The organism is Aliifodinibius sp. S!AR15-10, from assembly GCF_031569985.1.
In the GTDB taxonomy this organism is placed as follows: domain Bacteria; phylum Bacteroidota; class Rhodothermia; order Balneolales; family Balneolaceae; genus JAMQKA01.
Genome location: NZ_JAMQKA010000045.1, coordinates 1 through 50,065 on the forward strand (window position 1 = coordinate 1; position 50,065 = coordinate 50,065).

At 48.1% G+C, this 50,065-nt stretch carries 31 protein-coding genes and 1 pseudogene; 7 read left to right on the forward strand and 25 right to left on the reverse strand.

The features are described from left to right. From NC796_RS20770 to NC796_RS20845, 16 genes and pseudogenes are all read right to left on the reverse strand, one after another. A pseudogene (locus NC796_RS20770) lies at positions 1 to 224 on the reverse strand (RraA family protein); the annotation flags it as partial. A 114-nt stretch (positions 225 to 338) separates the two neighbouring features. Continuing rightward, a complete protein-coding gene (locus NC796_RS20775; RefSeq protein WP_310687389.1) occupies positions 339 to 1,535 on the reverse strand; it encodes a carbohydrate-binding family 9-like protein in 1,197 nt (398 codons plus the stop codon). A 56-nt stretch (positions 1,536 to 1,591) separates the two neighbouring features. Then, positions 1,592 to 2,560, reverse strand: a complete 969-nt coding sequence (locus tag NC796_RS20780; RefSeq protein WP_310687390.1) for an SMP-30/gluconolactonase/LRE family protein — start codon at positions 2,558 to 2,560, stop codon at positions 1,592 to 1,594. A 44-nt stretch (positions 2,561 to 2,604) separates the two neighbouring features. Then, positions 2,605 to 4,818 (reverse strand): PQQ-binding-like beta-propeller repeat protein, encoded by a 2,214-nt coding sequence (locus NC796_RS20785; RefSeq protein WP_310687392.1) that lies wholly within the window; start codon positions 4,816 to 4,818, stop codon positions 2,605 to 2,607. A 36-nt stretch (positions 4,819 to 4,854) separates the two neighbouring features. After that, positions 4,855 to 6,150: an AGE family epimerase/isomerase gene (locus tag NC796_RS20790; protein WP_310687393.1), complete on the reverse strand. Its 1,296-nt coding sequence runs from the start codon at positions 6,148 to 6,150 to the stop codon at positions 4,855 to 4,857. Between the two features lie 203 nt (positions 6,151 to 6,353). Then, positions 6,354 to 7,751, reverse strand: coding sequence for a mandelate racemase/muconate lactonizing enzyme family protein (locus tag NC796_RS20795; RefSeq protein ID WP_310687395.1), 1,398 nt, complete (start codon positions 7,749 to 7,751; stop codon positions 6,354 to 6,356). Between the two features lie 168 nt (positions 7,752 to 7,919). Beyond that, a complete protein-coding gene (locus NC796_RS20800) occupies positions 7,920 to 9,080 on the reverse strand; it encodes a bile acid:sodium symporter family protein (RefSeq protein ID WP_310687396.1) in 1,161 nt (386 codons plus the stop codon). Between the two features lie 129 nt (positions 9,081 to 9,209). Continuing rightward, complete coding sequence (locus NC796_RS20805; RefSeq protein WP_310687397.1) at positions 9,210 to 10,634, reverse strand: mandelate racemase/muconate lactonizing enzyme family protein; 1,425 nt, start codon at positions 10,632 to 10,634, stop codon at positions 9,210 to 9,212. A 42-nt stretch (positions 10,635 to 10,676) separates the two neighbouring features. Continuing rightward, entirely contained in the window at positions 10,677 to 11,624 is a 948-nt protein-coding gene (locus NC796_RS20810) for a hypothetical protein (protein WP_310687399.1), read from the reverse strand. A gap of 111 nt (positions 11,625 to 11,735) precedes the next feature. After that, on the reverse strand, positions 11,736 to 13,220 hold the full coding sequence (locus tag NC796_RS20815) for a RagB/SusD family nutrient uptake outer membrane protein (RefSeq protein WP_310687401.1): 1,485 nt from the start codon (positions 13,218 to 13,220) through the stop codon (positions 11,736 to 11,738). A gap of 9 nt (positions 13,221 to 13,229) precedes the next feature. Continuing rightward, on the reverse strand, positions 13,230 to 16,667 hold the full coding sequence (locus tag NC796_RS20820) for a TonB-dependent receptor (protein WP_310687403.1): 3,438 nt from the start codon (positions 16,665 to 16,667) through the stop codon (positions 13,230 to 13,232). Positions 16,668 to 16,702: 35 nt separating this feature from the next. Further along, positions 16,703 to 17,809, reverse strand: coding sequence for a FecR domain-containing protein (locus NC796_RS20825; protein ID WP_310687404.1), 1,107 nt, complete (start codon positions 17,807 to 17,809; stop codon positions 16,703 to 16,705). Between the two features lie 469 nt (positions 17,810 to 18,278). Further along, positions 18,279 to 21,668 carry a VCBS repeat-containing protein gene (locus NC796_RS20830; protein ID WP_310687406.1) on the reverse strand — a complete coding sequence of 1,130 codons (3,390 nt, stop codon included), beginning with the start codon at positions 21,666 to 21,668 and terminating at the stop codon, positions 18,279 to 18,281. A 179-nt stretch (positions 21,669 to 21,847) separates the two neighbouring features. After that, the gene (locus NC796_RS20835; RefSeq protein ID WP_310687408.1) at positions 21,848 to 23,359 is read right to left on the reverse strand and encodes a RagB/SusD family nutrient uptake outer membrane protein; all 1,512 of its coding nucleotides are present in this window, start codon (positions 23,357 to 23,359) and stop codon (positions 21,848 to 21,850) included. A 49-nt stretch (positions 23,360 to 23,408) separates the two neighbouring features. Continuing rightward, positions 23,409 to 26,552 (reverse strand): TonB-dependent receptor, encoded by a 3,144-nt coding sequence (locus NC796_RS20840; protein ID WP_310687409.1) that lies wholly within the window; start codon positions 26,550 to 26,552, stop codon positions 23,409 to 23,411. A gap of 314 nt (positions 26,553 to 26,866) precedes the next feature. Beyond that, complete coding sequence (locus tag NC796_RS20845) at positions 26,867 to 27,442, reverse strand: RNA polymerase sigma-70 factor (RefSeq protein ID WP_310687411.1); 576 nt, start codon at positions 27,440 to 27,442, stop codon at positions 26,867 to 26,869. Positions 27,443 to 27,701: 259 nt separating this feature from the next. Here NC796_RS20845 and NC796_RS20850 point away from each other — a divergent pair, with 259 nt between their 5' ends. Next, positions 27,702 to 28,958 (forward strand): 4-hydroxy-3-methylbut-2-enyl diphosphate reductase, encoded by a 1,257-nt coding sequence (locus tag NC796_RS20850; RefSeq protein WP_310687413.1) that lies wholly within the window; start codon positions 27,702 to 27,704, stop codon positions 28,956 to 28,958. Between the two features lie 26 nt (positions 28,959 to 28,984). On the opposite strand, the gene NC796_RS20855 is transcribed toward NC796_RS20850, so the two are convergent. The 6 genes from NC796_RS20855 to NC796_RS20880 form a co-directional block, all read right to left on the reverse strand. Continuing rightward, positions 28,985 to 29,995 (reverse strand): CdaR family protein, encoded by a 1,011-nt coding sequence (locus NC796_RS20855; RefSeq protein WP_310687414.1) that lies wholly within the window; start codon positions 29,993 to 29,995, stop codon positions 28,985 to 28,987. A 39-nt stretch (positions 29,996 to 30,034) separates the two neighbouring features. Next, the gene (locus tag NC796_RS20860; RefSeq protein WP_310687416.1) at positions 30,035 to 30,337 is read right to left on the reverse strand and encodes a DUF721 domain-containing protein; all 303 of its coding nucleotides are present in this window, start codon (positions 30,335 to 30,337) and stop codon (positions 30,035 to 30,037) included. A gap of 197 nt (positions 30,338 to 30,534) precedes the next feature. Then, the gene (gene recF / locus NC796_RS20865) at positions 30,535 to 31,665 is read right to left on the reverse strand and encodes a DNA replication/repair protein RecF (protein WP_310687418.1); all 1,131 of its coding nucleotides are present in this window, start codon (positions 31,663 to 31,665) and stop codon (positions 30,535 to 30,537) included. 185 nt (positions 31,666 to 31,850) lie between these two features. Next, positions 31,851 to 33,137: a phosphopyruvate hydratase gene (gene eno / locus NC796_RS20870; RefSeq protein WP_310687420.1), complete on the reverse strand. Its 1,287-nt coding sequence runs from the start codon at positions 33,135 to 33,137 to the stop codon at positions 31,851 to 31,853. 242 nt (positions 33,138 to 33,379) lie between these two features. Further along, on the reverse strand, positions 33,380 to 34,225 hold the full coding sequence (locus NC796_RS20875; protein ID WP_310687421.1) for a hypothetical protein: 846 nt from the start codon (positions 34,223 to 34,225) through the stop codon (positions 33,380 to 33,382). 289 nt (positions 34,226 to 34,514) lie between these two features. Next, positions 34,515 to 35,774: an MFS transporter gene (locus NC796_RS20880; RefSeq protein ID WP_310687423.1), complete on the reverse strand. Its 1,260-nt coding sequence runs from the start codon at positions 35,772 to 35,774 to the stop codon at positions 34,515 to 34,517. A 521-nt stretch (positions 35,775 to 36,295) separates the two neighbouring features. Here NC796_RS20880 and NC796_RS20885 point away from each other — a divergent pair. Further along, a complete protein-coding gene (locus NC796_RS20885; protein ID WP_310687425.1) occupies positions 36,296 to 36,748 on the forward strand; it encodes a CHRD domain-containing protein in 453 nt (150 codons plus the stop codon). Between the two features lie 80 nt (positions 36,749 to 36,828). On the opposite strand, the gene NC796_RS20890 is transcribed toward NC796_RS20885, so the two are convergent. The 3 genes from NC796_RS20890 to NC796_RS20900 all read right to left on the reverse strand — a co-directional run bounded on the left by NC796_RS20890 (position 36,829) and on the right by NC796_RS20900 (position 40,966). After that, the gene (locus NC796_RS20890) at positions 36,829 to 37,602 is read right to left on the reverse strand and encodes a hypothetical protein (protein WP_310687427.1); all 774 of its coding nucleotides are present in this window, start codon (positions 37,600 to 37,602) and stop codon (positions 36,829 to 36,831) included. 145 nt (positions 37,603 to 37,747) lie between these two features. Then, positions 37,748 to 38,716 carry a methylenetetrahydrofolate reductase gene (locus tag NC796_RS20895; RefSeq protein WP_310687429.1) on the reverse strand — a complete coding sequence of 323 codons (969 nt, stop codon included), beginning with the start codon at positions 38,714 to 38,716 and terminating at the stop codon, positions 37,748 to 37,750. 219 nt (positions 38,717 to 38,935) lie between these two features. Further along, positions 38,936 to 40,966, reverse strand: a complete 2,031-nt coding sequence (locus NC796_RS20900; protein WP_310687431.1) for a tetratricopeptide repeat protein — start codon at positions 40,964 to 40,966, stop codon at positions 38,936 to 38,938. A 394-nt stretch (positions 40,967 to 41,360) separates the two neighbouring features. Here NC796_RS20900 and metH point away from each other — a divergent pair, with 394 nt between their 5' ends. From metH to NC796_RS20925, 5 genes are all read left to right on the forward strand, one after another. After that, a complete protein-coding gene (metH, locus tag NC796_RS20905) occupies positions 41,361 to 45,050 on the forward strand; it encodes a methionine synthase (protein ID WP_310687433.1) in 3,690 nt (1,229 codons plus the stop codon). 412 nt (positions 45,051 to 45,462) lie between these two features. Beyond that, a complete protein-coding gene (locus NC796_RS20910; protein ID WP_310687434.1) occupies positions 45,463 to 46,194 on the forward strand; it encodes a hypothetical protein in 732 nt (243 codons plus the stop codon). A 551-nt stretch (positions 46,195 to 46,745) separates the two neighbouring features. Further along, on the forward strand, positions 46,746 to 47,930 hold the full coding sequence (locus tag NC796_RS20915) for an NEW3 domain-containing protein (RefSeq protein ID WP_310687436.1): 1,185 nt from the start codon (positions 46,746 to 46,748) through the stop codon (positions 47,928 to 47,930). Between the two features lie 2 nt (positions 47,931 to 47,932). Continuing rightward, on the forward strand, positions 47,933 to 48,880 hold the full coding sequence (locus NC796_RS20920; RefSeq protein ID WP_310687438.1) for an ABC transporter ATP-binding protein: 948 nt from the start codon (positions 47,933 to 47,935) through the stop codon (positions 48,878 to 48,880). Then, a complete protein-coding gene (locus NC796_RS20925) occupies positions 48,873 to 49,805 on the forward strand; it encodes an ABC transporter permease subunit (protein WP_310687441.1) in 933 nt (310 codons plus the stop codon). Before NC796_RS20920 ends, NC796_RS20925 begins: the two co-directional genes overlap by 8 nt. The last annotated feature ends 260 nt before the right edge of the window (positions 49,806 to 50,065 follow it).

The following is a 50,065-nucleotide window of genomic DNA, read 5'->3' on the forward strand; positions in this document are numbered from 1 at the left end:
TTTTCTCCACGCAGCACAGCCCAGGCTTCCTCAATGGTCACCTTCTTCATCCGTTGCAGGATGCCCTCCGGCACTTTCGGGCGTCCATCGGGATAGCGTTCCCCTTCCCATTCCGGGGTCAGGGCAACTACCTCCTGCCTAGATAGCTGGACTTCTTGCGCCGTTATCGGTTCTGAGACTAAGAGTAGCAATAATACAAACACCAAGTATTTCAATTGTATCATAAGAATTTGAATATAGAAATGAATTATAGTTATGAATCTTCCCCTGCCCCTTAGAAAAACAATATAGTGTTAATAAAACACTTTTTTTAAATGTTAAAAACCCAACTCCCAGTTTTAATTATTCCAGACTTTCCCATCTTGCCGGATATGCCAGGCAGATTCCCCGTCAAATCCCGACGTCGAGACTTCAAACATTGTGGTTGTGACTTCTATATTGGGATCAAACTCCAATCCTTCAATCTTTATATCGTCGATTCCCAGCGTAGAAGCATCATCTGTATACACACCATGATTCAGATAATATTCTCGCATTCGATAATACACCTGGCGCAGAGCCCATTTCACCCGTTCATTCGGATCACGGTTAAAGTTCTCCGTTCCTTCGACGGCAATTTGTTCAGAAAACTGAACGGTTCCCCACATCTCGGGATAATGAATGTTATTCAATCCTTGAGGAGACCATACGGTGAAGTCGGGTCCATAGGGACGACCCGTGTTAGGATCCTGCTCCAGCTGATATTTCCCGTCTGCCACCTCCAATCGCCGCTGTGCGCGGGCAAAATTCATTTTCCACTGGTCTCCGGAGGCAATTGATTGGCTTCCCGGTGCCACTTCCAGCAGGGCATCCATCGGGATGGCATACTCGGTAGTCCATCCCTGGTCAGTATCTTCCGGGTTATTGATCTCCCCATCCAAACTTACGGCCGACTTGTAGTCCAACAGGTTCCAGTTGCTCAATATCTGGGCCCCGTTGCGATAGGGTTTGGTCAGGAACAGGTCCCATATTGTGCCGAGGGCGTTAATCTCAAATTCCACGTAATCATGGGTATCACCGTTGGGATCAACAAAAATTTCGAATGCATTGTCCAGGTAAAGCGGAGCATTTCGCTCGGTCATCGTCCCCCAGATGTCATCTTCTTCCAACTCCGCCGCCACATACAGGTAATCCTCATCCCACAGCAATTTAACCCGCGTTCGGTGTTTAGGTTCAGCATCTGAACCATCCATAGGCATAAAATCATCCGTCCAGTGAGCACGTTGCCAAATTTCCTCATCAATAGTTCCATCAACCTGGATCGGCTGATCCGTTTTATAAATTACATAGGTTTTGGGATCAAAGGGAATTTGGGGACTGGCGAACTCTTCCCACTCAACGCTATCTTCAGAACCTTCTGTATTTTGTGATGAACAACCCAGTATAAGGCCAGCCACAAATCCACAGAAGATGACCAATGCAAAAATACTGTAGTAATTACGAAAGAAGCTGGCTCTCCAAACACCCAGTTTTTTATTTTGCATTAATCGTTTCATGATCTGTATTCCTAATTTAAACAACTTACCAGCCCCTGACGCGCCGAGCCTGCTTATTAACTACCCGCGTGTTTCCCCTGGATTTGGTAGATTCCATCTTGGGCTGCTATCAGGATCACGTTGTTCTGCTCCCCACTGAAACTGACGTTATTCGTTGCGGTGGGAGCCGAGATGTTCTGGATGTGATTTCCTTCGTTATCAAAAACCTGTACGCCGATGCCCTGCGTCGTGGCGACATACACATTGCCCTGCGAATCAACCGCCATACCATCGGCACCGCTCTCCTGGGCGCCCTCGGGAATCTGGAGTTCGGCAAAATTGCGCTTATTTGTTACGGTACCGTCACTGTTCACATCACAAGCGAGCAGGTGAGAACCCCGCGTATTGGCAACATACAGCGTAGATCCATCCGGAGAAAGACCCATCCCGTTTGGAAATTCGATATCATCGATCACGCGAATCACTTCACCCTCAGCATTTACGTAATAGACAGCGGGCGTCTCCTGCATCTTTTCTCCACCGGCAATAAACTGGGAATCACTGAAATAGAATCCGCCTTTATCATCCACCACAATATCATTGGGACCGTCGATGCGGGTGCCGTTGTATTCATCGGCAACTACACGGATCACCTCTCCATCCGTATTCAGCTCTACCACCCGGTGCCCCAGCATTTCACAGGCATAGATCGTGCCGTTTCCACTGGCCTGCAGCGTTGTTGTGACCCCGTTGTCCACCCTCAGCGTATCGATCTGCCCGGAAGGCGATTTCCGCATAGTTCTACTCTGTTCCGGCTGCTCGAAATTATTGTTGGTGAAATAATAGCTGCCATCCATGTACAAGGGAGAACCCGCCGTGTCGAAGTTATAATCGCCGGTTACTGAGGTTAATCGTGCTCCTTCAGCTACTACAGAACTGCTTTCGCCGGTTTGTTGTTCAGCTTCTTCTGAAGATTGCTTCCCGCATCCTGCAACTACTAGCAATAACACCATCATTAGGCCAGTCGAACTGTTTATATATTTCATCGTCTTTTCCTGTTTTCTTAATATTAAATGTCTCAATAATCTTATTATTCACTTATTGCTTGATCCGGCAATACAAAAGCTACGTAGTAATCACCAGGGTTTGTGCCACGACCACCGCCGGCCGCAATAACAATGTACTGTTTGCCTCCAGCCATGTAGGTAGCAGGTGTGGCAAAACCACCGGTTGGCAGAGTAGTTTCCCAGATTAGTTCGCCGGTATCTTTGTCGAAAGCCCGAAACTTGTGATCCCTGGTGGCTCCAATAAATAACAGTCCACCGGCTGTTACAATAGGCCCACCCCAGCTTTCCATGCCGGTCGGAGGAATATCTTTATCAGCCAGTTTGGGATGTGTTCCTAACGGAATCCGCCATTCGATCTCTCCAGTATTTATATTAATTGCGTTGAGTGTTCCCCAAGGCGGTTTAATGGCAGGCAGTCCATTGGGACCTTCGAGACGTCTATATGCCGTTATGTTTATAAAACGGCCACCCTCATTGTCTTGTTTATCTATGTTTTGTTTAGATTCTTCGATAGTCCCTTCTTTTTCATTATATAAATAAGCGATAATGGCGTCTTTTTGCACTTCTGTGATATTGGTGAACGCCGGCATGCGCCCGCCCCCTTTTTCAATAATATTGAGCACCTCCTCTTTTGTAAGCCGGTCCTGAACATTTGCAATAGCAGGATAGGTCGGATGCATCCCCTCCCGGTTGGCCCCATGACAGGTAGCACAATTGCGCTGGTAAAACACTTTTCCCCTTTCATACAGACTTCCGCTGGCTTGAGTCTCCTGCTCTATCCTCTGTAAAGATAGCAGCTCAGGACCTTCATTGGCATTTACGTAAAGCATCCCTGAATTCGGATCGTGTGCCGCCCCGCCCCAATTGGCCCCACTCTGAGTACTTGGGTAATAAAGTGTCCCTCGTGGATCAGCCGGCGTAAACAGGCCATCAGCCCGGTATTTATCAAAAAGAGCCAGTGCCGAATCACGGGCTTCAGCTGTTAAAGTGGGGACCTGATCCCTGGTATAATTTTGCCTTATATAAGGTTCTGGTACCACTGGATGGGGCTGAGTGGGCCAAGCGTTCTCATTTTCAAAATTCGATTTCGGGACTGGACGCTCTTCTATCTCAAACAATGGCTCTCCTGTTTCCCGATTAAATACAAAAGTAAACCCAGTTTTTGTAATCTGGGCAACTGCATCAATCTCTTCCCCATTTTGTTCTACAGTTAATAAATTGGGGGGAGCTGGCAAGTCGTAATCCCACAGGTCGTGGTGCACAGTCTGGTAATGCCAGATATATTCACCACTGGAAGCATCAAGTACTACCAATGAGTTTCCGAATAAATTCTTGCCGGGTCGATCACCACCATAGAAGTCATATGTCGGTGATCCCAGTGGGACGAATACCATGCCGCGTTCGGGATCCAGGCTCATCCCAGCCCAATTGTTAACGCCCCCCTTTGCAATTTCTTGATTTCCTTTAGTTTGTTCCCAGGTATCGTATCCCAGTTCCCCGGGTTGTGGAATGGTATGAAAAATCCATTCCTGCCGGCCGGTCCGCACATTATATGCACGAATATGACCAGGAGCTGAATTATAGCCCTCTCCCACGGCTGAACCCATTATAATCAGGTCTTTATAGATAATGCCCGGAGAGGGAGATTTAACCGAGATAGTGCTCGGATCACGCCCCAGACCTTCATTGAGATTCACGCGGCCGCCGTCACCAAACTCCTTGACCAGTTCCCCGGTTTCTGCATTCAATGCAAACAGGTAGGAACCAGCCGAAAAGAATATCCTTTTGTCTGAGCCTTCCTCCCAATAAGTAACTCCTCGCATGTACCCACGGGGAGGATCTTCAGGAAACGGCTGATACATCCACAGCTCTTTGCCAGTCTCGGCATCTAACGCAAAAACATTGAGTCGAGGTGTGCCTCCGTAAAGCACATCATCAACAATAATTGGATTGGTCTCCATGGTTGAATAACCGTCCTCTTCCAGATCCCCGGACCGGTAGGTCCATGCCACCTCAAGCTGGTCTACGTTATCCTTATTGATCTGGTCAAGCGACGAATAACTGCTACTATAGGTGTCGGCTTTATATACTTCCCAGTCGTTCCCCTCTGGTTTAGACTGACAGCCAAGTAATAAGAGTAGAAAAACGATCCAAAATCCGCCTCCCTTTAGTTGGTAAATAAGCCGAACTGTTATCGATTGTACTGAACTCAAATAACTAAAATCTATTTTTTCCATATTTATATTTTTTCCCACCAAAATACGATTACTATGCTAGTGACCTATATTTTTTAACAGCTCTTTACATCTTAGAAGGGCCCGCATGGTGTGATAATTGCCTTTCCAGATGGTTGCCTTCGGTGCCTCTTTCATATCGGGGTCCTCATCGAGACCACTTTCATACCAACCGCCATATTGCGGATCAAGGAGATACGTTTTAATGTAGTCCCACTGTTTGGCAAATAGATCGAAGTAGTCGTAATTGGGATCATTGGGAAAGTGCTCAGCCATAATAAGCAGCGAATGCAGGGCTTCCGCTTCGGCCCACCATACTTTTGAGGAATCGGTCACCGTCAACTGTTGGTCACCCTGGAAATAATAACCACGGTCGTAAAATCCACCTTCTTCCCCATCCCACGCGTTTTCAATAGTGTGATCTACCATCTTCTTAGCCTGGGTAAGAACGGAATCTTCACTAAAGTCCAGCGCATGGGCAGCTTCGAGCAACAAAAATGCAGCCTCAATATCATGGCCAAAAGTGATGTGATCTGTACCCAGATTCTCTTGCTGGACCGCACGAGATGAGTCTTTATAAATGATGGGCGTCCAATCTTGTTTGAAATAGAGGTTCATATACCCTTTGTCGGTGGTAAATCTATCCCGGACGACGATAAACATTTCGTACAGGCGATCACGCACTGTATCATCCGGCCACACCTGGTAGAGTTCAGCCAGTGCTTCCAGGATGTGGATCCCACTGTTGTAATCTTTGGCGTAGCCTTCATCGTATGGCTGTCCTTCGCGGGTCAGGCTGTTAAAGTAGCCCCCGTATTCTTTGTCATGTGAACCGTTATCCAACCAGCGAAATGCTTTTTTTGCCAGCTCCAGGGCCGCAGTATCGCCGGATGCCTGATAGTAGGATGCCAACCCATAAATTCCAAAAGCGTTTCCATACAGTCCCTTTCGGATTACGCCGTCATCTTCGGTTCGCACATCCCCTTCGCGAGAAACGGTTGTATAAAATCCGCCATGTTCATCATCCCACATCGTCCTCCTTAAAAAATCGAATCCATGCCGGCCATATTTCAGAAAACCTTTTTGGGATGAATCGCGATAGGCCACTTTTGAAGCAGTCCAGGTATGGCGGGCCTGTGTAACAATCATTTTATCCTGGGGACCTACAGGCTGCCAGTCATGTGAGTAGCGACTTAAAAATCCACCATACTCATTGTCAACCGTTCGTGGATACCAAAGCTGGTATTGGTCGGTCAGTACGCTGTCTATCTCTGAGGCAATTTTTTGTCGCTGATCCCCAGCCTCTTCCGAAACATCCTGACAGTTAGTAATCAAAAGACATGTGAGTGCCAGACATAAAAAACTGAAACTTATGTCCCATCCCTTATACCGTTTAAACATAAAATTAATCCCTAAGTTAAAATCTAGCTTTAAACAACCGACTCATGGACACCGTTTTAGCCTGTGTCCATGAATGGCTATAGGTGATACTTTCTGGGAAAAAACGCGATCTCTTTTTAATGGGAAGTTCTACCCATTTAGCTCCAGAGACGATCCCAGGATCGTTGTTCATCCCATTCGGGCGTCGGCTCAAAGAAACCCAGCTCTTCATCCATATGCTCTTTGACAACCTCCTCATTCAGTTCCACCCCGATACCCGGTTTTTCGGGGACGGTGACATACCCGTCCTGGACAATCGGTTTTTCAACCCCGGTAACCAGATCGTCATACCAAGGGGTGTCTACAAAGTGGTGCTCCAGCCAGAGAAAATTTTCTGTCGCCGCCGCTGCGTGTACACAACCCAAGAAGGAAACTGGTGATGAGGCGTGGTGCATCTGCATCGGGATGCCGTGCTGCTGCGCATAGTCGCCAATTTTCTTTGTCTCCAGCAGTCCCCCTGCACCCACGGGATCGGGATGTACAATGTTGACCGCCTGGTTGTCGATCAGATCTTTAAAACCTCCTTCCAGCATATAGATATCTTCTCCTGTAAGCGTGGGAGTTGTCGACGATTCGGTAATCTCCCGCCACTGGTCTGTGTAGTGCCAGGGAATCACGTCTTCCATATACGCCAAATTGTAGGGCTGGGCAGCACGGGCCAGCTTAATCGCTTCATTGACGCCAAAGTGTCCCCAGTGGTCGGTACCCATCGGAATTTCGTAGCCGATCTGTGAACGCATGACATCCAGGTATTCCATCAGGCGATCGATTCCTTTTTCGGTGATCTGCACACGGGTAAAAGGGTGCTCGGTGTTGGCATAACTCCCGGGGATCGAGTTCCAACCGCTCAGGCCGCCGGGTTTATTCTCCCAGTGCTCGGTATTAACAAGCGCGCCGGGGACATCCTCGAGCAGGCTAATACCAATATCCATTTTTAGCGCGGTGTACCCACGATCTACCCGCTCCTGCATACGCTTGGCATATTCCTGGGGGTCTTTTGACATCGTCGTATCACAATAAATCCGCACTTTGTCGCGATATTTACCGCCCAGCATCTGGTATACCGGCACGCCGTATGCTTTACCGGCCAGGTCCCAAAGTGCCGTCTCCACCCCGGAAACACCGCCACCCTGCCGACCATGGTGGCCAAACTGGTTGATGATTTTGAAGATCTTCTCCACATTGCAGGGATTCAGCCCCAGGATGCGGCTTTTAAGCATAAGTGTGTATCGATAGTCTCCGATGTCACGGACATCGCCGTGCCCCACAATACCCTGGTTAGTATAAATACGGATGATGGGTGTCCTGAGCACACGGGTAATCCGCATATCAGTTATTTCAAGATCAGTAGGATTGGAATTCCGGTTTACATTTTGAGATGCATACGCAACCTGGTCCTCAACCGGGGCCAGCGTCATCCCGGCCATGCTGAGACCACCTAATCCCATCTTCTTTAGAAAGTCTCTTCGACCGTTCTTCTTTTTGTTATTCTTCATAGTGATATCGTTACACTCTATTTTTTTGGGTTTTAAATTTCGTTCATCTAGCCAGCACCAATAAATTCCATTAAAACCTAGCCATCACTTTGGCTCAAAAGCACCGTTCCAACCGGCAACCTGAGCGATACAACTGCAATCATCTGCAACTGTATAGTCAGCAAATTCCTATTCATCGGGCTGCCCGGTCTCTCCGACGGCAGCCGCACCTTGTGCAGGATTGCTGGTCTCAGAGGTCGTCTCTTCATCTTCCACCAGGGCCCGGCGGCGCCACCAGTTGGCCAACGTCGACCCGGAGATGTTCATCCACGGGCCAAACACCGCAGGGGCCAGTCCAACTGTAGCGATCTTGCCCATCTCCTGGGCCAGACCGGAGGCCATCCCCCCGTTCTGCATGCCAACTTCAAGGGCGATAGTGCGACAGGATTTTTCATCCATGCCCAGCAGGCGCCCGCCCCAGTAGCCAAAGAAATAGCCCAGGGCGTTGTGGATGATAGCTGCCAAAATCAACAGCAAGCCGATGGAAACCAACGAGTCGCGGCCGGCGGCGGTAATAATGGCGATGATATAGGCGATACCCACCATCGAGACCACCGGCATAATATCGTCGAGCCACTTCATTTTACCATGCAGGAAGTGGTTGAACAGCAGCCCCAGCACAATGGGTGCGATGATCATGTTCAGGATACTCAGCATCATCCCGATCGCGTCGATCGGTACAAACTGGCCGGCCAGCAGCTGCATCAAAAACGGGGTGGCCAGTGGAGAGAGCATGGTTGCCACTGCAGTCAGAGTTATTGAGAGGGCCAGGTCGGCCTCGGCGATAAAGGCCATCACGTTGGATGCCACCCCGCCCGGGCACGACCCAATCAGCACGACGCCAGCTGCAATCTCGGCGGGGAAACCAAACGACAGCGCCAGGCTGATTCCAACGATAGGCATGATGGAAAACTGGCAAACCAGTCCCACCAATACCCCACGGGGTTTTTTCATAACCCCGGCAAAATCTTTCAGGCTCAGCTGGGTACCCATCCCGAACATAATCAGCTGGATCAACGGAACGATCAGGTTACTCAGGTTATAACCGCCCCACGTGGTCATATACTGCGGGTAAAACATCGCAAAGGAAACCGAGGCAAAGATCCACAGCGAAAAGGCAAACGATTTAAAGATGGTTTCGGTCCCGCGTACACCAATGGCCAGGGCCACAAACATGGTGGTGATCAGCGGCCCAAGGACCGTTGCCCCGTAACCGGCCGCCGCAGCCACCCCGGCGGCAATCAAACAAAATAAACTCAGGTACAATAAACTCTTGTAGATTGTATTCATCTATCTAAAACTTAATCGTTAATGTTAGTGGATAGTGTTAAATCTAACTTTACAAAATATGGAAGAGGAAGGCAGCAGTGATATCCAGGATTGCTGGATATCCAAAACTGCGCTTCCAGATTCAACTCCTTAGCTCCACAATCTATCCCATGAACGCTGCTCATCCCATTCAGGGGTAGGCTCAAAGTACCCGGCGCCATCAATAAGATTTTCTTTGATAGCCTCTTCATTCAGCTCAAATCCGAGCCCGGGTTTTTCTGGAACAGGTACGTAGCCTTCATCAAATACGACGGTGTCGTCAGAAATCAGGCTGTACCATGCATCGTTTTCTACCGAGTGGTGCTCCAGCCACAGGAAATTCTCTGTGGCCGCTGCGGCATGCACCGAGCCGAAGAACCCGATCGGGGAGCCGGCATAGTGCAACATCGAGCCAATACCGCCCTGCTGGGCATAATCGCCAATCCGTTTGGTCTCCAGGATACCACCGGCTGAGCCAAGGTCCGGGTGCACTATGTTAACCGCCTGCTTATCGATAAGCTCTTTAAAACCCCCTTCCAGTCCGAAGATATCTTCGCCGGTAACCGTGGGAGTTGTCGTTGAGGTTGTGATCTCTTTCCACTTGTCCACCCACTTCCAGGCGACGAGATCTTCCATATAGGAAAGTGTGTAAGGCTCCAGACGGCGGGCCAGCTTGATCGCTTCGTCGGTATCGAAGTGGCCGGTATGGTCGATACCCAGCGGTATTTCGTAGCCGATGGTATCGCGCATCACTTTTACATACTCCTCGATAGCATCAAGACCCTTTTCGGTAATCTGGATGCGAGTAAAGGGATGATCAATTTGCCCATACTCACCCGGCGTTCCGGAATACTGGCTCTGCAGCCCGCGTTCGCCTTGCGGCGCATGGTGGTGAGTATTAACAAGAGCCCCTTCAATCTGGTCTACCAGTCCAATGCCGATATCCATTTTTAGTGCGGTGTACCCTTTTTTGACACGAGTTTCCAACATTCGATTGGCAAATACCTGTGGATCTCTTGCCCCTGCGGTATCGGCGTAGAGGCGAACTTTGTCGCGATATTTTCCTCCCAGCAGCTGATAGACCGGCACGCCGTACGCTTTGCCGGCCAAGTCCCACAGTGCAGTTTCGACACCTGCCACGCCGCCGCCCTGGCGACCGTGGAACCCGAACTGCCGTATCATTTTAAAAAGCTTTTCTACATTACAGGGATTTTCCCCGAGAATACGACTCTTCAGCATTAGAGCATAACGTGGGTCCCCGTCGTCACGCACTTCTCCATAACCAGAGATCCCCTGATTTGTGTCGATTCGAATGATGGGAATGCGAAATGGGATACCGCCCACTTCGGCAATACGCATGTCGGTGATCTCCAGCTCAGAAGGAGAGGAGTTCCTGTTCACCTTGGAGGTGGCATGCTCTATCTGGTGTTCATAGGGTCCCATCACAAGAGAGCCGAGACCGAGTCCCCCCATTCCCGCTTTTTTTATGAAATCCCGCCTGTTTACACCCTTCTTATTTTTTCCTTTATCACTCATTCTATTCTTCCGTTATATTTTAAAATTCTGTTTTCATCAACACTATTCTTCTTCACCTTCAAGCAGGGCATCAATGGTTTCCTGCCCAACGCCGAGCTCATCCTTCAGGCGCTGAGTATTTGAATTCAACCAGTTCCTAAAATCTTCCTGTATCTCATCTGCCCACTGGGTATCCATCTGGCCCGCAGTGTAAGTGCCATCCTGCACACGCATATGAGCGAAGCGATCTCGCAATCGCGTTCTTTCAGATTGTTCAAGCACTGTCTCTGCCAGGTGCGCCGGAATAAAAACGACCCCTGTTTCTTTAGCGAGCACCACATCTCCCGGCATCACGGTAACTTCACCGATCAGCGTGGGGGTATTCAGACCAATCAGCATCATCTCCTGGATAAAAGAAGGATGCCAGTCTCGTACAAAGGCATTGAAACCCTCAATTTCTGATAGTCCTTCGCGATCCCTGGATGATCCATCAAAAACGACTCCATTTCCTGAGTTGGCGTAAATAGTGTTACCCAGGCGATCACCGATCAGCGTCCCGTCTTTTATTTTTCCAAAACCGTTGGCTACGTACAGATCGCCCTGCTCAAGTTTGTCGATGGGCCAGGTATTGGTCGGTCCGGTGTGTCCCGCCTTTTTTTGGTTCTCCGAAATAAATTTCTCAACACCGGGACGCGCCGGGTAGTAGGTGGCCGTCAATGCTCTTCCAACCATCGCCTCACCAGGTTTGAGAACTTTCCATGGGCCTCCGACAAACTGGTTGTGATAATCATATCTTCTTAGAGTTCCCCATGCCTCTTCCACAGATACATGCTCCATGCGTTCTAAGACATCTGCGGGCACTTTAGGGCGTCCATCGGGGTATCGTTCCCCATCCCACTCGGAAGTCATCGCAGTGAGTTGTTGCCTGGATATGGTTTGAGCTTTCAAAGTTTCCTGCAGGCAAAAGCAAAAAACTGCCAGCAGCATCACGCTATATTTAAGGGATTTCATAATTATATCCTCTGGTTTTGTGTTCGTATTGATCATTTGTCTAGGTTGTGATTACGTTGTAATAGGTTGTAAATCCCGGGTTAAATGTCGCCGTCCTTTTGTTGTCCTCCATTAATAATTCGGATTCTGTTCCAGCTCCGAATTCACATACAGTTCAGACTGGGGAATCGGGAAATATTGATGTTTGGGGAATTCAAATCCTTCCAGTTCTTCATCTGCCAGTTCCCATCTCCGTAAATCATTCAAGCGGTGGTATTCAAAAGCCAGTTCCACCCTTCGCTCGTGGACAATTGCCCGAAATATCTGCTGGCTGTTCCCAACCGGATATTCTGCCGTTGGAAGATCGGGCATTCCCACGCGGTGGCGCACCCTGTTAATCAAATCGACCGCTTTATTTTGTTTTCCATTGGCGTTGGCAGCCTCCGCCGCCATAAGTAATACGTCTGCGAAACGAATTAGCACTACATTCCTGGAATTTGCTTCTTCATTTCTATGGATCGGGAGCATTCCCTTCTTCATTGCATAGCCTGTAGGGGTCCAGCTCTCATCGTATACCGGGTCAATCTCGTCATAAGGATCGCCTTGCCTGAATATGTTATAGAAAAGCCGTGGATCTTTCCCATCGATGGCCGTGGGTCCGTCATGACTTTCAAATTCATCAACAAGATCCTGGGTGGGTAAAAGGTTTGCAAATCCTCCTCTCCCTTGTGGTAGGTTCAGGTAGAGACGCAAATTTCCTTCGTTACTTGTTGCCGCGTCCTGGGTCGCCCAGGCATTACCGCCTACATCCCGATACTGCACCTCAAAAATCGATTCTCCGTTATTGTCTTCGACCCAAAGTTTGCTGTAATCGTCAATTAACTGGTATTGTCCAGAGGTAATGACGCTGTCAAAATAGGTTTCTGCCAGCCCATATTTTTCGTCATATAAATACACTTTCCCGAGCAAAGCCAGCGCCGCACCTTTGGTAGCTCGTCCTAGATTTTCTGGCCCGTACTCTGATCGCAACGGCAGCAAACTGGAAGCTTTTTTAAAATTCCCAATCATAAACTGGTAGATTTCCTGCTGTGTGCTTTTCGGCTTTAATGATCTTTCCAGGTTTTCTGTGTCGGCCTGTTTTATGAGTGGTACATCTCCGAACAAGGTGGTTAAGTGCCAGTAGAAGAGGGCGCGCAAGAAAAGAGCTTCTCCCAAAATGCGATCCCTGAGGGGATCGGCCATCTCAATACTCGGAATTTGTTGCCGTACCAGGTTACTTCGGAAAATCCCCTCGTAGCACGCCTGCCATATCAGGTCGATTGGATTCACATCGGCGGCAAATGTCCAGGAATCGAGTGAGAGCGCCGTAGCATTGTGCAGTATCACGTCATCCGTCCCAGCCTCAACGGCTTTGGGATAGTTTTCGCTATACATACTTGCTGTCTGCAGAGAGGCGTATGCGGAATTAATGCCTGAAATAGCATCCGCTTCAGTCTCGTAAAACGTACCGGTTGTCAATGATCCGGGAGGCTCTATCTCAAGGAATTCGTCGCCACAGCTCGTGCAAAGCAGCACCGCACATAGAAAGAGAGCGATATATTTTCCTTGTTTAATCATAACTACTCGTTAATTAAAGCTTACCTGTAGTCCGCCGTGGATTGACATTGGAATGGGATAGGTCCCAAAATCAATACCCCTGGTCAGGGAACTCCGTATTCCGGAAGAGAGCGTACCCACCTCTGGATTGTAAGAGCGGTATCCCGTAAAAGTGTGAAGATTTTTAGCGGCTATGTACAGGCGTGCACTCGACAGGTTAATTCTTTCCAAAAGTGAGGGACCCAGGCTGTAGCCGAGTTGAATATTTTTGATCCTCAGGTACGATCCATCCCCAATAAACCGTGTTGACGGCCGAAAATTTCTGTTGGGATCTCCGTTGACCGCTCTTGGCACATCGGTATCACGATTGTTTGGCGTCCATCGATCCAGCATCGTCGTCGTGGCGTTATTATCACCTTCCCCATCGTTAATTCCCGCCCAGACGAGATTGAATATCTCATGTCCCTGCACACCCTGCAAGAAAACTCCCAGGTCAAAATTTTTGTATGCCAGGTTGAAGTTAAAGCCGTAATAAAAATCGGGAAACGGGCTCCCGATCACTGTCTGGTCTTTGGCATCTACGGAACCGTCGTTATTGAGATCTTTAAACTTGACATCACCAGGTGCAGCGCCCGGCTGAGTGGCGTGACTTTGCACATCCGCCTGGTCTCTGAAGATTCCCTCCATCACATAACCATAAAACAGGCCTACCTGGCCACCCTCCCTGGTAATGGTTGTCGCATAGTTGGGATCGCTTTCCACCTGCGCTATCACCGGTTCTCCACTGCCCAGTTCCGTAACCTCATTCTGGAACGTTGAGAAATTTCCGGAAAGCCTGTAGTCGAACGCCCCGATATTATCCCGGAATTCCGCTGTAACCTCGATGCCGGAATTGATAACCGAACCGGCATTCTGAAACGGACCATTATTTCTGCGTATGCCCGAGGTGGTGTGAACTGGCAGTCGAATCAGCATATCGCGGGTATCTTTCCAGTAGTAGTCGAAGACAAAAGAAAGTTTGTCATTTAGCAGCATCAGGTCCAGCCCGACATCGACCTGGGTCGTTGTCTCCCATTTGAGATCGGAACTGCCGAGTTCCAGATGAGTAGCTCCCGGCACCAGCTCCTGGTCTTCTCCTAATATATACCGTGCTCCCGGTTCTATCGTAGTATATGAGGCAAAATCACTGATCTCCTGGTTGCCTACCTCTCCCCAGCTGGCCCTGAGTTTGAAGTAGGAAAGCCAACTGATATCCATAAACGGCTCTCCTGTTATAAGCCAGCTGGCAGAGATAGCCGGGAAAATGCCATACCTGTTTTTTTCCCCGAACCGTGATGTCCCGTCGCGCCTGATCGATGCCATCACACTGTATTTGTCGTCGTACGTATAATTGACCCGACCAATTTGCGAACGGAGTGCCCAACCGGATTCATCTCCACTGAGATTAGTTTGTCCAAATCCCGCGGAGATGGTCCTTACTTCGTTATTAGGAAACTCGTCAATAACACCGGTCATATTCCTGAGCCAGGCATTCTGCTGCGTATAGCCGGCCAATATTTTAATATCATGCTTATTTGCGAACGATTGCTGATAGGTCAGAGTGTTTTCAATAAGAAATGTATTTTCGGACCGCCTGTTTTCTGTGAGCGTTGCTTTGTTATTGCTTCGATTTCCCATTTCATAGCGTGGTATGAAATTTTTCGATTCGTCATAGAGGATATTCCCACCTACATTCAGCCGATATGAAAGCCCGGGAAGAAACTCGTATTCAGCAAATACCCGACCCAATATTCTGTTCTGTACCGTCTCATCCTCAACCAGCGTCAACACGCCCACCTGGTTCGATCTGTTCACCGGGCTCCTTTCAATGGTGGGGCCGGCAAAACCGCCCAGGTTATCGGGGTTATAGACCGGAACGGTTGGCGACTGCTGGAGTAGTTCCTGCATGATATCCGTCGAAGGATTAAATGTGCCGGTCCATATACCCCGACTAAACTCTATGGATTCTCCCACTCTAAATCGATCAGCAATCGTAAAATCAGTATTAATCCGGGCCGAATACCGTTCAAAACCGCTGCTGGGCATGGTGCCCTCTTTATTGTAGTAACCGCCCGTAAAAGCATACCTGTTATTTTCATTACCACCGGAAATTGTAAACGTATAGTTCTGAATGGAAGCACGGTCAAAAGCGGCCTTCTGCCAATCGGTATCCTGTTTTAAGTTCTCTGAAAGTAGTGGCTCCTGCAGTGAAATCGGCATGCTGCGTTCAACGGCCTGGTAGGCGTCGCGGGCATAGGCCGTGTACTGCCGGGAATTCATCATATCTATCGTGTTGTTGACTCGTGATATCCCTCGGTAAGTGTGAAACGAGACTTCGGTTTCCCCGGGCTGCCCACTTTTTGTCGTCACTATTACCACACCATTGGCGGCTCGTGCTCCATATATTGCCGAGGCGGATGCATCTTTCAAAATCTCCACGGACTCAATATTTTCGGGATTCAATGTCGCCATCGGGTTTATTGTCCCCCCACCGCTATTGACTACCGGTACGCCATCGATCACAAACATCGGGCTGTTGTTACCAAATGTGGATATCCCGCGAATATTGATGTCAACCGGGGCACCGGGTTGTCCTGTACTGCTTGTTACCAGCACACCGGCGGCCCGTCCCTGCAGGGCCTCTTGCACCCCGTCGGGAGTCACGCTGACGATCTCATCCGCATCGACCGAGGCTATTGATCCGGTAACATCCGATCGTGACTGCACGCCGTACCCGACAACAACCAGCTCATCCATCGGCATGGGCTCCGGCTGCAGATGAAAGTTTACATCGGTGGTATCACCCGCTCGTGCTACTACCTTCTTTTTTATTTCGGCATACCCCAGGTAGGAAACCGAAAGGGTATAGCCTGCTGGATCAAGCTCTGAAATTATAAAACGTCCTTCGGCATTGGTTGAGGTTCCCTCTTGGCCTCCAATGATTGTAACATTTGCACCAATAAGCTTGCGGCCGGTATTCGCATCAATCACCTGGCCAGTGACTACGGCTTCCCCTTCTCCTGCCCTATGCTTATTTTTTTCCTTTAACACGATATATCTGCCGCTTAACGGTACAATATCAATCCCCCTATTTTCCAGGATAATCCGCAGTGCCTGGCCAAGCGAAATATTCTCAAAATTGGCCGCAAACAGCTGCTTGTCATCCCATAATTTATCCCTGTACGAGAAAAAAACGTCCGCCTGTTTTTCGAGCTCATTTAGTATCACGCGCAGGGGGACTTCTTTTAACTGCAGGCTCACGCTTACCTGCATGAATTCAGGTGAGTTCGGCTCAATTCTCGTAACATCGTCACCCTCTCCCGGCGCAGACTCAGTTTCTTGAGCAAAAGAACCGGTAACTGGGAAAGCCAGACAAACGGCCAACACCGACAACTGCAGTATTTTTAAAAAGTACTTGGGAAGTTTCATTTCATACTTCCGGCCCCGGGATCACCCTAGCACGATTATTTTTCCATTTCTGGCTTTAAAATTATTTTTTCACCGTTTTGTGTATATTTGATATCAAGAGAATACATAGCAATTTCCAACACCCTGGCAAGCGACTCATCGTGAAACTTTGCCGTTAGCTTTCTTTCCTGCAATGTAGAATCGGATATCTCAAATGTCACACCATAATAATTGCTTAGTTTGGTCAGCACCTGATCCAGCGGACTGTTATCAAATATCATAACACCATCAATCCACCCCAGGTGAGAATCAATATTTATATTTTTAGGCTGGCTGGGCATTCCATACTCATCAACCTCTGTTACCTCTCCCCGGGTTAACAGCACCTCTTGTTCCGAATTACCAGGTGATTCAGCGTTCTGGTTTTCTGGTGAGCGTACGGCCACTTTCCCCTCCGCCACAATCACCTGTATCTTTTTATTATTTGGATAAGCATTGATATTGAACTTAGTACCCAACACTTCTACATCGGCCCGTGGGGTATGCACGAGAAAAGGCCTGTCCGGCATTGAAGTAACCTCGAAGTAAGCTTCTCCCTTCACAAGTTCCACTTCCCGGACTTTGCCCGCAAACTCTTCAGGCAGCCGAATAATACTTGCTGCGTTGAGTCTCACATTCGTACCGTCACTAAACGTGACATTTACCTGTTCTCCCGGCTGGGTTGCGATCTCCCGCATTACCGGGTTGGGACCATTCAATAAATAATTTATCTGGGAGGGGAAAACGAAATACGAGACAATTCCCATAACCAAAAGCGCAGCAACAGCACCAATATGCCAGCGGTACTGGTATAGCCAATGGGGAGAACGAGACTTCTTCTTTCTGCTCCCACTTCCACCGGAAAAATTAAGCTCATATATAGGGGTCTCCGCCTCCTCATGTTCTGTTATTCTCTGGGATATATTTTCCCAGCTCTTTGGCTTGTTAGAATTGAAACCGAACTCTCCGGAAATTTCCCACGCCTCCTTTAAGCTCTCGTACTCATCCTCGACGTCTGGATCTTCCTGGATCCATCTCTCCACATTTCTTATTTCGTCTGCAGAACAATCACCTTTTATATAGCGAAGTAATAATTTTTCTAAATTCGAATAATCTTTCATCATTTAAAATCTTACCAAAAAATAAGTGGCAGTTTATTTTCATTGCAAAAGGAACATATTTTAGCTTTCATTTTCTAATTTCTTTCCATCACCTTCAGATTATAATACGTTTAGGCATCTCTATACCATGACACTTCTCAACTCTCTTTACGGTTAAAAAGGAGAATGAATTGTAAAATTTATTAAATGCCTATTCGCCAGAAGATTTTGGAGGTTCGGAATTCACAGCTCGAAAAGCGGGTCATAAAACTGCCCATGTCCAGCCCACTAGTCTCCTCAGGACCACAACAAGGGTGTCTGCTAGTAATTATATCCGACGCCTCAATGTATCAAGAGCAGGTGCAATGGTACCCCGGTACCCTGGAATCAAAGATTTTAATAAAAGCTATATTTCCCTGTGATATTCAACACAAAACTATCGACTAAAATAACGAAGCAATTGTAAAACCTAAACGGGGTAATTTGACAATAACTAATCATTATCTTCCAACACCTTTGAATATGAGTTAACACCACTGGGCGATAGTAGCCTTATCACCTGAAGAGAGTCACTGTTATTTGCTACCAAAATGAGCGTGGCATTTGCCGTTGTAATTGTGGCCAGATCTTTCACATTGCCCGGCGCCATAAATCCACTTTCAAATGGTGACACGGGTTCAAAGCTTCCGGTTCCATCCCCGAGCAACACCAACCCGTTGCCGGCATCATTTCTTGCCGTCCCGGGAGCCGAGTTATAGAAATTTCCGGCTATTATTATGTCCAGCTGTTGATCCCCATTTACATCCCGAGGTATGATATCATTTACCGGGGAAATCTGAGCAAGGTTGGGCAAAGCGGTAAAACTGAACGTTCCGTCCCCGTTGTTCTCAATGTATGAGCTGGCAAAGTAATCGGCCTTGTAGTATAGAGCCTCACTAAGTTTTTCCTGTCCCACAATATCACCCAGGCTTGCCCGTGCATAACTGCCGAAGGTCTGGAACCTGCGCATGGGTCTCGACAGCTGGTTGCCCATGGCACGCATCCCCACCAGTGGATAGGATTCCCCGTTCTTTTCCACGGTAAGCACCGCATCAAGGGCGCGGTTGCCATCAAAATCACCGGCATACACCTCAATCGGGTCCTCTTTCCTGGTCTTGTAGTTGCTGTTCAGGCCGATATTCCCGGCCACGAGATCCTGATCACCGTCCCCGTCAAAATCTGCCTTGCTCAGGCTGTACCACCAACCGGTGTGGTTTCCACTTGCGGTCTCGGTTACATTTTCAAATGTGCCCCCGGTATTTCGCAGAAACGTCACCGGCATCCAAACGCCGGTGGTTACCAAATCCAGCCGACCGTCTTGATCAAGATCTATCCACTCGGCATCTGTAACCTGCCCGAACTCTCGAAGGGCGGGCGCCACCTGTTGTGTTACATCTGTAAATGTTCCGCCATCATTGCGGAGGATAAAGCTGTTGGCTGGCGTTGGATATTGCCCCGGCACCAACCTCCCTCCAACGAAAAGATCCTGGTCGCCGTCACCGTCGTAGTCAGCGGGCTGAACGGATGAGCCGCTAGTCATCAGGTTTGGAAGGGCGTCCCGTGACCGAATGAATTGCCCGCCCCCGGTATTCAGGTAGAGGCGGTCCTGCAGCAGCTCGGAGACAGGAGAAAACTCGTTGCCCCCGCTTACGACGTAGAGATCCATATTGCCATCCCCATTGGCATCGAAAAAAGTGGCGGCTACATCCTCAAAATCACGATCTTCCTGCCAGGGCTGATTCTCCGTCGATCTCCTGAACGTTCCATCAGGCTGTTGCAGGTACAGCGCGCCGGCAGAACCGGCTGCCCCTCCGATATAAAAATCCTCCCTACCATCCCCATTTACATCCGCAACGGCCATTCCAGGGCCCAGACGGGAAAGCATATTGGGCAGGAGCGGCTCTTTTTGGAAGTCATTGTATTCGTTTTCCTGGTGTTTGTAGCCCACATTCATTTTTTTCGGGTTCACACTGGAAAAATATTTTTGAGCAATGTCGTAGCCTTCTCGTGAGATTCGCTGCTCTGCATCTTCATAACGCAGAGTTATCTGTTGCCCACTTGTAATGTTAGTCAACACCTGGTAACGATCGTCGGGCCACGTCACCTTTAAAGTATCTACCTGGGCACTGCTGCCTAATCCAAAATGAAGCCGCGGCTCCACGGAAGACTGGTAACCACGGTATGGCGACATGTAGGCATACTGTTTTTGACCATCGGCCGAGATCATGACTTCTGCTCCAACACCGTAGGTATTCAGGGAATCCCCTCTAAGTGCCACAAACAGGTTGTGGTTCGTTTTGTTCAGGGTATCGGCCCGATTTTCATAGAGAAATGCCTCGTGATTGGTGTTATTCATGACTAGGTCCAGGTCCATATCGTTGTCGAGGTCCGCATAAACGGCACCATATGTCAAGGAGGGCTCGTCGAATCCCCACGGCTTCGACTGGTCACTAAATGTCAGGTCGCCCCCATTCTTGAAGAGGTAGTTGGCCACCATAATGGAATCGAGCTCATTCAGCTTATTCAACTTTGTTTGAGCATGGGCATCATCCCCTCCGAACATAATCGAACGGTTCAAATCGATGATATAATCGTAGTTATTCACATTTTTGGGATATCCATTGGTGACCAGCACGTCCTTGAGTCCATCACTGTCATAATCCCCAAAAAGAGCGCTCCAGCTCCAGTCGGTGTATCCAACGCCGCTGAGTTGGGCTATTTCACTAAACTTCACATTTCCCTCTTTATCGACCCCGTTGCTAAGCTGCATAGTATTAAGCGGGTATTGGGGCATATACCCGAGATCCCGCAACTCCTGGTAGTGCTCGTAATTGGAAGCACCGGTAACGGTTTGTTGATCTTCCAGCGATGGGGGCATCATGTCCACCTGCAGAATATCGGTCCAGCCGTCGTTATTGAAATCGGCGGCATCGGTCCCCATACCGGCGTAACTGGTGTGTTTAAAATAGTCAGCTGCCTTGTCAGTAAATGTTCCATCCCTGTTGTTCACATAGAGCAGGTCGTCGCTCTGAATATCATTGGAGACATAAATGTCGGGCCAGCCATCACGGTTATAATCATTGACAGCCACACCCAGGCTATACCCCTCTTTGGTAATCCCCGCTTCTTCGGTCACATTGGTAAAGGTGCCATCGCCGTTATTTTGGTACAGGGCATCCGTACTCTTGGCCGTACCGTCGTTCACTTCTTCCCTGTTGCCCATGCGGCTGTCACGGGAAAACGAGCCGGGAAAATTATTCATCAAGAAAGCATCCAGATCTCCATCCTTGTCATAATCAAAAAATGCCGTGTGGCTGGTGTACCCGGTATCAGCCAGGCCAAATTTTTCCGCCTTTTCAGTAAATGTCAGATCCTGGTTGTTTATAAAAAGCTTGTTCTTTCGTTGTTCGGCGGTCGTTGTCTCGGGTCCCGAGATAGAAACATAAATATCCAGGTATCCATCACCATTAATATCCACCATCGAAACACCATGCGCCCATCTACTGGTACCGGTATTTGAAGATTGGGTGATATCCTTGAATTTCATATCGCCCTCATTCAGGTAGAGGCGACTTGATACCATATTTCCTGTGAAGTACAAATCAGGCAGACCATCTTTATTGATGTCTCCCACTGCTACGCCCCCACCGTTATAGATGTAGGGAAAGCTTATAACGTTAAAATTGATGTCATAAGTTACCTCATTTACAAAATCCACCCCGGTTTGAGAGGAGTCCAGGCGTTTGAATAACGGGTCGGTAGATTCGCTGGTAAACAGGCTACAACCAGCAAGTAACAGCACCATAGGCAGAAAAAGAGTGGTGAACCTGTTCAATATTCTCATCTAAATAAATCCTTTTATAACAGATTGATATGCGAAATATACGATTTGTGACACGTATCGGATATATGAAGTTTATAATACTTTGAATAAAAATATAGAGAATGGGGACCAGGAAAACAGTTCCCGGTCCCGCATTCCCTATTTGGTGTGGGCTAGATTCTATATAATCCGGCTAAATACTAGTAACCGGGATTTTGATCATCTTCCGTCATTTCGGTGTTTGCGTTGATTTCGCTCTGGGGGATAGGGAACACTTCGTGCTTGCCCTCCTGGAACGAACTCCATGCATCGGCCGCCATTCCCCATCGAACCATGTCCAAGAAACGAGTCTGTTCACCGGACAGCTCCAAACGACGCTCCAGAACCAACCAATCGAAGGCTTGCGACTGGCTGGCACCGGTATTCCGATCAGCCAGAATGTTGCCAGTGGGATCAGCTCTTCTTCGAATTTGATTTATCAACTCGATTCCTTCTGAAACCTTAGCTCCGCCCTGCATGATCTTAGCTTCAGCCATCATCAGCATCACATCTGCATAGCGAATGACGTCCATATTAGCGTTGGACTCACTGTTTTCAGCCTCATCCGTTTTCTGATACTTCTTCCAGGCCCAGCCTTTGCCAGCAAAATCATAGGGTTCGCCTCGATACGTACTGTTGGGACCAAAGTAAAACGCCTCTAATCTCGGGTCATCGGGATTGTATGCATCAATCAGATCCTGTGCCGGTACGGAATTATAGAATGCGAATCCGTCAACGCCGTATTCCTGCGGACGAATGGAGGTTTCATTCCTCCCGGTTCCATCGGTGCTCCATCCAAAACCGGTTCCGGATTTAAACTGTACTTCAAACACAGCCTCCTGGTTGTTGTTTTCATCCGGATGGTGGTTCCAGCGCATCGCGGTTACAGCATTTTCTACAGTATTTCCACCATAGTCGCTGGCCCGCTCCAAGTCATATACGCCCTGATTCATCACCTGCTGAAAGGCACTTTCTGCATCACCATACTCTTCCTGGTAGAGATGAGCTTTACCAAGCAGTGCGTAAGCGGCCCCGGAAGTTGCACGGCCTTCCTGCCCGTCAGGGTACCCTCCCTTTTGCGGAAGTACACCAGCTGCGGCACTGAGATCACTTTCTACCTGGTCCCAGATTTCTGCCTTGGAAGCCCGGGGGGTGTTGAGTTCTTCGAGATTCTCAACCGTTCTCAGTGGACCTCCGCCGTATATGGCATTAATGTAGAAATACCCGAGCCCACGCAGAAATTGGGCTTCAGCCACAATACGATCCCTGGTTCCCGAATCGATATCCTCCATTTCACCAACATTGAGGATCGTGGAGTTGGCTTTGGAAATCATGTTGTAGAGGTTGCTCCAAGGAGTTGTGACGTGGGTATTCCCGGAGGCCCCGTAGGTATGATTCAGGAGTTCGAGTGGTGGCCCTTGGGTGTTGCCGGTGGTTCCCACTTCCTGGCCGGCAAAATCAAACAGGAAGAAAATGCTGCGTCCCCACAACCCGTGCGCCTGCAACATAGCATAGGCGGAATTGACAGATGCAAGAGCCTGGGCTTCTGTCTGGTAGAACGTGTCGGAGTTGACGCTGTTACTGTCAGACTTCTGCAAGAAGCTGTCCGTACAGCCCACATAAATGAGAGCTGTCATACACAATGAAAGCGTTATTAATATTATTCTCTTCATAATTACCTATTCTTTAAATATTGAATTTCATTTAGTGATCCGGGTTCAATTAAAATCCAAGCTGAACCCCTACCAGGAACTGTTTCGCTTGTGGATAGACAAACCGGTCGATACCAGCATCTCGCGCCGTTCCTGTACTCAATGATCCAATCTCGGGCTCCAGGCCACTGTATCCCGTCAACGTTAAGAGGTTGCGCGCAGTGGCGTAAACTCTGAATCGATTAGCTCCCGCCTGGCTGACCAGGTCCGTAGGAAAGGTGTAACCGACGGTCAGGGTTTTTACCCTCAGGAAGGAACCGTCTTCCACATACAGGTCAGAAATACGAGACATGTTGGAGTTCGGATCCAATGCCGCAACGCGATGAATATCAGTATCCGTATTTTCCGGTGTCCACGCATCCAGGTAGGCGGCTCCCTGGTTGAAATTCTGACGGAAATCCTGCAGCCATTTGGTCGCCCCGTTCAGGATTTCATTACCGTAATTACCCTGCAGAAACAGGTTAAAATCGAAGTTTTTATAACCCAGGCTTGCCGTAAATCCATAGGTAAAGTCGGGGATGGGATTACCAATAATAGTCTTGTCTTCCGGGGTAATGGCTCCATCTCCGTTCTGGTCCACAAACCGGATATCGCCGGGTGCGGTGTGTTCGCTTGCAGTAGCTGCGTTACGTCCGCCATCGGGATCCTGGTTCTGAGTAGCGTGATTATACACTTCATCCCAGTTTTGGAATAGCCCATTCGACTCATAGCCGTAAAACTGGCCGATAGGTGTACCCACTCTTGTTAAGGAGACATCCTGTACGTCATCAGCTACATCAGCTTCCGGTGGAATGATTTCCAGATCATCATTTGCACCGAGGCTGGTAACCTCATTATTGATCGTGGTGATATTTCCTGAAAGATTCACATTAAGATCACCGAATGTTTGCTGGTACGTGACGGCCGCTTCAATACCCTGGTTGACAACGGTACCTGCATTGATAAACGGCGCACTTAAACCAACTGATTCAGGAACCTGTGCCGGCCACAGCAGATCTTCTGTGGTCCGGTTGTAATAGTCCAAGTCTACAGAAAGGATATCGTTAAACAGTCCTACCTCAACACCAACATCCGTTTGAATTGAGGTCTCCCAGGTAATATCGCGGTTTGCCATCTGTGACTGCCCGATACCCTGCACTTCAGTATCACCCAACACATAGAAATAATTAGTATTCAGACTAACCGTGGTGGGATAGTTGCTTAGTACGGACTGGTTACCCAGCTGCCCCCAACCTGCTCGAAGCTTAAGGTTGCTTATAACATCGGAATTGGCAAGAAACTCCTCCTCGCTGACTCTCCAGCCAACCGATACGGATGGGAATATACCCACCGGGTCAGTTGCATTGAAGAGTTTGGAAGATTCGTCACGACGGATATTACCCGTGAACAAATACTTATTGTCATATGAGTAGGTTACCCGTCCAAAGAGTGACCGGAGTGAACTTTCCTGGATTCCACTATCTACGCCCAGCTGAGAAGATGCTGCCCCCAGGGAACGAACATTGCGCGGCATCTCCTGGCCGTTGGCATTGACAAAGTCGTAATCAAATGACTGTGCAGAAAAACCGGCAAGTACGCTTACATCATGAACACCAAATGTTTGATCATAAGTAAGTGTCTGTTCAATCAGTGGATTCAGGTTCTGGCTTCTCGTTCTGTTCAAAGAAGAAAATGCATCCAGCCTCCGGGTCTGCTGGTAGTAGTCGTTATAGGTTCCCGAATCATTGTATTGGAAATCGAGTCCGGCCTGCAATTTATAGGTAAAATGATCCAGGAAGGAGATCTCTCCATAGATAGAACTGACCACGGAATATCTCTCCACCGTATTGTCAATAAGGTGTGCCGTTGCAATCGGGTTGCTGGCATCCTGGCCATCTGCCGTTACCGGCCAGCCAAACCCACCGACGAATGAATCATCATAGACTGGAACGGTCGGCGCCTGCTTCATGGCATGCTCTATTGAGCGACGTCCACCGGCAGCATCATTTTGAGCAATATCGCTTTTACTCAACAATACAGAACCACCGAACGTAATGTTATCAGAGGCATCGAACTGGGTATTGGCGCGCAGTGAATAGCGCTGAAACTCGGATCCTACCATGGTACCCTGCTCATCGTAATAGCCCAGACCGATACTGTAGGTTGAATTTTCTCCCCCACCGGAAAGATCCAGGTTATAGTTCTGGAGTGGAGCGGGGCGGAAAAGTGCGTCCTGCCAGTCGGTATTATGTGGAGGCCGCTGACCGTTCGCAAAATTGGCCGGCAGCCCCGAACTGTTGGGATCGGAATGTACATCGCGCAGGTAGGCCTCATACTGTTCCGCATTCAACACGTCATAGCGTTTGGGCTGAACCTGAGTTCCATAGGACGATTCGAAATTGACCTGCACCTGGCCACCGCGGCTCCCTTTTTTTGTGGTAATGAGCACAACACCACCTGATGCACGTGAACCATAAATGGCCGCTGCCGAAGCATCTTTCAGAATGTCGATCGACTGAATATCATTGGGATTAATCGTATTGAGAACGCCTGTTCCCGTCTGACTGGACGATCCTCCCTGAACGGGGACTCCATCAATAACATAGAGTGGCGACTCGGAGTTAATCGTACCGATACCCCGAATGTTCACATTGATAGCACCACCCGGTTTACCACCGCCGGTTTGCACTACCTGCACTCCTGAAACACGCCCCTGCAGGGATTGCTGAATCGATCCCCCGCCGGCGTTTCCCGCCTCTTCCATATTAACAGAGCCTACCGACCCGGTCAGATCTCCACGGGTCTGTGAGCCATAACCCACAACGACAAGCTCGTCCATATCAACTGCCGCTGCCGTCAAAGTAAAATTGGCTTCGACCGTTTCACCACTTGCAATTGTGACCTGTTGCGTACTCTGCTGATAACCGATAAAGGTGGCCACCAGCGTGTATGTACCCGGATCAACATCCGAGATGGTATACTCCCCATCGGCATCGGTAGAGGCCCCTATCTGCGTCCCTTGAATTGACACGTTGGCCCCAGGCAGTGTTTCACCCGAAGTACCGTCAATTACCGTTCCGGATATTACTCCCTGACTATAACTACTTGCGCTAAATACAAACGTAAAACACACAAGCAGAACAAAAACAACGTTGTATCTCAACTTTGTATTCATTCTGATATCTCCTTTTTGTAGTAATTAACATCTCTTGACACGACCTCCCCACCAGAGCAGCAGGAATCGCCCAAGACTGATGCTTAAGTTAGTTTTAGAGAAGAAAAGCAGAGACAGGTGGTTTAACTGATTACTTTTTAGACAAACAAAAAGTAATTTTCCCATTCCCTTCGTCATTTTCCCTAAGATAGACTTTCCTTCTAGTCACCTAATACGTACGGAAAGGAGATTCCCATGACAGGCAATTTTATTTTTTTGCACGTGTTGGGAATAGGTAAGAGACAGATTATTTCTCGTAGAAAGTGGGCGGGAAGTTACTTTTCAGAAAGGGAGGAGAACTTTTTTCTGAGTGTCTTGAGTGCCCTGACGATCTGCGTCTCAACGGTATTGACAGATATGTCCAGCGTTTCACCAATTTCTTTGTAGGTAAGCCGGTTGAATCTGCTTAATACAAATATTAGTCGACGGCGCTCGGGTAGTTCCTGGATGGCAGCCTTCACATCCTCAAGCTTCATCTGTTTATCAAGATCATCATCCAAAAAAGTGGGATTATTTGAAAATCGATGAAGGGCTTTTTTTTCATCTTCCCATTCCCGGACCGTGGATCGATGCCGTAGGTAGTCAATGGCAAGATTACGCGCTATCCTGTATAGGTAGGATTTTATTTTTTGCTGGGGATCCAGTTTGTGACGCGTTTTCCAGACCTTTACAAACACATCCTGAACGAGCTCTTCGGCAATATCTTCTCTGCCGATATATCCCCAAACAAATCGGTGCAGATCATCATAGTACTCTTGGAACAGTTTTTCGAACGCCTCTTTATTCCCATTACGGATCTGTTCAACCCAGTGGTCGGGGTTCTCAAATTTGTGGTTTAGAGCTGTTCTCAAAATTAGGTTAGCACCTCTTCTAAACTTACATCTGCTTACTGGTTAACGTTGAAATCCCTATCCCCATAGAAAGCTGGAATGGATTTTTAGCACAAAATTCGTCCCCTTACCAAGTCTTCAAAATATAGAAACAAGCATATCCCATGCAAAAATATTTCTTTTTCAAGAAAATACTGCAAACCTGTCCCACTTATTTTTCAACATTTTTCAAGAATTTTCTCACTGATGTTCCCCTGAAAGCTCCGTATATTTAGGCGTTATGGCACGAAAAAAATTCGACATCCCTGAAATCTATCAATCCCCGATCATCCGAAAGGTAAAAGATGCCAACAAGGTGGTGGATCCGCGGAAAAAAGATGTGGAACCGACGCTGCTCGACTTTGGGCCCGTCCGATTTTACATTCCACGACACTTCGGGTTTTGCTACGGCGTTGAAAATGCAATCGATATTGCTTACAAGACCGTGGCGGAACATCCCGACCGCAACATTTACCTGCTGAGCGAGATGATCCACAACCCCACCGTCAACGAAGACCTACAGGCGCGGGGAGTGCAATTCCTTTTCAAAACCGATGGTACCGAACTCATTCCGCTATCCTCGCTGGATGAGGATGACATTGTCATCGTTCCCGCTTTTGGTACCACGCTCGAGATGCAGGAAAAGCTAAAAGAAAAAGGCATCGACCCGTATGAATACAATACCACATGTCCTTTTGTAGAGAAGGTATGGCGACGCGGCCAGCAGTTGGGCGACAAGGGATATTCACTGGTTATTCACGGCAAGCACCAGCATGAAGAAACGCGTGCCACATTTTCTCACAGTTCAAATCATTCGCCCAGTGTGGTTGTGCTAAATCCCGAAGAAGCCGAAATCCTGGCTGAAGTTATGACCGGCGACCGACCGGAGTCTGATTTTGAGAAATATTTCGGGCACAAGAGTACCGAGGGATTTGACCCGCTAAACGACCTGGAGCGGTTTGGCGTCATTAACCAGACGACGATGCTGGCCACGGAGACCAAAGAGGTGATGGAGATTCTGAAAGAGGCTGCCGCCGAACGATATGGGGAAGCCAACGTGCTGGATCATTTTGCGGACACCTCCGACACGCTCTGCTATGCCACCAACGAAAACCAATCCGCCACAATTGCGTTGACTGAAACGGAATCCGACTTGGCTGTGGTGGTGGGAGGCTACAACTCATCCAATACAATGCACCTGGTGGAGATCCTGGAGAAGCATTTCCCCACTTACCATGTTCGTGATGCCGAAGAGATAAAATCACCGGAATTGATCAACCATTTCAACCAATGGGTAAAAAAGATCAGGCAGACAAAAGATTGGCTTCCAACTTCTGAACAAGATCAACCGGTAACCATCTCCCTGACTTCTGGCGCCTCCTGCCCGGATGTGCTGGTGGATGAAGTGCTGCTGGAGATTCTCTCGCATTTCGAAGGAACCAGGGACGTTGAGGAAGTAATTAAACCGTTTGAGAAAAAGCTGGATGAAGTGGCGTAGCTAAATTTCAAGGCACAAATTTGGTTTTAATTTCCTACGACTTCAAAGTAGGATACTTTTTCCGGCTGGTGCGATTCCACCTTTATATGGTACTGGTTGGTAGAAACCTCAATATCTGGTCTCACAAAGCCACTGGGATCCTGGGTGATTGCACTGTAGGGCACCACGGCCGTAAATGGATTGATATCCACAACATCAGAATATTCCTCGATAGGCACGGTATATCTCACGGTTACAAAAGCAGGACTGAATGTAATATTTTGCCCTCCTGGCAGGTTTCGGGTCCGCACAAAGACTTTTGATTCGCCTTCGGTGTACTGTGCCACCTGTGCGTTAAACTGCACAGCATCTGTAGAAAGGATTAACAGGTTCGGAGGGGCTTTCAGACTTACCGCCCGCGAAATATCACTCCGAACATCCCCCAACGCCACGGAATCGGTTTCCCAGGCCATAATATTATTTACAATGGAGGAGGCACCCGAGATCGTAATACTGTCTGGTGATATTCTAGGTTCGCTGAGGAAATCAAATTGATCAGCAAAATTGACTGTCACACTCGGGCGGACAGGCACTTTTTTTGAAATTTTCTCCTCCAGGTCCAAGCTCAAGATCAGTGGCTGGACTTTTTGCACATCGAGATCGGGAATGGCATTCATTTGCTGCTGCACCTGGTCGTACAGGTTAACCTCCCCGTTGGTTACATCCACAAAAATCTGTGGCGGGTTGTTATACAGGTTAAGTAGCTTCCAGCCTTCCCCCTGCACGCTTACTGTAGCGAAATCGGGCAGATCTTCCGCCAATGCCCTGTCATCCGGAATATTGCCGAGTTCAATAGGCAGGTTTACATTCAGAACATAGGCACGACTCAAGTTCACCAAAAACCACAAACAGAGCGCCAGGATAAGAGCAACGACAAAAACGACGATTTTTTCTCGTGAATAGGCTTTTGACCCCTCATCATCTACCCTTTTGAGCAGGTTGTCCCAAAAGGTCAGGAGGCGTTCCGTAATTTGACTGAAATTAATTTCGCTCATCATGGCATCAATTTAATGAAATACTGATCGCTACACTATAACTCAGGAACGAACGACAATCTCTTTTACTATTTTGTCGTCCACCTCCCGGTTTAATTTTTTCTGAATCTGAAAGCGCTGCATGTGAATTTCGTGGCGCCAGGCCGGGTCCTTGACATGAATGATCAGCTTGCCGTCTTTGAAGTAAATATTATCCGTTTTTTCAGCAATCTTCTTCCCAACCGCTCTCGGCCAGATGGAAAGAATCATCCCCCGTTTGAGCCTATTTTTGTGGGGATAATCGTCCAGGAAATTTTTCAGCAGATCTTTTAACGGCTTCGGTTTGTTTCGGCCAAATCGAGACATAATTGTTAAATAACAAATTAGGATTGGTCAAACTTTAAACAATAACCAGTTAAGTATAACGTGTTTTGTCGTTGAATGCTTATTTGGATATTGTTACCCTGATTGATCGGGTTACCAATCACAAGGCTGAGTTTTGAAAGGGACTCAGAATCCCGAACTTCCGATCCAGTTTCCTCCACCCAATCGGCTGGTAAATTTTATTTCACTAACTCTACGTTGCCGTCCCTGACCTCGTACTTCCTGTTCTTCTCACCGTTAAACGTTACGTAATCGTCAAATGGTACAGGATTCGCAGAGGTTATGAAGGTTTGGCCGGCGTGATCCTCAAGCGCATTCAGCAGCACTTCTGTTCGCTTGCGGTCCAGGTCACCAAACACATCATCGAGCAGAAAAATGGGCAAATCATCCAGCTCATTGGAAAAATAAAAAAGTTGTGCCAGTTTCAGTGCCAGGGCAAACAGCCGGTGCTGTCCCTGTGAACCAAATTTCCTCAGCTCAAAATCATTCAGATAAAAGACGATCTCATCCCGGTGCGGTCCCACAATGGTAACTTCCCGCTCCATCTCGTGTTCCTGCTTTTCTTTGAGCGCTTTCTCATATCGCTCCCGGATCTCCTCGGGAGATTCTGAGGGCTCACAGAACGTCTGGTATTCCAGGCTTGGGCGGTGCTCCATGCCTGAGATCAACTCATACTCCTCGGCCAAGTAGTCCTGGAACTGGTTTAAGACCTCCGTTCGCTTGGCTACAATTCGCGATCCGTGCTCAATCAACTGCACATTCCACGGCTCCAGGTGGGCTTCCAGTACCTGGCGGCTGCCTCGGAATTCCTGGAGTAACTTGTTTCGCTGTTTCCGCACTTTGCGGTAGTCCATCAAATCGCGCAAATATCGCGGGGAAATCTGGCTAATAAAGGAATCGATAAATGAACGGCGTTCGGAGGGCCCTTCGCTTGTCAGCTTTTTGTCCTCTGGGGCCAGCACAACCACCGGCACCATGCCGATCAGGTCGGAGAGGCGATCCAATGGACTTTCGTTAACGAAAATCTTTTTGCCTTCACCACTAGAGTAGGAACATCCTACATCAAAGCTGGATCGGATGCTACCCTCAAAATGACCTTTGACCATAAAAAACTTAGAATCCTGGTTGACCACATAGCGATCGCTGCTGGCTACAAAGCTGCGGCTCATACATAAAAAATGGATCGCATCGATAAGATTGGTTTTGCCCGCGCCATTCGGACCGGTAATCACATTCAGGTGCGGAACCCACTCCACCTCTGTGTCAATGTGATTACGGAAGTTCTGTAGTTTAAGCTTGGTGATCTGCATGCCGAATGGTACAAATATTAATGCTACAAACTAAAATAGCGAGGAAATGGATTTTCCTCGCTATTAGTGCTGGTCGGTAGTACAACTACCTCCCAACAAAGTTGTACCGCGAGCTTCAGCTCGCGAATATATTATTAATTTAAATCTTGATGCGAGCTAAAGCTCGCAATACGTGTATCCGGGTTTTATACCCCGAATGCATCCATGCCCGGGAAAATGGCGTTTTCGCCCAGCTGTTCCTCTATACGAAGCAGCTGGTTGTATTTTGCCACACGATCGGTGCGACTCATGGATCCGGTCTTAATCTGTCCGGCGTTGGTGGCCACGGCCAGGTCGGCAATGGTGGTGTCTTCCGTTTCCCCGGAGCGGTGAGAAATGACGGCTGTATAATCGTTTTTGTGCGCCATCTCAATGGCATCCAACGTCTCGGTAAGCGTACCGATCTGGTTAACTTTGATCAGGATGGAGTTGGCAACGCCGTCCTTAATACCTCTGGCCAGTCGCTCAGTGTTGGTGACGAACAGGTCATCGCCAACCAGTTGTACCTTGTCTCCCACGGCATCGGTGAGTTGCTCCCAAGCCTCCCAGTCATCTTCGGCCATGGCATCCTCAATAGAGACAATCGGGTACTTGTCGACCCATTCGCTCCAAAATTCAACCATATCTTCAGTTGAACGTTCACTACCATCGCTCCATCGGAACTCGTAAACACCTTTTTCTTCATTAAAAAATTCTGAAGTAGCGGGGTCCAGGGCAATAACCACATCTTCGCCCGGGGCATATCCCGCTTCTTCAATCGCTTCCAGAATGACTTCCACTGCCTGTTCATTGGAATCGAGATCAGGGGCAAATCCACCTTCATCACCCACAGCGGTACTGTAACCTTTACTTCCCAATACTTTTTTGAGATTGTGGAAAACCTCAGCCCCGATGCGCACAGCTTCTGAGAACGTGTTGGCACCACCAGGCATAATCATGAATTCCTGCAGATCCACATTATTGTCGGCATGAGACCCGCCGTTGATAATGTTCATCATCGGCAGAGGAAGTACTTTGGCATTTACCCCGCCGATATAGCGCCATAGAGGAAGATTAAGAGCATTCGCCGCAGCTCTGGCAGACGCCAGGGATACACCTAGAATAGCATTTGCTCCAAGCTTAGCTTTATTGCTGGTACCATCAATTTCCAACAGCGTATTGTCAATTTCCACCTGGTTGAAAATCTCGTACCCGATCAGCTCGTCACTAATAAGTGTGTTTACGTTCTCAACAGCTTTTGTCACACCTTTTCCAAGATATCGTTCTGCATCGTCATCGCGAAGTTCCACCGCTTCAAATTCGCCGGTAGATGCCCCGGAGGGGACCGCTGCACGTCCCACTACACCAGAATTCAATACAACTTCGACCTCAACTGTAGGATTACCCCTGGAATCAAGGATTTGCCTTCCAATAATTTCGTCTATAAAACTCATGTTTTTTATTGATTTAATTACCCGTGGGTTAAAATAAGAGGTCGAAATGTACGATGAATTTACCAACGGATAAAGGGAAAAGAACGGGAGACGGGAGACGGGAGACGGGAGACGGGAGACGGGAGACGGGAGACGGGAGACGGGAGACGAAATATATTTTCTAGTTCCCTGCTGTCAAATCAAATTTAGGATTTTAACGATTTTCGCTCTTCAGTCTCCATCCTCCCTTTTCACCAAATATCTTACCACATACCGCCAAAGGTAAGCGTAATCTGTGGAGTACCGTAATATTTTTGAGCATCAAAAAATGGTTCGCTGGCCAGGGTTCCATCGGGATTCGGGACATACTGTCCCTGGTTGTTAATGACCGGCCTTCGCGGTTCCATCATCTGGATGCCTTCGGTGAAGTAGTAAAAGTAGTAACCGAACTCTACGGTCGTCAGCTTGGAAAAATTTTCCCCGATATCGACGCCGACTTTAAACTCTCCTGCCATACCCCACTGCGTTTCGCCATCTTTCCAGCCCGAGAAAAAATCATTGACACTCTCTGTACGGCGGACAGGGCCATTATCGGTGTTAATAATGAAATTGTCTCTAAACCCATTACCATTGGAATCGTTAAAATAGGGATATACAAAAGCCAGTACCGGTCCACCGGACCCTGCAACAAAGAACCGGAAGTTATCCGAAATTTTTTGAGCAAAAAATCGTTTCTTCAAACCAAACATAAAAGGAAAAGCCATTGCCCGGTTATACTTGTTGGGAATGATCTGCTGACCGAAAAAAGGATCGGTAAATGTCTGTTCACTCACATCCCGTATGCCGGTAATGCCGGTTTCAAAAGTTAACTGCGTAAACGGTCCCAGTACGCGGGAATAATGTCCTCCGATACCGAACCCAAAGTTGTTAATCATCACCTCAAAACCCAACGAATTGTGTTTTCCCTCACTTAACGGGGTTCTGGGTTCCGGCAGCGGTATCACGTCCGGTTCTTGTGTTTGGCCAAATGACGGGGCAGGGTCCAGCACCAAACTCAATCCCAATAATAATGTGACCACTGATAATATTGAACCTTTTCTAAAAGCCATTTTTCCTGAATGAATTAAATAGATAGAACCTCTACACATAATATAAAACTTACTGATCGCTAAAAAATTATGTCTCACCAAAATATTCTCCTGTTAATTAAGAATATTCTTTCAAACTTACTTACAAGACGAGGTCTAAAGTCATGTTATTACTTTTTTGGAACCAAGAGTCTGTCAAACTTAGCCTAATCCACTGCGAACCATCCTAATTTGGCTGATTCTCGTTACAATTCCCTAAGCCCGACAGACTCCTGGCAGGATGTTTTTCAGATTTCGTTTCTGACATTACCTATACCCGAAACTCTTCCGGGTCAACCTCCTCTCCCTTACTTATCACTCTGTCATCAAATAGGATCAAGAATAAGACCAAGACCGCTGCGGCAAATAGTGCAGGAATCCACCAGAACTGCTGCCACTGTTGCAGTGTCAGGGCTTCAGCACTTCCCAGGAACAAGTTGAAGACCTCCCCGGCCAGCTGTGCCCCGATGAACATGCCCACGCCGTAGGTGGTCAGGATAATCAATCCCTGGGCCTGCCCGCGAATGTTGTCATTAGATTTTTTATCGATGTAGATCTGTCCGGTCACAAAAAAGAAATCGTAGCAGATGCCGTGCAGGGCTATGCCAAAAATAATCATCCAGGTTACCGATCCGGGAGCGCCCAGTGCAAACAAGCCGTATCGAACGACCCAGGCCAGCATGCCCACCCCGAGCATCCATTTGACACCCAGGCGAATGAAAAAGAAGGGCATCAGGAGCATAAACAGCACCTCCGACATCTGACCGATGGTCTGCGTGGCGGCGATGTTTTGGAACCCAGTTCCCTCCAGGTATAGTTGTGTAAAATTGTAGTAGGCAGCAAGCGGGATGGAGATAAGAAGCGAGCTAACCAGGAAGACATAAAACGACTTGCTTCCGAGCTGTTTGAGTGCATCGATACCGATAATACTCCTGGCCGACACCTTTTCCCCGGCGGCAGGGGGTGGCGTGTGGGGCAGGGCAAAACTATAGATTCCCAGCAATAAACTAGCTGCTGAAGTTAAGTACAACGGCAACGCTGTCTCTTCCGGACGCACATTTTCGGCTACAAAAGATCCCAAGAGAAAGCTGATGCCAAGACCGGCCACAATCCACCCGATGGTGCCAAAAACCCGGATGACCGGGAACTGCTTTTCCTGGTCTTCAATGTTGTGGAAGCAGATGGTGTTTGCCAGACTCATGGTGGGCATATAACAGAGGTTATAGGCCAATAAAAGGAGAATAAAAATCAGTGGTGAGGCGGTGGCCTGAGGCGTCAAAAACATAAACAGAGCTCCCAGGATGTGCAGCGTACCCAATACTTTTTCTGTCGCGAAATAACGATCTGCAATAAATCCCACAAAGAAGGGGGCTACAATGGCGGCTATGGGATTTACGGTAAAAGGCCAGTGCGTTAAATCTGCCATGCCATGTTCAGTCATAAAAACTGCTACGGTGGTATACCACGCGCCCCAGATAAAAAATTCCAGAAACATCAGGGCGCTCAACTTAAACTGAAGTAGCCTGTTCATAGTGATAGATTTATTGAGGTTCCCTTTTCACTTCTCTTTCCCATTCTTACAAACTAGTTGAGCTACCAACTGTAATATCTCTTGTAATTTATCATTTCGGATAGCAAAGCCAAATAGGATTTGGTGGGGATCGGGTTGGCGGGTTAGTTCCCCTTTGAAAATTTCAATTCCTCTACCCCGGTGCGTAAGAAGATCAGCGATTTCAAGATGATTTTTAATTTATCTAAGGTGTTGTACAGAATTATTTCAATTCCTAAGATACTATTAAAAGCCCCGTTAAGTAGCCAAGTGCAGTGCTGCCTAGTGATTTCAATTCCTCTGAGGTGTTATTGAAAGGTCGGGACGTAGCATGCTACGTCCGCACGGGTTTCATTTCAATCCTCTAAAGTGCTATTAAAAGACGCACACAGAGGAGATCCGGTTAATCTTCCAACCAATAAATTTTTGAGGTAGAAGATTCGTTACATACATTGACCAACTAAAACTTATGATCAAACCATCTAAACATTACGGAGGTCGCCATGAGGCGCAACTGGTTACTACTCACCATAGTATTACTTAGCTTTGGTTTGTTTGGTACATACCAGGCAGAAGCCCAGTCAAATAAAAAAACACTGATACTGGCAGGGTATAAACTCACTCCATCGGTCCAAACGAGTGGTACGGGTTCCCTCACACTTACGCTTAAAAACGACACTCTCACCGTTGAAGGCTCCTTTTCTGATTTAACAGCGCCGTATTACAGCAGCGGAGTGTATTTTACAAGGGAAGACATGGCGGTGAACCAGCTGCTCAAGTTTGATGCCGATCTGAACGAGCAGCACACCGGTGGTACTTTTAAAGCTGAAAACAATCGGTTTCACCTCTCAGAAGCCCTCAAAGAGATGTATCACAATGGAGAACTATCGATCAAAATTATGAGCTCCGAACACAAAAGCGGTGAGATAGGTATTGACATACCCGGTTCTTCCTGAAAAAATCCTGGGACCTAAAACGAAATCAGATGACGTTTAGAATGGCAGAGAGATTCTCTGGCGTATGGAAATTTACGATTTCAATCTTCCCTTTTGTCATCATCATCCCAATCGTCATCTCTGTCATCCTCATGATCATCGTCGTCCCAGTCGTCATCATCGTGGTGATGATCACGCCAATCCTTGTCCCCGTCATACTTGCTGAAAATGTTAAACGATCTCTTTATGTTGCGTTCAATTTTCTGCTGGTCATCCGGATTCGTGGGATCGGCATGTTTAAACCAACGGTCCAGGTAAATAGAAAGATTTAGGGCTACAGTAGTGGTTGAGTCGGTAATTTCGATGGGCGGGTTAAACCTGAACTCCTCCTCAAATTCACGTTTACTGCGGAATGTAAAATCCTCTCCGTTGTACGTACCTTTGACCACAATAGAATAACGGTCGTTTCCATCATTCAGATCAGGGTCATCTACAATATCAGAGTCCACTTCAATATCAAGTTCATCATACTGGCCGGCAGGAATCTGTTGGTTTGTGAGTTCCAGCGTATCGCCATTGAGCGGCAAATTGACTACGAGGTTGTCAACTTCAAAATCAAGGGAGTCATCCGACACATTTTCGAGCTCTAGATCATTAATAAGCATTTTCACCTGACTGAGCTCAACCTGGTTTGTGTCACGCCAGCCTTTTGCTTGAACTCCATTCGTGGCGAAAGAGTTGTCACCACCCACTGACATCATTACTTTCATCTGGCGAACTCCATCGGTGCCATTACTTCCAACGATATCACAACTTGCCATTACAACTGCAACAGCTAACAAGAAAACAGGTAGTGTACACTTTGTCTTTTCCAATCCATCTCAACTCTCTCCATTTAGTATAATTTGAATTGAATAGTTTATACTAATGGAGAATGTATTGGTTCCGGGATGGATAAAATGCTATCAGCTGGCTGATCCCTCCTGGCAGAATCAGGTAAAACGGGAATATAACTGCAGGTTATTTTTTCTTTACCGTAGCCCCAAGCGGAAGCTTATCGATGACATCGAGTGCGGGCGTGGGATCCCCCATCACATAAAAGTGGATGCCGGGTGCGCCGCCTTCCAGTAGTTCAATGCACTGCTGCGTACTCCACTCAATTCCGATATTCTGGGCATTGTCCGGGTCGGCAATAACCTCTTCAGAGAGAGCCTTCGGGATATTCAGGTGGAAAAACTTGGGCAGAAAATTCAGGTGCCGCTCGCGGGTTAACACTTTTAATCCCGGCACAATGGGAACTTCAATGCCCGCCTCTCTACATTTGTCCACAAAACGGAAATAGGCATCATTGTCGAAAAACATCTGGGTGACGATGTAGTCTCCACCAGCGTCCACTTTCTCTTTCAGGCGGGCAATGTCGCGGTCCAGGTTCGGGGCCTCAAAATGTTTTTCGGGGTAGCCGGCAACACCAACACAGAAATTGGTCTCATGGGCATTGACAATATCTTCCAGGTATTTTCCATCATTCATATCCTGGATCTGGCTCACCAAGTCGATCGCATATTCGTTGTACGTGCCATTTTTGTATCGTGGTACATTATCGTCGGGAGCGTCCCCGCGGATGGCGAGTACGTTATCAATCCCAAGATAGTTCAGTTCAATGAGGGCATCTTCGGTCTCTTCCTTTGTAAATCCTTCGCAAATCAGGTGTGGAACGGGATCGACCCCATACTTGTGTTTCATGGCAGCACAAAGGCCAATCGTACCCGGACGCTTCCGTTTAATATGGCGCTTGATCGTCCCGTCCGGCAGTTCTTCAAAGTATGACTCCGCCGCATGGTACGTCACATCGATAAACGGCGGATTATATTTCACAATTTTGTCCAGTGATTCAAACACCTCAGACACTGATCCCCCACGTTTGGGTGGAATAATTTCAAACGAGATAAGCGGCTCACTGGCCTTGTCGTAATGCTCAATTACCTTCATAAATTCTTAAATTATCAAATAATCGTTAATTCACACTTGAAAAAGGTAACAAGTTAAATCTAAATAAATAAATTAGAAAGAATGCGATCTTGTAAATAACAGAGAGACAAACACTCGATCCGACCTCTTTCAACTGGATGATATCCCTTTTCACATTTTTAAAACAAACTGTAGAATATAAGGTATATAGCGGGTTTTCACTAACCAAAATTATTACCCCTATCCCGCCGGAAGGCTAAAATAGAAGGCAGTGCCCTCTCCCTCTTCACTTTCAAAATAGATCCTTCCCCCCTGCTTTTCGACAAACTCTTTACACAAATTGAGACCTATGCCACTGCCGCGTTCCTTCCGGGTCCCCCTTCGACTTTTACTTACGCTTGAAAAGATAGTATCCTGTAACTTAGCAGGTATACCGATCCCAGTATCCCGAACCTCAAACAGGATATTACCATCCCGGGGCGAAGCATCGATAACAACCTCATCTCCCTCATCGGAAAATTTGATACCATTGGAAACCAGGTTTCGGAATACCAGTTTCAACATGTTGTAATCTCCGCGAACCTTATGACTTTCAGATAGCTTATTTTTTATTGTAACCTGCTTGTTCCTAGCGTTGTAGGTATGAGAGTCCAAAATTTCTTCTGCAATTTTATTTGCATTCAGCGTCTCAATATTAACCGAAAGACCGGACATCTGCTGCTTGGCCCAGGCCAGCAGGTTTTCCATGATATCCATATTCTGCTTCATCGTGAGCTCCATCTCAGAAAACAGGGTCCGCATCTCCCCCTCGGATAACGACTCATCGCGGAAAAGCTCCATCATGCCTAAAAGGGCACTCAGCGGTGTTCTCAGATCATGGGCCACAATACTGAAGAGCTTGTTTTTGACATCATTGGCCTCTTCCAGCTCTTTCTTTTGTTCCTCCAATGCCCTGTTGATCCGGTTCTTCTCACGGTTTGCCCGAAACACCAGGCCTGCAAAAATGGCAACAACAATAATCACAAAAGCACCGATACCCAGCAACCAGCTCTGCAACTCCAGCTGAGATTGTTGGAGTTCGCGTTCGGCCACCAACTGCTGATTCTCCCGCTCCCTGCGCTCAACATCGAGCCGCGTCCTGTACTCAGCCAGCAGACGATCCTGCTCGGCTGTCTGCAGGCTGTCAGACAGTGTTTTGGCAGATTCCAAGTGAGTAAGAGCTGCCTCAAAATTGCCCTGGTTCTTCTCCTGTTCGTATAACTTTTGGTGCGTATCCTCTAAAAAAGAAGGATTATTCAATCTCTCTGCTACAGCCAATGCCTCCTGCAACCAGGAGATGGACTCAGCTATTTCGCCGCGCTTTTGGGCCACATTACCCAACCCTGTTGAGTTGTAATAGATACCCTGAATCATCCCCACTTTTCGGCTGTTTTCCAGGGACTGTTCAAACCATGATGCCGCTTCCTCCATCTTTCCCTGCCTGAATTTCAATTCGCCCAGGTTATACTGAATCTGTATCGGCGGCGTATTCGGCCGGACTTTCTTTGAAAGCTCCAATGCTTCCAGATACAGGGAATCAGCCTCCTCAAAGGCCGCAAGCCCACTCTTGGCATTAGCATAATTCATGAGAGTCCGGAGCATCCCGGGCATAAAGCCGATATCTTTGCATATGTTGAGAGCCCGCTCCAGGTACTGCGCGGCTTCTTCATAGTTTTCTGCGCTATTATGTGCTACCCCCACATTATTGAGTGCAGTCGCTAAAAAGGTTGAATCAGCAGAAGCCTCAACATAAGAAATCGCTTTGTGGTACTTCTTAAATGCTTCTGCCGACTGCCCCAGGTTCATATAAGCCCCCGCCATATTCATTGCGATACCGGCCGCTGTTCTCCCTTCTTTTGTAGTATCCACCAGGGACAGCGCCTCTTCGTAGAGCTCCAGCGCCCGCTGATTATTGCCCTGGTATCGATACGAGGTGGCCAGCAAGTTTTTTATTTCGGTAAGAATCGGTGGTTCCGGCTTGAGATTGACCGCCTGTTTGAGAACTGCTACCGCTGAATCATATTTCTGTTGTACCAAGTAAAAATCCCCCAAATTCGTCAATGCCTGCAATTGTCCATAGACAAAACCAACAGAATCTGACATTCTTTTTAGGTCTCGAAAATAAGATGAAGCACTTTTTGTATCCCCCGCATCTAGTGCCTTCAGGCCTTTTTCAACCAACAAGTCAACCTTCTGTGTATCGATCTTCGCATGTTGTACGTTGGTTTTCATAATAGACAGACTCCCATTCTGGCCTATTGCCGGGCCAACCAAGAGCATAAGCAGAACGGAGAAAAACATAGCCAACATGTAAAACCGAAATTTATTTTGGATTCCTTACCGTAATATAAATCGGGCAGTCCGAAACTCTGCGATTCAGAGTCTCTGGACATTTTATTGAGAGCACTTCCTTCTTAAAAATCACCAAAAAAATCCGCGATAATTTTTTAAGTAATATCCTAATTATTTGTAAATTGAGATTCCAAAAATTTGGACCAAGCCATTTACGATCTACCATAAAATCTAAGGATTTTTTAGGTAGATCAACTGAAAAAGGTAATCACCCGAATGGTTCTGGGAAGAATTTTTGTGCAACCTAAAGTACCTACTAATTCGATTACCGACAATGAAATTTGATCAACTTAACGATCTTTTAAAAGATCGCATTCTGATATTGGACGGCGCAATGGGCACTATGATTCAGGGGTACGACCTGGATGAAGATAATTTTCGCGGCGACCGTTTCAGTGATTTTGAGCATGACCTTAAAGGGAACAACGACCTGCTGAGCATTACCCAGCCCGGGATAATCAAAGAGATCCATTCCCAATTTCTGGAAGCAGGTTCTGATATTATTGAGACCAACACTTTCAGCGCCAACCGTATTTCTCAGGCCGACTATCATTTGGGCAACCTTGCCTACGAGTTGAATGTAGCTTCAGCAAAAAATGCCCGGCAAGTGGCCGATAAATTCACCGAGAAAAATCCTGAAAAGCCGCGTTTTGTAGCCGGAGCTATAGGCCCGACCAACAAAACACTCTCCCTTTCACCGGATGTGGAGGATCCCGGCTATCGCGACATCACGTTCGATAAGCTGGTGGAGACCTATGCCGAGCAGATACGCGGACTGGCCGAAGGCGGTGTGGATATTCTTCTTGTGGAGACAATCTTCGATACACTCAACGCCAAGGCTGCCATCTATGCCATCCACAAGCACGAGGAAGAGACCGGGCAGGCTTTTCCCGTAATGATCTCGGGAACTATTGTGGATCAAAGTGGCCGCACACTTTCGGGACAGACAACAGAAGCGTTTTGGATCTCCGTTTCGCACACCAGGAATCTGCTAAGTGTGGGATTGAACTGCTCGCTGGGCTCCAAACAGATGCGCCCTTACATCGAAGAGCTGGCAAACGTCTCTACCTGTTTTACCAGTCTCTACCCTAATGCCGGCCTGCCGGATGAGATGGGCGAATACAACGAGACGCCCGAGTTTATGGCCGATCAGTTCCGGGAATATGCTGAATCCGATTTTGTGAATATTGTTGGTGGTTGCTGCGGTACCACCCCCGAACATATCAGGGCGATTGCGGAAGCTGCCGGAGAATATGAACCGAGAACAATCCCCAATCCGGAGCCCTATCTTCGCCTCAGCGGACTGGAACCGTTGGTGGTGCGTCCCGAAACCAACTTTGTGAACGTAGGGGAACGCACCAATGTGATGGGCTCGCGTAAATTCCGCAGGCTGATCACGGAGGGTGATTTTGAGGAAGCACTGTCGGTGGCACGACAGCAGGTGGAGAATGGCGCCCAGATCGTGGATGTAAACATGGACGAAGGCATGCTCGACTCCGAAGAGGCCATGAGCGACTTCCTGCAACTGATCGCCTCCGAACCCGATATCTCCCGCGTCCCTCTCATGATCGACTCCTCCAAGTGGTCGGTCCTGAAAGCCGGGCTGAAAACCGTGCAGGGGAAAGCGGTAGTGAACTCCATCAGCCTAAAGGAGGGCGAAGAAGAATTTAAGAATCACGCCCGCGAAATCCTGAACTTTGGTGCGGCCGTCATTGTCATGGCGTTTGATGAAAAAGGACAAGCCGACAGCTTTGAGCGGCGTATCGAAATTTGTGAGCGCGCCTACAACATTCTTACCGAAGAGGTCGGCTTTAAGCCGCAGGACATCATTATGGACCCCAACATCCTGACGGTAGCCACCGGCATCGAGGAGCACAACAACTACGGCGTTGACTTCATCAAAGCCACCAAGTGGATCAAGGAGAACCTCCCGCTTGCCAAAGTGAGCGGCGGTGTCAGCAATATCTCGTTCTCGTTCCGAGGCAACAACCCTGTGCGAGAAGCGATGCACTCCGCCTTCCTCTACCACGCCATCGATGCAGGCATGGATATGGGGATCGTTAATGCGGGGCAGCTGGAGGTCTATGAACAGATCCCGGGGAAACTGCGCGAGCTGGTGGAAGATGTGCTGCTAAACCGTCGCGATGACGCCACCGAGCAACTCCTGGAGTATGCCGAGACCATCAAGGATGAGGAATCCGGCGAAACGACCAAAAAAGAGGAATGGCGTGAACAGCCGGTGGAAGAGCGGATTAAACATGCGCTGGTGAAGGGCATTGTGGATTATATTGTGGATGATGTGGAAGAGGCCCGCCAGCAGTTTGACCAGCCGATTGAAGTGATCGAGGGACCGATGATGGCCGGAATGGACGTGGTGGGCGACCTGTTTGGATCAGGAAAAATGTTTCTGCCACAAGTCGTCAAGAGCGCTCGCGTCATGAAAAAAGGCGTTGCCCACCTGATCCCTTTCATTGAAAAAGAGAAGGAAAAAAACAACAACACTGAACCCAAAGCCAAAGTATTGCTGGCCACCGTTAAAGGCGATGTCCACGATATCGGTAAAAACATCGTGGGCGTGGTGCTGCGCTGCAATAATTTTGATGTGATTGACCTCGGCGTGATGGTTCCCGCTGAAAAGATCCTCGAAGAAGCCAAAAACCAAAACGTGGACGTCATCGGCCTGAGCGGTCTGATTACACCTTCGCTGGACGAGATGGTCCATGTTGCCAAAGAACTCAAACGTGAAAAGTTCAACCAGCCGCTCATGATCGGAGGGGCCACGACCTCCCGGCTGCACACTGCCGTGAAAATTGAACCAATGTATGATCAGCCGGTGGTCCATGTGCTGGATGCCTCCCGGAGCGTCTCTGTAACAGGTAACTTAATCTCCAAAACACTGCGCGACGGTTTTGTTAAAGATACAGCCAAAGAGTATGAAGAGCTCCGCAAAAAACATGAAGGAAGATCGGACCGACGGAACTACCTGCCGCTGGAAGAAGCGCGCTGTAACAAGACAGAGATCGACTGGGATAAAGCCCCGATTGTGAAACCTAAAAAACCGGGAATCCACTTGTTTAAGGATTATCCCCTGTCAGAGCTCAGGAATTATATCGATTGGGGCCCTTTCTTTATTACCTGGCAGATGCCGGGTCGTTTCCCCGCCGTCCTTGAGGATGAGAAGTATGGAGAAGAAGCACAAAAACTCTATGACGATGCCCGCATACTGCTCGACCGCATCGTTAAGGAAAAGCTTCTCGCTGCCAACGGTGTTATCGGCCTGTTCCCGGCCAACAGCGTGGGCGATGATATCGAGGTTTATACTGATGAATCGCGCTCCGAAGGCCGCACGGTGCTGCACACGCTTCGCCAACAGGCCGAAAAACGGCGTGGACAGCCCAACAAGGCCCTTTCTGATTTTGTAGCTCCCAAAGAAAGCGGAGTTGCCGATTATGTTGGCGGTTTTGCAGTAACAGCGGGACATGGCTCCAAAGAGTTGGCCACGAAATTTGAGGAACAGCACGACGATTACCAGGCGATCCTCACTAAGGCGCTGGCCGATCGACTGGCTGAAGCATTTGCTGAGCTGATGCATGAAAAAGTGCGAAAAGAATACTGGGGATACGCTCCCGATGAGAACTTTAACAACGAAGAATTGATCCGGGAGGAATATACGGGTATTCGTCCGGCTGCGGGATATCCTGCTCAGCCTGATCATACAGAAAAAGACATCCTGTTTGACCTGCTGAATGTACAGGAAACGACCGGCATTGAGCTGACGGAATCGTTTGCGATGACACCGCCGGCCTCCGTAAGTGGTCTTTATTTTGCCCATCCGGAATCCACCTATTTTAACGTGGGTAATCTCCTAAAAGATCAAGTAGAAGACTACGCTCGCCGCAAAGGGATGTCCCTTGAAAAGATGGAGCGCTGGCTGCAGTCGAACCTGGAGTATGATCCGGATTAACGTGAGATGGCAAACGTGAGACGATCCTTGTATTCGATAGATTCAAGACCTGATTAAAGTTTTATATCTGTAGGGGCACGGTGCACCGTGCCCTTACATCACAATTCTGAAAATATTTTGGTCTGTCTTCCAATCTCGTTCCGTACCTCCGGTGCGGGACGTCCGGCCGAGCACCTCTGGTGCCGAAGGATCTCCACTTAACTGAGGTATTTGAGTGATCCCAAAATCAACGGGTTAAACCCACTAAATTCTGAATTCAGAGTTCTAGCCAAAACCCTTCACCGGTAATCCGTCATCAATTCTAAGCGCTCATTACTTCTCTTCTGCTTTATCTAGCATGAACATGCAGTATTCACCGTAAAATCTATTTTCTATTTTTTGATGAACATGGGATATAATCAAAAGGAGGCGTATGGGATCCCGGCTTCAAGTTCTATTAGTTGTACAGCTCCTGTTTTTATCTTCCTGCTCACCTGAGCCGGTATTTCGATTAGCTCCCGAACAGGGACCAACAACTTTTTACAAAGGCGTCGAATACCTCACCCTGGAACAGGACAGTATCGGGATAACCCTGGCCTATTACCGGCATTCCGGGGATATGTTTGCCATGGATATTGAGGTCGCTAACTACAGTAACACCCCGGTCCGAGTCAATCCTGCCAACTTTGGAGCAATCGCTATGGGAGCGTATGCTGACTCTGCATTCACAGACTTTATAACTCATAACTGGGCATACGATCCCGAAATCCAGCTTCTCGAAATTGACAAGATGATATCCAAAAACAAAGCTTCCCAAAAGACGGAAGATGCCCTGTTCCTAACCTCAGTGGGGCTCGGGGTCACCGCCGCCTTACTTTCTGATTCGGAGGAAGAGGGCAACGAAGTCATCGAAGAGATAGAATACGAATACGTGGAGTATGAGATCAGGCAGGACAACTATGAATATGCTCTCATGAACCTGGAACAAAGACGGGAGATCTGGGAGCTGGAAACCCTGCGGATCACCGATCTGCACCCCGGAGACTATGTTCGTGGGCTGGTCTTTTTCAAAAATGTGAAAGAGGCCGCCGGATATAAATTTGAACTGAATATCGAGGATTCAAGCTTTATCGCTTGGTACCTGCAGAGAAAGATAAAACCATAAGAACGTGAGATGGCAGATGTGAGAGGTGAGACGAACTTGCTTTTCATTTTTTTAGCGCTTAAAAAAAGAAGTTGGCAGGAAATAACCGACGAAAGGGCTACAGAACCGCCCCCAAAAAGAGCAGTAATCGTGCCTGACGAAAAGGCTGCCAGCAAAATTAACTTGCTCAAAACATGGATAGAAGTCGTCTCGCTTCTTATCGTAGACACACCGCGTGATAGGTCTTGAAATTTTGAGACCAATTCAACAATTTTTTGACCGATTTAAAAAGGGAATAATAAATTCCCGTTATCGCAGTTATTGCATTGGCTGTTTAGGCCACAGTTTTCTTGATAATTTTCTCATGATCCTGACGGACCTGTTAAAAGTGTGAAGGAAGCTAAAATTCGACGCATGCTCTCACAGAAAATCTTACCATAGAGCAGCATTTCACTTTTTGACAGCCTTTTCCTATCACAAGTGAAACGGATCCATGTTGGCAGGGTCTGGGGGGAATATCACTCAACATAATTGTCTAATAAAGCTTTTAACTAAACGTAAAATATTTAGTTATGGGGAAGATAACGTCTGCCACACTTACAGTTCTACTTTATATCTCGTCTTGTTTTGCACCTCAAATAGCACACGCTGAACCGCCCGACAATGGGATAAACCTATACACTCCCTACATAAGCCGTTCAGTTACTCCGGGACAATCACTGAATTATGATATCGAAATCATTAACAATACCGGCAGTATTCAAAACATAAGCCTGGATGTGGTTAGCCTGCCCAACAGCTGGAATCCCACTTTTATTGCGGGCACAAATACCATACAACAAATAGCAGTGAAGCCCAGGGAACTGGACCCCGAAAACCCAGGCAAAACGGTTGAACTCAACCTGGACGTTCCTCTCAGGATTAAGAAAGGAGTCTATCGTTTCCGGGTTTTAGCCAACACTGACAGTGGCCTGGAGCATGAACTGCCACTGGTTATTCGCGTTACCGAACAGGGCACCTTCCAGACTGAACTCCAGGTTGACCAGGCCAATATGGAAGGATATGCCGACTCAAATTTCAACTACAGTTTTACCCTGAATAACCAGACGGCACAGGAACAAAACTACGCCATCCGTTCTGAAGCACCCCGGGGCTGGGATGTCCGGTTCCGATCGAGCGGCAAGTATGTTACGTCTGTTAGCCTGGCATCCAATGAGAGCAAGGATATACGGGTTGAAGTGAAGCCCGCTCCCAAAACTGCAGCTGATACAGCGAGTATTGCTATAGAGGCACAATCAGGAAACACATCGGCACAGGCAACGCTCGAGGCTGTTATCAAGGGCAAATACGGGCTCGATTTGACGACTCCCACAGGCCGGCTGAGCACGGAAGTAACCGCAGGCGGAGAGCAAACAATCCCTCTTTTGGTAAAAAATTCCGGCACCGTACCGCTGCGTGATATCGGGCTCAGTTCTTCCGCTCCCACAGGATGGAATGTGGAATTTGACAGCAAGGAAATCTCGATGATCGAACCCGGTAAATCGCAGACGGTCAACGCCACCATCAAGGCCAGCAGCAAAGCCATTGCCGGGGATTACCGGTTAAACATCACCGCCGACACCCCGGATGCTTCATCTGAAGCCGGCTTTCGCGTAACAGTCAACCAGTCGGTAACATGGGGCTCCATCGGCATCCTGATCATTCTGATTGTCATCGGTGGTATCTCCTACCTGTTTAAAACATACGGGAGGCGATAACCATGGCCGAACCGATGATCACCATACAGGAGCTGGTAAAAGATTATGACGATACCCGCGCCGTAGACCATTTGAACCTGGAGATTGGAAAGGGAGAAATTTTTGGGCTGCTGGGCCCCAATGGTGCAGGGAAAACAACCATCATCCTGACGCTGTTGGGTCTAACCGAGCCAACTTTGGGTTCCGTAATCATAAAGGGATATAATTCCACTTCACAACCGATTGAGGTGAAACGTGTCACGGGCTACCTGCCAGACGAAGTCGGCTTTTCGGATAACAGTATCGGACTGGAAAGCCTGGTATACACAGCTATGCTGAACGGTATTCCCCGGGAAGAAGCCACGAAGTCGGCAAGAGAACTGCTGGAGATTGTGGGCCTGTCGGAGGCGGCCGAGGACAAGACCAAGACCTACTCCAAGGGCATGACCCAGCGGCTGGGGCTTGCGGACGTGCTGATCAAAAAACCGGAAATTATGATCCTGGATGAGCCTACAATCGGCATCGACCCGAAGGGCATAAACGATTTCCTGGAGATGATCCGGAAGTTGAGCAAGGAAAAAGGAATCACAGTGTTGCTTTGCTCCCATCTGCTGCACCAGGTGCAGAAAATATGTGACCGTGTGGGCATCCTTGTGGATGGACAACTGCAAGCACTCGGCGATATCAACGAACTGGCAGAAAAGCTGTTCGGAGGTCGAGACACCTCCATTACCGCCGAGATCGATCCGATTACGGATCAGCTGGTGGAAGAGCTGAAAACCGAGGGTCCGATCAAAGAGATACACCGAAATGGGGAGACCCTGACAATTAAGGGGAGCCGCGATGCCGCCCCGTTGATATCCCAAAAAGTCGCCCAACACGGTGGCAAATTGTACCGGCTTTCATACAAGGAATATGGTCTCGACGAAATCTATCAACACTATTTTGAAGGAGGTACCATCAATGGATAAGACTATGCGACCTTTCTGGATAATGGTCCAAAAAGAGATTTCTGAACACATCAGGAGCTGGCGGTTTGTCATTCTCCTGGGGCTGGTTCTGCTGACTACTTCCGGCTCAATATACACAGTGCTCTCTGTCATACAGGATAACCCGGCCAAGCTCAGCGCTGATTCTACATTCCTCTACCTGAAGCTTTTCACCGAATCGACCAGCAATCTACCCCCATTTATCACCCTGATCGGATTCCTGGGACCCCTGGTAGGCATTGCCCTGGGATTTGACGCGGTAAATTCGGAGCGGGACAAGGGCACGCTAAGCCGTATCATATCCCAGCCGATTCCAAGAGATTATTTCATAAACAGCAAATTTGTGGGAGCCCTGGCACTTATATTTGCGCTGGTTTTTTCTCTGGGATTGCTGATTCTGGGACTCGGCATCATTTTCATCGGCCTTCCCCCCGCATTCGGTGAATTCATCCGGATTCTTGTGTTCCTGCTATTCACCTGTGTGTATATCGCCTTTTGGCTGAACCTCGGCATCACCTTCTCTATATTATTCCGACAGTCATCGACCTCTGCACTGTCTGTACTTTCCATCTGGTTATTCTTCTCAGTATTTTTCTCGATGCTGGTCCGTTTTATTGCCAACGCCTTGACTTACTACCCCTCTTCGGCCCAACAGCTATCGGTTATGTTTTCGCGCGTATCCCCCAACTTCCTGTTTAACGAGTTAACCACCATTTTACTAACGCCCTCCATACGAAGCCTGGGCGCATTGAGCTTTGAGCAGGTAACCGGTACCATCCCCTCCACGCTGCCGCTGGGCCAGAGCATGCTCTTGGTTTGGCCGAATATCACGGCGTTGGTAGCTGCCACACTCTTCTGCTTCGGGGTCTCTTACGTGCTGTTCATGAGGCAAGAAATCCGGGCGTAAGTTGAATCTGAGGAGGATTACGGGTTGCGGGTTATTCGAGCATCGTAATTTCAATTCCTCTAAGGGTTATCGTTGGGACGTAGCATGCTACGTCCGTACCCAATTCTTTCAATTCCTCTAAGGTGCTATTATGCCTAGTGTCATTACCACTTAATTCGTGAGGTACTCTTTTCCATAGGTCCAGTTGAATGGTTTTGCGTTCTTCTGGTTATAGTCTTTGATGTAGCTCATGAGTTGATCGACCAGCTGCTGCCGGGAGT

Excerpts from the sequence above, each read along its gene's own strand:
- NC796_RS20775 (WP_310687389.1), bottom strand. The coding sequence starts at position 1,535 with ATGAAACGATTAATGCAAAATAAAAAACTGGGTGTTTGGAGAGCCAGC.
- NC796_RS20780 (WP_310687390.1), bottom strand. The coding sequence starts at position 2,560 with ATGAAATATATAAACAGTTCGACTGGCCTAATGATGGTGTTATTGCTA.
- NC796_RS20785 (WP_310687392.1), bottom strand. The coding sequence starts at position 4,818 with ATGGAAAAAATAGATTTTAGTTATTTGAGTTCAGTACAATCGATAACA.
- NC796_RS20795 (WP_310687395.1), bottom strand. The coding sequence starts at position 7,751 with ATGAAGAATAACAAAAAGAAGAACGGTCGAAGAGACTTTCTAAAGAAG.
- NC796_RS20800 (WP_310687396.1), bottom strand. The coding sequence starts at position 9,080 with ATGAATACAATCTACAAGAGTTTATTGTACCTGAGTTTATTTTGTTTG.
- NC796_RS20805 (WP_310687397.1), bottom strand. The coding sequence starts at position 10,634 with ATGAGTGATAAAGGAAAAAATAAGAAGGGTGTAAACAGGCGGGATTTC.
- NC796_RS20810 (WP_310687399.1), bottom strand. The coding sequence starts at position 11,624 with ATGAAATCCCTTAAATATAGCGTGATGCTGCTGGCAGTTTTTTGCTTT.
- NC796_RS20815 (WP_310687401.1), bottom strand. The coding sequence starts at position 13,220 with ATGATTAAACAAGGAAAATATATCGCTCTCTTTCTATGTGCGGTGCTG.
- NC796_RS20820 (WP_310687403.1), bottom strand. The coding sequence starts at position 16,667 with ATGAAACTTCCCAAGTACTTTTTAAAAATACTGCAGTTGTCGGTGTTG.
- NC796_RS20825 (WP_310687404.1), bottom strand. The coding sequence starts at position 17,809 with ATGATGAAAGATTATTCGAATTTAGAAAAATTATTACTTCGCTATATA.
- NC796_RS20830 (WP_310687406.1), bottom strand. The coding sequence starts at position 21,668 with ATGAGAATATTGAACAGGTTCACCACTCTTTTTCTGCCTATGGTGCTG.
- NC796_RS20835 (WP_310687408.1), bottom strand. The coding sequence starts at position 23,359 with ATGAAGAGAATAATATTAATAACGCTTTCATTGTGTATGACAGCTCTC.
- NC796_RS20840 (WP_310687409.1), bottom strand. The coding sequence starts at position 26,552 with ATGAATACAAAGTTGAGATACAACGTTGTTTTTGTTCTGCTTGTGTGT.
- NC796_RS20850 (WP_310687413.1), top strand. The coding sequence starts at position 27,702 with ATGGCACGAAAAAAATTCGACATCCCTGAAATCTATCAATCCCCGATC.
- NC796_RS20855 (WP_310687414.1), bottom strand. The coding sequence starts at position 29,995 with ATGATGAGCGAAATTAATTTCAGTCAAATTACGGAACGCCTCCTGACC.
- NC796_RS20860 (WP_310687416.1), bottom strand. The coding sequence starts at position 30,337 with ATGTCTCGATTTGGCCGAAACAAACCGAAGCCGTTAAAAGATCTGCTG.
- recF (WP_310687418.1), bottom strand. The coding sequence starts at position 31,665 with ATGCAGATCACCAAGCTTAAACTACAGAACTTCCGTAATCACATTGAC.
- eno (WP_310687420.1), bottom strand. The coding sequence starts at position 33,137 with ATGAGTTTTATAGACGAAATTATTGGAAGGCAAATCCTTGATTCCAGG.
- NC796_RS20875 (WP_310687421.1), bottom strand. The coding sequence starts at position 34,225 with ATGGCTTTTAGAAAAGGTTCAATATTATCAGTGGTCACATTATTATTG.
- NC796_RS20880 (WP_310687423.1), bottom strand. The coding sequence starts at position 35,774 with ATGAACAGGCTACTTCAGTTTAAGTTGAGCGCCCTGATGTTTCTGGAA.
- NC796_RS20885 (WP_310687425.1), top strand. The coding sequence starts at position 36,296 with ATGAGGCGCAACTGGTTACTACTCACCATAGTATTACTTAGCTTTGGT.
- NC796_RS20895 (WP_310687429.1), bottom strand. The coding sequence starts at position 38,716 with ATGAAGGTAATTGAGCATTACGACAAGGCCAGTGAGCCGCTTATCTCG.
- NC796_RS20900 (WP_310687431.1), bottom strand. The coding sequence starts at position 40,966 with ATGAAAACCAACGTACAACATGCGAAGATCGATACACAGAAGGTTGAC.
- metH (WP_310687433.1), top strand. The coding sequence starts at position 41,361 with ATGAAATTTGATCAACTTAACGATCTTTTAAAAGATCGCATTCTGATA.
- NC796_RS20910 (WP_310687434.1), top strand. The coding sequence starts at position 45,463 with ATGGGATCCCGGCTTCAAGTTCTATTAGTTGTACAGCTCCTGTTTTTA.
- NC796_RS20915 (WP_310687436.1), top strand. The coding sequence starts at position 46,746 with ATGGGGAAGATAACGTCTGCCACACTTACAGTTCTACTTTATATCTCG.
- NC796_RS20920 (WP_310687438.1), top strand. The coding sequence starts at position 47,933 with ATGGCCGAACCGATGATCACCATACAGGAGCTGGTAAAAGATTATGAC.
- NC796_RS20925 (WP_310687441.1), top strand. The coding sequence starts at position 48,873 with ATGGATAAGACTATGCGACCTTTCTGGATAATGGTCCAAAAAGAGATT.